At 32.3% G+C, this 51,083-nt stretch carries 57 protein-coding genes; 7 read left to right on the top strand and 50 right to left on the bottom strand.

Annotation, left to right across the window (positions count from 1 at the left end):
• The 6 genes from ptsP to C3E90_RS05415 all read right to left on the bottom strand — a co-directional run.
• A partial coding sequence (gene ptsP, locus C3E90_RS05440; protein ID WP_236914652.1) for a phosphoenolpyruvate--protein phosphotransferase occupies nucleotides 1-1,794 on the bottom strand: 1,794 nt, incomplete at its 3' end.
• Nucleotides 1,795-1,806: 12 nt separating this feature from the next.
• Entirely contained in the window at nucleotides 1,807-2,070 is a 264-nt protein-coding gene (locus tag C3E90_RS05435) for an HPr family phosphocarrier protein (RefSeq protein ID WP_236914651.1), read from the bottom strand.
• Between the two features lie 164 nt (nucleotides 2,071-2,234).
• Entirely contained in the window at nucleotides 2,235-2,780 is a 546-nt protein-coding gene (locus tag C3E90_RS05430) for a rubrerythrin family protein (protein WP_236914650.1), read from the bottom strand.
• A 135-nt stretch (nucleotides 2,781-2,915) separates the two neighbouring features.
• The gene (locus C3E90_RS05425; RefSeq protein WP_236914649.1) at nucleotides 2,916-3,488 is read right to left on the bottom strand and encodes a manganese catalase family protein; all 573 of its coding nucleotides are present in this window, start codon (nucleotides 3,486-3,488) and stop codon (nucleotides 2,916-2,918) included.
• A 14-nt stretch (nucleotides 3,489-3,502) separates the two neighbouring features.
• Nucleotides 3,503-3,760: a spore coat protein CotJB gene (locus tag C3E90_RS05420; RefSeq protein ID WP_236914648.1), complete on the bottom strand. Its 258-nt coding sequence runs from the start codon at nucleotides 3,758-3,760 to the stop codon at nucleotides 3,503-3,505.
• On the bottom strand, nucleotides 3,753-3,938 hold the full coding sequence (locus C3E90_RS05415) for a spore coat associated protein CotJA (RefSeq protein WP_236914647.1): 186 nt from the start codon (nucleotides 3,936-3,938) through the stop codon (nucleotides 3,753-3,755). The genes C3E90_RS05420 and C3E90_RS05415 overlap by 8 nt, the downstream gene beginning before the upstream one ends.
• A 169-nt stretch (nucleotides 3,939-4,107) precedes the next feature.
• Between C3E90_RS05415 and C3E90_RS05410 the strand changes: the two genes are divergently transcribed.
• Both C3E90_RS05410 and feoB read left to right on the top strand, forming a co-directional pair.
• Nucleotides 4,108-4,347 carry a FeoA family protein gene (locus C3E90_RS05410; protein WP_236914646.1) on the top strand — a complete coding sequence of 80 codons (240 nt, stop codon included), beginning with the start codon at nucleotides 4,108-4,110 and terminating at the stop codon, nucleotides 4,345-4,347.
• 10 nt (nucleotides 4,348-4,357) lie between these two features.
• Nucleotides 4,358-6,460, top strand: coding sequence for a ferrous iron transport protein B (gene feoB, locus C3E90_RS05405; protein ID WP_236914645.1), 2,103 nt, complete (start codon nucleotides 4,358-4,360; stop codon nucleotides 6,458-6,460).
• Between the two features lie 42 nt (nucleotides 6,461-6,502).
• Here the strand turns inward: feoB and lysA are convergent, their stop codons facing one another.
• Nucleotides 6,503-7,765, bottom strand: coding sequence for a diaminopimelate decarboxylase (lysA, locus tag C3E90_RS05400; protein ID WP_236914644.1), 1,263 nt, complete (start codon nucleotides 7,763-7,765; stop codon nucleotides 6,503-6,505).
• 377 nt (nucleotides 7,766-8,142) lie between these two features.
• On the opposite strand from lysA, the gene C3E90_RS05395 reads away from it, so the two are divergent.
• Complete coding sequence (locus C3E90_RS05395; RefSeq protein WP_236914643.1) at nucleotides 8,143-8,370, top strand: alpha/beta-type small acid-soluble spore protein; 228 nt, start codon at nucleotides 8,143-8,145, stop codon at nucleotides 8,368-8,370.
• A gap of 52 nt (nucleotides 8,371-8,422) precedes the next feature.
• On the opposite strand, the gene C3E90_RS05390 is transcribed toward C3E90_RS05395, so the two are convergent.
• From C3E90_RS05390 to C3E90_RS05380, 3 genes are all read right to left on the bottom strand, one after another.
• The gene (locus C3E90_RS05390; RefSeq protein ID WP_236914642.1) at nucleotides 8,423-8,926 is read right to left on the bottom strand and encodes a ferritin; all 504 of its coding nucleotides are present in this window, start codon (nucleotides 8,924-8,926) and stop codon (nucleotides 8,423-8,425) included.
• 102 nt (nucleotides 8,927-9,028) lie between these two features.
• A complete protein-coding gene (locus C3E90_RS05385) occupies nucleotides 9,029-9,754 on the bottom strand; it encodes a L,D-transpeptidase family protein (RefSeq protein ID WP_236914641.1) in 726 nt (241 codons plus the stop codon).
• 169 nt (nucleotides 9,755-9,923) lie between these two features.
• Nucleotides 9,924-10,208, bottom strand: a complete 285-nt coding sequence (locus tag C3E90_RS05380; protein WP_236914640.1) for a hypothetical protein — start codon at nucleotides 10,206-10,208, stop codon at nucleotides 9,924-9,926.
• A 321-nt stretch (nucleotides 10,209-10,529) separates the two neighbouring features.
• Between C3E90_RS05380 and C3E90_RS05375 the strand changes: the two genes are divergently transcribed.
• The 4 genes from C3E90_RS05375 to C3E90_RS05360 all read left to right on the top strand — a co-directional run bounded on the left by C3E90_RS05375 (nucleotide 10,530) and on the right by C3E90_RS05360 (nucleotide 16,682).
• Nucleotides 10,530-11,210 (top strand): Crp/Fnr family transcriptional regulator, encoded by a 681-nt coding sequence (locus C3E90_RS05375; RefSeq protein WP_236914639.1) that lies wholly within the window; start codon nucleotides 10,530-10,532, stop codon nucleotides 11,208-11,210.
• A 94-nt stretch (nucleotides 11,211-11,304) separates the two neighbouring features.
• Complete coding sequence (locus tag C3E90_RS05370; RefSeq protein WP_236914638.1) at nucleotides 11,305-12,684, top strand: NAD(P)/FAD-dependent oxidoreductase; 1,380 nt, start codon at nucleotides 11,305-11,307, stop codon at nucleotides 12,682-12,684.
• 372 nt (nucleotides 12,685-13,056) lie between these two features.
• Nucleotides 13,057-14,865: an ABC transporter ATP-binding protein gene (locus C3E90_RS05365; protein ID WP_236914637.1), complete on the top strand. Its 1,809-nt coding sequence runs from the start codon at nucleotides 13,057-13,059 to the stop codon at nucleotides 14,863-14,865.
• 5 nt (nucleotides 14,866-14,870) lie between these two features.
• Nucleotides 14,871-16,682 carry an ABC transporter ATP-binding protein gene (locus C3E90_RS05360; RefSeq protein WP_442870563.1) on the top strand — a complete coding sequence of 604 codons (1,812 nt, stop codon included), beginning with the start codon at nucleotides 14,871-14,873 and terminating at the stop codon, nucleotides 16,680-16,682.
• 62 nt (nucleotides 16,683-16,744) lie between these two features.
• Here C3E90_RS05360 and C3E90_RS05355 read toward each other — a convergent pair whose 3' ends face one another.
• From C3E90_RS05355 to rplN, 40 genes are all read right to left on the bottom strand, one after another.
• Nucleotides 16,745-17,446, bottom strand: a complete 702-nt coding sequence (locus C3E90_RS05355) for an ABC transporter ATP-binding protein (protein WP_236914635.1) — start codon at nucleotides 17,444-17,446, stop codon at nucleotides 16,745-16,747.
• A gap of 4 nt (nucleotides 17,447-17,450) precedes the next feature.
• Entirely contained in the window at nucleotides 17,451-18,209 is a 759-nt protein-coding gene (locus C3E90_RS05350; protein ID WP_236914634.1) for an ABC transporter permease, read from the bottom strand.
• Complete coding sequence (locus tag C3E90_RS05345; protein WP_236914633.1) at nucleotides 18,184-19,158, bottom strand: ABC transporter substrate-binding protein; 975 nt, start codon at nucleotides 19,156-19,158, stop codon at nucleotides 18,184-18,186. Before C3E90_RS05345 ends, C3E90_RS05350 begins: the two co-directional genes overlap by 26 nt.
• Nucleotides 19,159-19,257: 99 nt before the next feature.
• Entirely contained in the window at nucleotides 19,258-20,997 is a 1,740-nt protein-coding gene (locus C3E90_RS05340) for an NADH-dependent [FeFe] hydrogenase, group A6 (protein WP_236914632.1), read from the bottom strand.
• Nucleotides 20,991-22,823 (bottom strand): NAD(P)-binding protein, encoded by a 1,833-nt coding sequence (locus C3E90_RS05335; protein ID WP_236914631.1) that lies wholly within the window; start codon nucleotides 22,821-22,823, stop codon nucleotides 20,991-20,993. Before C3E90_RS05335 ends, C3E90_RS05340 begins: the two co-directional genes overlap by 7 nt.
• 527 nt (nucleotides 22,824-23,350) lie before the next feature.
• The gene (locus C3E90_RS05330) at nucleotides 23,351-24,754 is read right to left on the bottom strand and encodes a hypothetical protein (protein ID WP_442870562.1); all 1,404 of its coding nucleotides are present in this window, start codon (nucleotides 24,752-24,754) and stop codon (nucleotides 23,351-23,353) included.
• 339 nt (nucleotides 24,755-25,093) lie between these two features.
• Nucleotides 25,094-28,969 (bottom strand): S8 family serine peptidase, encoded by a 3,876-nt coding sequence (locus C3E90_RS05325; protein WP_236914630.1) that lies wholly within the window; start codon nucleotides 28,967-28,969, stop codon nucleotides 25,094-25,096.
• Nucleotides 28,970-29,349: 380 nt separating this feature from the next.
• Nucleotides 29,350-29,958, bottom strand: coding sequence for a phosphatase PAP2 family protein (locus C3E90_RS05320; RefSeq protein WP_236914629.1), 609 nt, complete (start codon nucleotides 29,956-29,958; stop codon nucleotides 29,350-29,352).
• A gap of 42 nt (nucleotides 29,959-30,000) precedes the next feature.
• Complete coding sequence (gene lpdA / locus C3E90_RS05315) at nucleotides 30,001-31,416, bottom strand: dihydrolipoyl dehydrogenase (protein ID WP_236914628.1); 1,416 nt, start codon at nucleotides 31,414-31,416, stop codon at nucleotides 30,001-30,003.
• 10 nt (nucleotides 31,417-31,426) lie between these two features.
• On the bottom strand, nucleotides 31,427-32,881 hold the full coding sequence (gene gcvPB, locus C3E90_RS05310; protein WP_236914627.1) for an aminomethyl-transferring glycine dehydrogenase subunit GcvPB: 1,455 nt from the start codon (nucleotides 32,879-32,881) through the stop codon (nucleotides 31,427-31,429).
• Nucleotides 32,878-34,224, bottom strand: a complete 1,347-nt coding sequence (gcvPA, locus tag C3E90_RS05305) for an aminomethyl-transferring glycine dehydrogenase subunit GcvPA (RefSeq protein WP_236914626.1) — start codon at nucleotides 34,222-34,224, stop codon at nucleotides 32,878-32,880. The genes gcvPB and gcvPA overlap by 4 nt, the downstream gene beginning before the upstream one ends.
• Nucleotides 34,225-34,228: 4 nt before the next feature.
• The gene (gcvH, locus tag C3E90_RS05300; protein ID WP_236914625.1) at nucleotides 34,229-34,612 is read right to left on the bottom strand and encodes a glycine cleavage system protein GcvH; all 384 of its coding nucleotides are present in this window, start codon (nucleotides 34,610-34,612) and stop codon (nucleotides 34,229-34,231) included.
• Nucleotides 34,613-34,644: 32 nt separating this feature from the next.
• A complete protein-coding gene (gene gcvT / locus C3E90_RS05295; protein ID WP_236914624.1) occupies nucleotides 34,645-35,739 on the bottom strand; it encodes a glycine cleavage system aminomethyltransferase GcvT in 1,095 nt (364 codons plus the stop codon).
• 398 nt (nucleotides 35,740-36,137) lie between these two features.
• Nucleotides 36,138-36,863, bottom strand: coding sequence for an N-acetylmuramoyl-L-alanine amidase CwlD (cwlD, locus tag C3E90_RS05290; RefSeq protein ID WP_236914623.1), 726 nt, complete (start codon nucleotides 36,861-36,863; stop codon nucleotides 36,138-36,140).
• 178 nt (nucleotides 36,864-37,041) lie between these two features.
• Nucleotides 37,042-37,434, bottom strand: a complete 393-nt coding sequence (rpsI, locus tag C3E90_RS05285; protein WP_236914622.1) for a 30S ribosomal protein S9 — start codon at nucleotides 37,432-37,434, stop codon at nucleotides 37,042-37,044.
• Nucleotides 37,435-37,461: 27 nt separating this feature from the next.
• On the bottom strand, nucleotides 37,462-37,890 hold the full coding sequence (rplM, locus tag C3E90_RS05280; RefSeq protein ID WP_236914621.1) for a 50S ribosomal protein L13: 429 nt from the start codon (nucleotides 37,888-37,890) through the stop codon (nucleotides 37,462-37,464).
• 116 nt (nucleotides 37,891-38,006) lie between these two features.
• Nucleotides 38,007-38,741 carry a tRNA pseudouridine(38-40) synthase TruA gene (gene truA, locus C3E90_RS05275; RefSeq protein WP_236914620.1) on the bottom strand — a complete coding sequence of 245 codons (735 nt, stop codon included), beginning with the start codon at nucleotides 38,739-38,741 and terminating at the stop codon, nucleotides 38,007-38,009.
• Nucleotides 38,742-38,752: 11 nt separating this feature from the next.
• Nucleotides 38,753-39,559 carry an energy-coupling factor transporter transmembrane component T family protein gene (locus C3E90_RS05270; protein WP_236914619.1) on the bottom strand — a complete coding sequence of 269 codons (807 nt, stop codon included), beginning with the start codon at nucleotides 39,557-39,559 and terminating at the stop codon, nucleotides 38,753-38,755.
• Nucleotides 39,552-40,412, bottom strand: coding sequence for an energy-coupling factor transporter ATPase (locus C3E90_RS05265; RefSeq protein ID WP_236914618.1), 861 nt, complete (start codon nucleotides 40,410-40,412; stop codon nucleotides 39,552-39,554). Before C3E90_RS05265 ends, C3E90_RS05270 begins: the two co-directional genes overlap by 8 nt.
• Nucleotides 40,409-41,242, bottom strand: coding sequence for an energy-coupling factor transporter ATPase (locus C3E90_RS05260; protein WP_236914617.1), 834 nt, complete (start codon nucleotides 41,240-41,242; stop codon nucleotides 40,409-40,411). Before C3E90_RS05260 ends, C3E90_RS05265 begins: the two co-directional genes overlap by 4 nt.
• Before the next feature lie 243 nt (nucleotides 41,243-41,485).
• On the bottom strand, nucleotides 41,486-41,827 hold the full coding sequence (rplQ, locus tag C3E90_RS05255; protein WP_236914616.1) for a 50S ribosomal protein L17: 342 nt from the start codon (nucleotides 41,825-41,827) through the stop codon (nucleotides 41,486-41,488).
• Between the two features lie 23 nt (nucleotides 41,828-41,850).
• A complete protein-coding gene (locus tag C3E90_RS05250; protein ID WP_236914615.1) occupies nucleotides 41,851-42,798 on the bottom strand; it encodes a DNA-directed RNA polymerase subunit alpha in 948 nt (315 codons plus the stop codon).
• 65 nt (nucleotides 42,799-42,863) lie between these two features.
• Nucleotides 42,864-43,487, bottom strand: coding sequence for a 30S ribosomal protein S4 (rpsD, locus tag C3E90_RS05245; protein WP_236914614.1), 624 nt, complete (start codon nucleotides 43,485-43,487; stop codon nucleotides 42,864-42,866).
• Nucleotides 43,488-43,505: 18 nt separating this feature from the next.
• Entirely contained in the window at nucleotides 43,506-43,904 is a 399-nt protein-coding gene (gene rpsK / locus C3E90_RS05240; RefSeq protein ID WP_053964931.1) for a 30S ribosomal protein S11, read from the bottom strand.
• Nucleotides 43,905-43,928: 24 nt separating this feature from the next.
• Nucleotides 43,929-44,291, bottom strand: a complete 363-nt coding sequence (rpsM, locus tag C3E90_RS05235; RefSeq protein WP_236914613.1) for a 30S ribosomal protein S13 — start codon at nucleotides 44,289-44,291, stop codon at nucleotides 43,929-43,931.
• 57 nt (nucleotides 44,292-44,348) lie between these two features.
• Nucleotides 44,349-44,462 carry a 50S ribosomal protein L36 gene (gene rpmJ, locus C3E90_RS05230; RefSeq protein ID WP_004833592.1) on the bottom strand — a complete coding sequence of 38 codons (114 nt, stop codon included), beginning with the start codon at nucleotides 44,460-44,462 and terminating at the stop codon, nucleotides 44,349-44,351.
• A 16-nt stretch (nucleotides 44,463-44,478) separates the two neighbouring features.
• Entirely contained in the window at nucleotides 44,479-44,697 is a 219-nt protein-coding gene (gene infA, locus C3E90_RS05225; RefSeq protein WP_005583211.1) for a translation initiation factor IF-1, read from the bottom strand.
• A gap of 30 nt (nucleotides 44,698-44,727) precedes the next feature.
• Nucleotides 44,728-45,009: a KOW domain-containing RNA-binding protein gene (locus C3E90_RS05220; RefSeq protein ID WP_236914612.1), complete on the bottom strand. Its 282-nt coding sequence runs from the start codon at nucleotides 45,007-45,009 to the stop codon at nucleotides 44,728-44,730.
• A 78-nt stretch (nucleotides 45,010-45,087) separates the two neighbouring features.
• Entirely contained in the window at nucleotides 45,088-45,732 is a 645-nt protein-coding gene (locus tag C3E90_RS05215; RefSeq protein ID WP_236914611.1) for an adenylate kinase, read from the bottom strand.
• Nucleotides 45,733-45,751: 19 nt separating this feature from the next.
• Nucleotides 45,752-47,026, bottom strand: a complete 1,275-nt coding sequence (gene secY / locus C3E90_RS05210) for a preprotein translocase subunit SecY (RefSeq protein ID WP_236914610.1) — start codon at nucleotides 47,024-47,026, stop codon at nucleotides 45,752-45,754.
• Nucleotides 47,027-47,476 (bottom strand): 50S ribosomal protein L15, encoded by a 450-nt coding sequence (gene rplO, locus C3E90_RS05205; protein WP_236914609.1) that lies wholly within the window; start codon nucleotides 47,474-47,476, stop codon nucleotides 47,027-47,029.
• A 19-nt stretch (nucleotides 47,477-47,495) separates the two neighbouring features.
• Complete coding sequence (rpmD, locus tag C3E90_RS05200; RefSeq protein WP_236914608.1) at nucleotides 47,496-47,672, bottom strand: 50S ribosomal protein L30; 177 nt, start codon at nucleotides 47,670-47,672, stop codon at nucleotides 47,496-47,498.
• Between the two features lie 12 nt (nucleotides 47,673-47,684).
• Complete coding sequence (gene rpsE, locus C3E90_RS05195; protein ID WP_236914607.1) at nucleotides 47,685-48,191, bottom strand: 30S ribosomal protein S5; 507 nt, start codon at nucleotides 48,189-48,191, stop codon at nucleotides 47,685-47,687.
• Between the two features lie 17 nt (nucleotides 48,192-48,208).
• Nucleotides 48,209-48,550 carry a 50S ribosomal protein L18 gene (rplR, locus tag C3E90_RS05190; protein ID WP_442870565.1) on the bottom strand — a complete coding sequence of 114 codons (342 nt, stop codon included), beginning with the start codon at nucleotides 48,548-48,550 and terminating at the stop codon, nucleotides 48,209-48,211.
• Nucleotides 48,551-48,593: 43 nt separating this feature from the next.
• The gene (gene rplF, locus C3E90_RS05185; protein ID WP_236914605.1) at nucleotides 48,594-49,133 is read right to left on the bottom strand and encodes a 50S ribosomal protein L6; all 540 of its coding nucleotides are present in this window, start codon (nucleotides 49,131-49,133) and stop codon (nucleotides 48,594-48,596) included.
• A gap of 36 nt (nucleotides 49,134-49,169) precedes the next feature.
• Nucleotides 49,170-49,562, bottom strand: a complete 393-nt coding sequence (gene rpsH, locus C3E90_RS05180) for a 30S ribosomal protein S8 (protein ID WP_442870564.1) — start codon at nucleotides 49,560-49,562, stop codon at nucleotides 49,170-49,172.
• Nucleotides 49,563-49,595: 33 nt separating this feature from the next.
• Complete coding sequence (locus C3E90_RS05175; RefSeq protein ID WP_236914603.1) at nucleotides 49,596-49,781, bottom strand: type Z 30S ribosomal protein S14; 186 nt, start codon at nucleotides 49,779-49,781, stop codon at nucleotides 49,596-49,598.
• Nucleotides 49,782-49,799: 18 nt separating this feature from the next.
• Nucleotides 49,800-50,342 (bottom strand): 50S ribosomal protein L5, encoded by a 543-nt coding sequence (rplE, locus tag C3E90_RS05170; protein WP_236914602.1) that lies wholly within the window; start codon nucleotides 50,340-50,342, stop codon nucleotides 49,800-49,802.
• A 26-nt stretch (nucleotides 50,343-50,368) separates the two neighbouring features.
• Nucleotides 50,369-50,683 (bottom strand): 50S ribosomal protein L24, encoded by a 315-nt coding sequence (gene rplX / locus C3E90_RS05165; protein ID WP_236914601.1) that lies wholly within the window; start codon nucleotides 50,681-50,683, stop codon nucleotides 50,369-50,371.
• Nucleotides 50,684-50,698: 15 nt separating this feature from the next.
• Nucleotides 50,699-51,067, bottom strand: a complete 369-nt coding sequence (gene rplN, locus C3E90_RS05160; RefSeq protein ID WP_236914600.1) for a 50S ribosomal protein L14 — start codon at nucleotides 51,065-51,067, stop codon at nucleotides 50,699-50,701.
• Nucleotides 51,068-51,083: the final 16 nt, after the last annotated feature.

The following is a 51,083-nucleotide window of genomic DNA, read 5'->3' as shown; positions in this document are numbered from 1 at the left end:
TATCAAATTTGAAAAATTATTATCTAAATTAAATCTAAATTTTCTTGTCAGATCAGAGTAATCAAACTTACTTAAAGCACAAAATTTATTACAGTCTCCATTTTCATCTATATATTTCTCCACATCTTCTGCTGTAGGTAAGCTTAGTATTTCATCTAGCATAGATTCTATTTCCTTTTTAGATGTGTTATTTATTATATATCTTGCTTTTAGTATAGATGATGGGCTCATACTAAACTCATCTAATCCCATGGCTAATAATAAAGGTATTAGTTTTTCATCTCCTGCTGCTTCTCCACACATACCAACCCATATACCTGCTTTATGACCATTTTCTATGGTCATCTTAATAAGTTTTAGTACTGCCGGATGATATTGACTATATAGATGGGATATATCCTGATTACCTCTATCTACAGCCACTGTGTATTGAATCAAGTCATTTGTTCCAATGCTAAAGAAGTCAACTTCTTTTGCAAATACATCGGAATGGACGGCTACAGCTGGTATTTCTACCATTATACCTACTTCAATATCTTCATTAAATGGAATATTTTCTTTTCTCAGTTCACTCTTTGCTTCCTCAAGTATCTTTTTAGCCTCTCTTATTTCTCTTATATTGGATATCATAGGAAACATAATTTTAATATTGCCAAAAGCAGAGGCTCTTAATAAAGCTCTCAATTGAGTTTTAAATATATCTACTCTATCTAGGCAGAGTCTAATAGCTCTATAGCCTAAAAATGGATTCATTTCCTCTGGAAGGTTCAAATAAGGAATATCTTTATCCCCACCAACGTCTAAGGTTCTTATTACAACTGGCTTCCCTTCTAATCTTTCAGCTACTATTTTATAGGATTCAAATTGTTCTTCTTCTGTGGGTAATCTATCGCTATCCATGTATAGAAATTCTGTTCTATATAATCCTATACCTTCTCCGTCATTTTCTATAACCTTATCTACATCCTTAGGAGTACCAATGTTTGCTGCTATTTCAACTTCTATTCCATCTTTTGATATACTCTCTTTGCCTTTCATTTCTTTTAACTTTAATTTGAACTCTTCGTAATCCTTTTTTTCCTTTTCATAAATTTTTATATCTTCAGGGGAGGGATTCAATAATACTAATCCTTCTCCTCCATCGATTATCATAAAGTCTCCATTCTTTGCTAAATTAGTTATGCCTTTTACTCCTGCTACTGCTGGGATTTCTAAAGTTCTAGCTATAATAGATGTATGAGAAGTTTTCCCACCAAATTCTGTTACAATACCTATTACCATTTTTTTATTCATTTGAGCAGTATCAGATGGGGTCAAATCTTCAGCTATTATAATAGATTCTTCTTTTATAGATCTAAGATCAGTACTTTCAACTCCCGATAATATTCTTAATAATCTCTTAGATACATCCTTTAAATCCAAAGCTCTTTCTTTTAGATATTCATCTTCAATATTTCCAAATAATGATATATAATAATCTGCTATCTCTTTTACAGCCCATTCTACATTTACCTTCTCTTCTTTTATTTTAGATTTTATACCATCATTAAACTCTGGATCTTCTATCATCATCTTGTGAGCATTAAATATTTCTGCTTCCTTTTCTCCTACTGTTTTTAAAGTATCCTCATATAATTCATTAATCTCCTTAACACCTTGTTCTATAGCCTTATCTAATCTTTCTATCTCACAATCTATGCTTTCAATTATTTTTTTTTCTACTGTAATTTCAGGTTCTTTATACACTAATACCTTTCCTAAAGAGATTCCTGATGAGGTTCCAATGGCTTTCATTTGAAATGCCTCCTATTCATTAAAATTATCATTGACTAATTTTACCAAAGCTTTTACTGCTGCTTCAGCATCACTACCTTCAGCTTGTATTAAAATAGCATCTCCCTTGCCTGCCCCCATACTTAATATACCCATAATACTCTTTGCATTATATTCTTTACCGTCTTTTATTACCTTTATGTCAGAAGCAAATCTAGAGGCCTCTTTTACAAATAAACTTGCTGGTCTAGCATGGAGACCTGTCTCATTTTTTAATGTAACTTCTTCTTTAAACATTATCTTTTCCTCCTTAATAATATTATTAATTAATTTGAAATAATATATAGCTTTTAAGCATATTTAGTATACTTATAATTATTTCCAATTTTTGATAAATAATGTTGTTTTATGCCCACATGAAAAGGTTTGCATAAAAAAGTAAGGTGCCAAATGGCACCTTACTAATATTCTTTAAATAATTCTTTTTTTGCTTTACATAGTGGACAAATTTCTTCTTCACCAGTTAGACTGATAAATCCACATACTGGACATAACAATACAGTTTTTGCTTCTAAATCCTTACCTTGATCTACAGCTTCTTTTGCTTTTGTAAATAGTTCTGCATGAACCTTTTCTGCTTCTATTGCAAATCTCATAGCTGATATTGCTCCTTTTTCATTTTGCATTTCAGCTACAGCTATGTACGCAGGATACATCTGTTCAACTTCAAATAGTTCTCCATCGATAGCTCCTTGAAGATTTTCTGATGTGGAGTTATAACCAAATCCTCCACCTGAAGTTACAGAGAAAGAACCTTTCTCATCTTTTAAAGCCTTAAAATGTAAAGTTGCATGTACCTCTTCTGCATCAGATGTTGCCATAAATAGTCTTGCTACTGTTGGGAACCCATCCTTTTCAGCTTTTTCACCCCAGATTCTATATCTCATATGTGCTTGGCTTTCTCCACCGTAAGCTGACCTTAAGTTTTCTGCTGTCATTGCATTCATATGTATTCCCCCTTCTCATATATTATTTATCATAATATATATACCATATTATATCCTTTTTAAACAGATAAGTCTAGAGCTAGAATTTGTAATTATTAACATTAAAGCTAACGACAGAGATAAAACTCTCTGTCGTTAATAGTATTTCTTTCTATTTAACTCATCTTGTACTATCATGAGGGCTTCTCCAAATCTTTGGAAATGTACTATTTCCCTTTCCCTTAGAAACCTTAAAGTATCTGTCACTCCAGGATCATCGCTTATATTTATTAACCATTCATAAGTTGCTCTTGCCTTTTCTTCTGCGGCCATATCTTCATGAAGGTCTGCTACAGGATCAGCTTTTGAGTTTATGAATGTAGCTGTCCAGGCCATTCCAGCTGCATTATGAGGAAATGGGCTTTTGCCATGATTTACATAATGAGCTTCAAAAGGCGTTCCTTTAATTTGGTCTACTGTAGCATCCTTCACGAGTCTCCACACTAAGGTTCCTATTATCTCCCAATGAGCTAATTCTTCTGTACCTATATCTGTTAATAGCCCTTTTGCTTGGTTAGTGGGCATGGTCCATCTTTGGGTTAAGTATCTAATTCCTGCTGACAATTCACCATCTGCACCACCAAATTGTTCTATTATCATAGCTGCCAGAGCAGGATTAGTAGTATCTACTCTAACAGGATATTGTAATTTCTTTTCATATATCCACATAATTTTCCCCCCTATTAGATATCAAAGTTAATTTCCCAAGGCCAAGGTTCGTTAATATAAGCCCAAGGGCAACCACTCATTCCAGTGTATTTTAATGGACCATATCTTGCTTGATATAATGATTCTAGTTCACTATATTTTTGAGAATTGGCATTATGGAGCCTTAAAGCTCTTTCATCTGTTGGATGGGTGTCCAGGTAAAGGCTGGTTTCAACTAATAAGAAGCTTACTTCCATTAGCTCCTTCAATAATCTTTTTTGTTCTCTATCCATAAAATCCACCTCCACTTAAACTCATTTTCTCCTTCTTATATGGCATATATAATTCAGGAAATAGAGTCCCTTTTTTAAGGGCTTCACTTGCGCTATATACTTGGTTCATAATCTGAAATGGTATATAGACCCTAGCTAATTGATTGTCTTTTCCCCTTTCATAATAATTTCCATTCATTTGCAATCCTCCTCATGTATATATTAATTTCTTTTCAATATATAGTACGTTTTATTTGCCTAATTGTTACAAAGATAAAATACAAAAATTGTAACTAATGGTAAGTTCAATTCATAGTATGAAAGTAAATAAAATGGAGAATTCCATTAATTTAAGGGGGTTGGATTAGATGGATTCAAAGAATCAACTTTCTTTAAGTAATCTTCCCATAGGAGATGTTGGAAAAGTTGAATATATAAAGGATAATAGCCTTAAGAGAAGATTTTTGGATTTAGGATTAATACCTAATACCAAAGTTAAGACTGAAAGATATAGTCCTGCTGGCAATCCAATTGCCTTTAATATTAGAGGTACCATAATAGCTATCCGAAGGGAAGAAGCTGAAAATATTTTAATTCGCAAAATATAGGTGGTGTGCTATGCTAGAGAAGATTTCTGACAATAATGTTTTTGATAATATAGTGATAGAAAATATAGACGATAAAATTATAATTGGTTTAGCTGGTAATCCAAATACAGGGAAAAGTACTCTGTTTAATTATTTAACGGGGTTAAAACAGCACACGGGTAATTGGCCAGGGAAAACTGTATCCAATGCTAAAGGATATTTCAGTTATGATAAAAAGGATTATATTTTAGTCGACCTTCCAGGCACCTATTCCCTATTTATAAATTCACAAGAAGAAGAAATAGCAAGGGATTTTATATGTTTTGGAAACCATAAAATAACTATAGTCTTAGTAGATGGAACTAACCTAGAGAGAAATTTAAATTTAGTCCTACAAATCATGGAAGCTACAGATAATGTAATAATGTGTATAAACTTAATGGATGAAGCTGAAAAAAAGGGTATAAAAATAGATATTAATAAATTAAAAGAAATATTAAAGATTCCCGTTGTCCCCATTGTTGCTAGAGAAGGTGTAGGGGTTGAAACTTTACTTGAAACTGTTAACCAAATAGTTAATAATAAATTAGAAATAAGACCTAATAAAACAACTTATGACAAAACCATAGAAAATTCTATAATGGAAATGGAAAATATATTGAAAGGACAATTGGATAGAAATTTCAATCTCCGTTGGATTGCATTAAGGTTAATGGATGGAGATTTGAATATGAAATTGCAAATTAAAAAATTATTACCAAAATCCAGTAATATTGATACCTTAATCCAAATAGATGATATTATAAATAAACATAATAATTTAGGTGAAAGAATTGTTACTACATTATATGAAAGGGCTGAAGCAATATCAGATAAAGTTATAAATATTAATCAAACAAATAATAGTTGGGACAAAAAAATAGATGATATACTTACAAATCGATTAATAGGTTATCCAATTATGTTGTTACTGTTAGGAATTATATTTTGGATTACAATTATAGGTTCTAATTATCCATCAGACTTATTATCTAAATTTCTATTCGGTATAGAGCCAAAATTAAGTCAAGTTTTCTCAATATTGAATCCACCAGATTGGCTCCATGGAATGTTAATATTTGGTGTATATAGAACATTAGCATGGGTAATATCCGTTATGCTTCCACCTATGGCCATATTTTTCCCATTGTTTACTTTATTAGAAGATTTAGGCTACTTGCCTAGGATTGCCTTTAATTTAGATAATTTCTTTAGAAGAGCTGGTACTCAAGGAAAACAAGCTCTAACTATGAGTATGGGATTTGGATGTAATGCTGCTGGAGTTATTTCCACAAGGATAATTGATTCTCCTCGGGAAAAACTTATAGCCATAATTACCAATAATTTTGTACCTTGTAATGGACGTTTTCCCATTATAATTACTATGGCCACCCTATTTATGGGTAGATTTTTTAGCGGTAAATATACTTCATTTATAGCTGCTTTTTATGTTCTTCTAATGGTTGTTATAGGAGTTTTAATTACAATTATAGCCTCCAAACTACTTTCTAAAACTATATTAAAAGGCGTACCCTCATCTTTTACCTTAGAGTTGCCTCCTTATAGGAAACCTCAGATAAGGAAAGTAATTATTCGAAGTATTTTTGATAGGACTTTATTTGTGTTAAGTAGAGCTATAATGGTAGCAGCTCCTGCTGGGATAATAACTTGGTTATTTACCAATATGAACTTAGGTGGAGAAAGTCTATTGAGTATATCAGCAAACTTTTTAAATCCCTTTGCCCAACTGATTGGATTAGATGGATTTATACTAATGGCGTTTTTATTAGGATTTCCTGCTAATGAAATAGTACTACCTATACTCATTATGAGCTATATGTCGGAAGGGGCTATTTTAGAATTAGACGATTTAAATACATTGCAAATGTTATTATTAAATAATGGCTGGACTTTTCTTACCGCCCTTAATTTCATGTTGTTTTCACTACTCCATTTCCCCTGTGGAACCACCTTGTTGGCAATAAAGAATGAAACAAATAGCATAAAATGGCCTTTATTTACACTTATGTTTACTACAAGTATTGCAATTTTTGTTACTTTCCTAGTAAATATACTATTTAAGTTAATTATATAACCAATTATAAAAATGGTCTCAATTAGAAAATAGAGACCATTTTTATAATTCATTTTTAAGCATTTCTTCATAAGTTTCTCTCTTTACTACTACCCTATCTATTTGATCTTTTATCATAACAACAGCAGGCTTTGGTATTTTGTTGTAATTACTTACCATAGAATAATTATATGCTCCAGTGGATAAAACAGCTAATATATCTCCTGCTTCAATTGGTGGGACTTCTAAATCCCAGATTAATATATCCCCTGATTCGCAACATTTACCAGCAATAGTAACAATTTGAGTAGATTCTTCATTGACCTTATTGGCTATTATACCTCTATACTTTGCTTGATACAAACTGGGCCTTGGATTATCAGTCATGCCCCCATCTATACTAGCATAAGTCCTCACTCCTGGTATTTCTTTTATTGACCCTATTGTATATAAGGTTATTCCTGCTTCTCCAACAACCCACCGTCCAGGTTCAATGATAATCCTAGGCATTTTCATATGAAATTTTTTACAACTTCTTTCTATTTCATTCATAATAGCATCTGTATAAAAGGAAATAGGTTTTCTTTCTTTATCTTTTATATATTGAATTCCATAACCTCCACCTACATTTAATTCTTTTGTTGTAAAATCAAATTTTCCCTTTACTTCTTTCATCAACTTAGTTGCATTTCTCACTGCTTCTATATAAGTAACACTGTCTGAAATCTGCGAACCTATGTGAAAATGAAATCCATGTAAATCTATATTACTCAAGTTCATTGCCCTTTCTACTGCTTCATATATAATACCTTCGCTTAATGGTATCCCAAATTTAGAATCTACTTGTCCTGTTTGGATATATTTATGGGTATGACTATTTACTCCTGGAGTAATCCTAAAAAGTATATTTATATATTTGCTATATTGTTTGCCAACATCATTTAATAGCATAAGTTCATATAGATTATCTACTATTATTCTACCTACTCCATATTTTACTGCCATTTCCAATTCATCAGGAGTTTTGTTATTGCCATGAAAAATAATTTTATGAGGAGGAAAATCTACTTCCATAGCTGTATATAGTTCACCGCCAGATACTACATCCATCCCAATTTTTTCTCTTTTGATTATTCTTGCCATTTCCTTAGTTAAAAAAGCTTTGCTGGCATAGAACATTTCAGTATTCTCATACTTTCCTAAAAAATCTCTTTTTATCTCTTGGATTCTATCTAAAATAATATTCTCAGACATAACATATAAGGGCGTCTTGTATTTTTTTGCAAGATATACTGTATCAACCCCTGCAAAATGGAAATTTTTCATTGCCATTCATCCTTTCAAATAATATTCCATCTGCTTATTTTAATAAGCAAAAATCATACCAATATATACCCCCATATATGCCAAAATAAAATCAGATATTTTTAAATAATTCCTAATTTCCGTACAACTCTTCTCATAAATGTATTGAAACCAGCTTAATTATATGTTTTTCGTAAAAACGCACTCTATTCCTTTATATAGGACTTTTATAATAAATATTTGTTTTATTAAAATTTCTTTTTATGGAGAAATTAGATATTCAATCCACAGCTACATAAATTTACAAGGTTTATCTTTTTTCTTTCTACATATAATACTATTACAATTTCATATTAAATATACAAAAATTAATTATACCTAAGAAGGGAGTGAATCGAATGGCAACTAACAAAACAGGAACAAATAAAATTCTAGTACCTGAAGCACGACAAGCATTAGATCAAATGAAATTAGAAATTGCTTCTGAACTTGGTATGTCAAACTACAATTCAATAGATAAAGGTAATCTACCATCTAGGCAAAATGGATATGTTGGTGGATATATGACGAAAAGATTGGTTCATATGGCACAGCAAAGTATGGGTGGAGGAACTACAACCAGATAGCATTAAAATAAAAGACAGGTCTAAGACCTGTCTTTTTGCTTTTCAATTTATGTTATTCCACTGGTTGCAAAGTTCTAGTTGCTAATTCCTTATCCAATAGATATATTCCTTGGAAATTTCCATCCATTCTTTTCAAATTCTTCAAAATTGAATCCATGCTATTCTCTTCTTCCAATTGTTCATCAACAAACCATTGTAAAAAACTTATTGACGCATGATTCTTTTCTTCTTTAGCCATATCCATTAGCTTATATATTTTACTTGTTACTAATCTTTCATGAGATAAAGCTTTTTCAAATACTTCTATTAAAGATTCATATTCATTTTTTGGTTCTTCCATTGCTAATGTTGTAACTCTTCCGCCCATGTCATTTATAAAGTCGAAGAATTTCATAGCATGAGTATATTCTTCTTGAGCTTGAACTATAAAGAAATTAGCAAAGCCATCATAATCTTCACTTGCACAATAGGCTGCCATAGCCATATAATAGTAGCCTGATAAAAGCTCAAAGTTAAATTGATTATTTAGTTCTTTTAATAATTTTTCAGACGCCATTTTCTAACCTCCTAAAGTCAATAAGTATTGATATCTAATTTGTAAATTTTACCCCTATGTATTATATATAACCAAAGTTTGTTTTATTAATCACAATAATCATTAATCCATAAGAATTATATTTAATGCTTCATAAATTTCATATCCTATTGTATCAGTTAGTGATAAATTATTATCTTTTAAGAATTGGATTAAAGAATATTTCATTCCTTCACCATATATTCCATCAAGAGCTCCTGTATAGTACCCTTTGATTTTTAACCTCTTTTGAACCTCCATTACATCCGAACCTCTATCTCCTGGCTTTATGTTTCTAAAATCATAGGCAAAAGGTCCATAATCACCATTTACTATAGTTACAGTAGTATTATAATCCACAATGCTAAAAAGTTCTTCTACATCTTTATTCCTCATCCTTATACAACCTGCTGAGGCATTAAAACCAATAGAGCCAGGTTTATTAGTTCCATGTATTCCATATTTACCCCAGGGTACATCTAATCCCATCCACCTGGAACCAAAACCCCCACCCCATTTAGCTTTCTCAATTATTTTAAATGTTCCCAATGGTGTAGGTGTGCCAGGCTTTCCAGTAGCAACTGCATAGTTTTTTATTATTTTATTTGAGGATAAGTCTGTAATAGAAAGTTGTTTTTTATCTACTTCAATTAATATAACCAGATGGTTCTTATCTATTTTTGAATAGGTATCTTTATTTTCATAATCAATATCCCTTTTAGTTAAAAAAAGATGAATATAATTTCCTATTACAATGACTACTAATACTAAAATAAATAGTAAAAGAATTATTTTTATTCTCTTATTCATCCTCTCATCCCCCCTATGTACTATTTATATGCTAAAACAAAATAATTAAAACTTTCTAATTATCATTTTGTTTAAAATGAAAAAGGACAGCTCAGTATAGCTATCCATTACCAAAGTTATGTACATAGGATAACTCCCTAAAATTATTAAAAGGGAGCTTAAAGTCATTCTACCCTTCTGGATTATAGGGCTGATATATTTCATATATAGCAAAATTCTCTTTACTCAATAACTTTACGATAGCAGGTATTTGCTGGACACTTATATTTAGTTCAATTCCATTATATTTCAACACCATATCATCTGGTTCTACTATATTAGATTGACGAATTACATCTACAATCCGATTTTCAGTATCAGGTATATTCATACCACCTATCATAAAAAATACTTTTTGTTTTTCATCTGAATAATCTTGTGAATTTAGTCTATTAATCAATAGAATTTTATTCATATTCAAGCTCCTTGCATAGTATTTTAGGCACATGCCTTCATAGCCAAGTATACATTTCTAATTATTTAGGTCATTAGGTATTCACTCCTCTTCCATATATTTTTATAAATTCAATAAAACTACCCATAAAAGTCCTTTATACTTTTATTTACCCAATTTTAATTAAATATTCACTTTTTTATAATATTTATTTAATTTTTATTGATAAATATTAAATTAATACCTATAGGTACCTTATATGCTAATCTATTGCTAGAAACTATTCAATATATTAAAATGAATAATAGATGATATTTTGATTTCTAATTGGAGGTAAAATTTGTGAAAAGCTATGTAGAGCAGCTGTCAGAATGTATTTTATTTAAAAAAATAAGAAAAGAAGAAATAATTAATATATTTAAAAAAATTCCTTATCAAATTGTAGAATATAATAAAAATCAGATAATGGCTATTGAAGGTGATAACTGCCATAGTCTCGGTATTATTTTAAAAGGAAAAGTAGAAATTCAAAAAATATTTCCATCTGGTCAAGTTACTACAATAAACAATTTTAAAGAAGGAAATATATTTGGAGAATCCCTTGTGTTTTCAGATAGGCATACCTACCCTGCAACTATAACTGCTATTGAGCCTTCAAAGATAATGTATATAGAAAAAGAAGAAATCATTAATCTCTCAATGTTAAATTCTGAAATATTAATTAATTTTGTTTCAGTTTTATCTGATAGAATATTAATGCTCAATGATAGAATATCTAATTTATCCCAAGATAGCCTCAGAAAAAAGATTTCAAATTTTCTATTATCTGAATATAAAAAACAGAATAATACTGTTTTAACCTTCTCCTATACAAGAAAAAAGATGGCAGAATTATTAAATATTCCAAGGCCTTCCCTATCCCGTGAACTAACAAAAATGAGGGATAAAGGCATAATCGATTTGGATAGAAACAAAATAGGTATATTAAGAATGGATTTATTAGAGGAATCTTTGCTTGAATAATATTTTGAGTATTTCAAATTTTAATTAGTGATTTTTATTAAAAAATGATATATTAAATATGGTGTCTAAAAGCTAAACCTTAAGGAGGAAAAAAATGAAATATGATATTATTATCGTTGGGGCTGGCCCTTGTGGTATATTCACAGCATTAGAGCTAAAAAAATCAAATCCTAATAAAAAAATATTAATCCTTGAAAAAGGAAACTCCATGGAAAAAAGAATTTGCCCTAAACGAAAAACAGGAATATGTGTTAATTGTAATCCATGCAATATTACTACAGGTTTTGCAGGAGCTGGGGCTTATTCCGATGGAAAATTATCCTTGTCCCCAGATGTAGGAGGAAATTTACCTAAATATTTAGGATATGAGGAAACTCAAAATCTAATAGATTATGTGGATAATATATATTTAAATTTTGGTGCAGATGAAAAAATATATGGTATTGGCAGTAAAAATGAAATACAAGAGATAAGAAAAAAAGCTATTAGAAGTAATTTAAAATTAGTAGAATGCCCCATAAGACATATGGGAACAGAAGAAGGCTATGCTATTTATAAAAAAATAGAAAAACATCTAATGGATATAGGTATTAATTTAAGTTTTAGAAATCCTGTTAAGGATATTATCCTAGATGAAAATAGAAATATTAAAGGGGTTATAGCCAATAAAGAATATTACTCAGATAAAGTAGTAATATCCGTTGGTCGGGAAGGTTCAGACTGGTTGAGGCACCTTTGCATTAAACATAATATCCTTACCGAGACTGGAGATGTAGATATAGGCGTAAGAGTAGAGACTAGAAATGAAATAATGGAAGAGATAAATGAAGTAATGTATGAAAGTAAACTTATATATTATGCTCCAACTTTTGATGATAAAGTAAGAACCTTTTGTTCAAATCCTGGTGGAGAAGTTTCCACAGAATATTATGATGGAAATTTGGCTGTAGTCAATGGTCATAGTTATAAATCTGACAAATTAAAGACTGAGAATACTAATTTTGCCTTATTAGTAACAAAGCATTTTACTAAACCTTTTAATTCTCCTATAGAATATGGAATGCATATTGCGAAACTTGGTAATATGCTTTCTGGTAATAAGGTGTTAGTTCAAAGATATGGTGATTATAAACGTGGCAGAAGGACTACAGATGATAGGCTTTATAGAAATAATATTATTCCTACATTAAAGGATGCAGTACCAGGGGATTTAAGCCTTGTACTACCTTATAGGATTTTAAAAAGTATTGATGATATGTTAATTGCATTAGACAACGTGGCACCTGGCCTTGCTAGTGATGAAACCTTACTTTACGGTGTAGAAGTGAAATTCTATTCTAACAAAGTAATAACCAGTGATGAATTTGAAACCAATATTCCTGGTCTATATGTAGGTGGAGACGGAGCAGGAATTACAAGGGGACTTATGCAAGCTAGTGTAAATGGAGTTGTACTGGGAAGAAATCTGAGTTGAAAATTTGTAACGATTTTGTCATAATTTTGTTACATAATTATAATATTGTTGTGTTTTTCCCCAATCCTTATATAATATAGATAATTGATAAATTTAAAAGGAGGTCGTGAAGATGATTATAATAACAAATTCATTACAATTTAAAGAAAATTTCATAGAATATGAGCCACGACCTGTGACTATTTTAAATTAATTTTAATAAGAATATCTATGTTTAAATAGCCATAGGCGTGTTTGCCTATGGTTTTTTGTTATATAGTCATATCTATCACTAAATATGTTACTCTGTTATATTATTTTTTGTGTTTTAAACCATAGGATCATAGACTTTTTGTCTAAAACTATGGTTTTTTTATTTCAAAATGAGGAGGGATGGATGTGAAAGAATTAAAAAAGTTATGGAAATTCATGGAAGGCTATAAGGAAATCTATCTATTAGGGATGATATGTATTATCCTTTCTCAGATGGTTACTGTAGTATCTCCTCTTGTCATAAGGACTACTATAGATTCCATTATTGGTAATGAAACTATTAACTCTAATATTGTGATTAAAGTTGTAAACTACTTAGGAGGTAGAGAGTATTTAAGAGACAACATTTGGATAGCTGGTGGAATATTAATCTTGATTGCAATTTTGAGAGGATTCTTCCTTTACTTTAAAAATACTTTAGCAGGTAAAACTGCTGAAAATACTGCAAAAAAGATTAGAGACTCTTTATATGACCATATACAAAGGCTACCTTATGAATATCATGTTAAGTCTGAAACAGGAGACCTAATTCAAAGATGTACTTCAGATGTAGAAACCATTAAAAGATTTTTATCTATTCAATTGGTTGAAGTAGCAGGTTCCTTATTTATGCTTATATTAATTTCTAATGTTATGATAAATCTTAATATAAAGATGACTTTTATTTCCATAGCTACTATGCCTATAATATTTATTTTCGCTTTCATTTTTTTTACTAAAATAAAAATAGCCTTTAAAGATTCTGATGAAGCAGAAGCTAGACTTTCAACGATTCTTCAAGAAAACTTGACAGGCATTAGAGTTGTAAAAGCTTTTGCTAGGCAAAGATATGAAGTTGAAAAATTCGATAGTATAAACAAAGAATATAGGGATAAAACATATAGGCTTATACGTCTCCTTGCTATATATTGGGGTTCTTCTGATTTCATTTGTTTTATTCAAATAGGCCTTGTGTTAGTAGTTGGAAGTATGTGGGCTGTTAAAGGAGAGGTTTCCTTAGGTACTCTTGTGGCTTTTACTACCTATGTAAATATGCTTCTTTGGCCTATAAGACAATTGGGAAGAACCTTAACTGATATGGGTAAGACAGTTGTTTCCATAAGACGTATTGAGGAGATATTAAAGGAACCTATAGAAATATTGGTAGAGAATAACAAAGAACCAAAAATTAATGGAAATATAGTATTTAAAAATGTTTATTTCCAATATGAAGATAATAAACCCGTATTAAAAGATATATCTTTTTCAATTAAAGCTGGTAGTACCTTAGCTATAATAGGTCCTACTGGCTCAGGAAAAAGTTCTCTAACTTATCTATTAGCTAGATTATACGATTACAATAATGGTTCTATAAGGATTGATGGAATAGAATTAAAGGATATAGACAAATTCTGGGTTAGAAAGAATATTGGTATTGTTCTACAAGAGCCTTTCTTGTATGCTAAAACCATTAAAGATAATATTAAGCTTAAAGACCCTACTGTCGATGACACACAAATGTATGAATCAGCAAAAATCGCAAGTATTCATCAGGATATTACTTCCTTTGAAAAAGGCTATAATACCTACGTTGGGGAAAGAGGGGTTTCATTATCAGGGGGGCAAAAACAGAGAATTGCTATAGCAAGAACTATTATAAATCAATGTCCTATAGTAATCTTTGATGATTCCTTATCTGCTGTAGATACGGAAACGGATATAGCTATTAGGGAGGCTCTAAATAAAAGGAAAAATAAATCTACTACCATTATCATCTCCCATAGAATATCAACAGTATGTGAAGCAGATAAAATACTAGTATTGGATAAAGGCAAAATTGTTCAAATAGGTAACCATAATACTTTGATTAAAGATGAAGGGCTATATAAAAGAATATTTGAAATTCAAAATTCTATTGATGATTTAGATGAATTTAAGTTAAATGCATAATTGGGGTGATAGACTTGGATAATGATAAATTAAACTTTAATGTTTGGAAAAATTTTTTTATTCTTATAAAATCCTATAGAAGACAATTTTCTATTCTATTCATAGTTATGGTTGGAGTGGGAACCTTAGATTCCATTTTCCCACTTTTTACCAGACATGTTATTGATAATTTTGTGGTGAAAAACACTTTAGAAGGGTTGGATAAATTTATATTTATATTTTTTATTCTCATTCTCCTTCAAGGTATAAATGTATTTATATTTCTAGCTTTAGCTGGAAAAATTGAAACCAGCATGTCCTATGATATAAGAAAAAATGGATTTAATAAACTTCAAATACTCTCTTTATCTTATTATGATGAAAAAGCTGTGGGATGGTTAATGGCTAGAATGACTTCAGATATAAATAGATTAAGTGAAACCATATCTTGGGGATTGGTAGATCTTTCTTGGGGTCTTACTATGATGACTGCTATTATAATTGCCATGTTTAAACTAGATGCTAGATTGGCTTTTATTACTTTAACAGTAGTCCCTCCTTTAGCTGTAGCAAGTGTTTATTTTCAGAAGAAAATACTTAAATCTCAACGGAGAGTAAGAAAGATTAACTCAAGAATTACAGCAGCCTATAATGAAGATATCTCTGGAGCAAAAACCACTAAAACTTTAGTAAGAGAGGATATTAATATAAAAGAATTTGGTATGATAACTGAAGAGATGAAAATAGCCTCTATAAAAGCCACTATTATATCCTCTTTATATATTCCAATAGTGTTAGTACTAGGTAGTATAGGCACAACCATGGCCTTAAATTTTGGAGGTAAGAATGTTCTTCTTGGAACTATTTCCTATGGCACTATGGTGGCTTTTATCTCCTATACTATGCAATTTTTTGAGCCCGTTAGACAATTAGCAGTTATTTTTGCAGAAATACAATCAGCTCAAGCTTCAGCAGAAAGAGTGTTTTCACTTGTAGATGAAATACCTGATATTATAGATGATGAAAAAACCATTGAAAAATATGGTGACTTTTTCAATCCTAAAAAAGAAAACTGGTCTGAAGTTAAAGGAAAAATAGAATTTAGAAATGTATCCTTTGCTTATAAAAATGGAGAAAAGGTATTGGAAAATTTCAACCTAATAGTAAATCCTGGAGAAACAATAGCTTTAGTTGGAGAAACAGGTTCTGGTAAAAGTACTATTGTAAACCTTCTTTGTAGATTTTATGAACCTACTTCTGGAGAAATATTAATAGATGGGATAAACTATAAAGATATGCCTCAAGCTTGGATTCATGAAAATCTTGGTTATGTATTACAAACGCCTCATCTTTTTAGTGGTACCATAATGGATAATATTAAATATGGTAATTTAGAAGCCACGGAGGTGGATATAATAAAGGCAAGCAAATTGGTAAATAGCCATGAGTTTATTATGGAAATTGAAAAAGGATATAATACCGATGTTGGAGAAGGAGGAAATCTATTATCTACTGGCCAAAAACAACTTCTATCCTTTGCTCGTGCTATAGTAAGAAAACCTAAACTTTTTGTATTAGATGAAGCTACTTCATCCATTGATACGGAAACAGAAAAGAAAATACAATATGCTATAGAAAAAGTTTTAGAGGGAAGGACTAGTTTTGTAATAGCCCATAGATTATCTACTATAAAAAATGCTGATAGAATTATTGTGATTAGAAATGGAAAAATTGTAGAAGATGGTACTCACGAAAGCTTAATTTATAGAAAAGGATATTATTACAATCTTTATACTAATCAATTTATAGAGGAAAGAAGTAAAGAAATATTAGGATAAATCCCATTAGTAAAAGACAGGTGAGTTAAAAAATTACCTGTCCTTTTTCTATGAAATCTTTGTCATATTGTTAGTTCCATTTCTATAAAATCCTTTATTAATATTCTATCCTTTTCACTTTGGCTAATGGCAAAAGTATTTTTAATAATCTTTTTCACTTTAGTAGGTTTATCCGTAAGTATAACAATATTATCTCCTAAACATAAAGCTTCTTCTATATCATGAGTAACAAAAATACATGTCCTTTCCTCTACTATTCTTAACCTTTTTAAGAAATCCGTAACAATCTGCTTGCTATTAATATCTAAAGATTTAAAAGGTTCGTCCATTACTAGAAGTTTAGAAGGATAAGCAAAGGCTCTTAAAATACTAATTCTTTGCCTCATGCCTCCACTAAGACTATTTGGATAAAAATATTTATATTCTTCTAGATTTACCAATTTTAAATATTTATCTATAGTGGATTCAATCTGTTTTCTATCCATCTTTTTTTTTAATACAAAGCTTATATTTTCTTTTACATTTTTCCATTCAATAAGTCTATCTTCCTGAAAAACAAAAGACATATCTTCGTCTTGAAAGCCTATTATCTTTCCAGAATCTTTTTCAGTAATTCCCCCTATTATGTTTAAAAGTGTAGTCTTACCGCATCCAGAAGGCCCTAAAATACATGTAGTCTTGTTTTGCTCAAAATCAATGGTGATATCTTCTAACACTTTTAAATCATCATAACATTTGGTTATATTTTTTACTTGATATTTCAATATATCACTTCCATCTATCCATATCTATTAAATGCTTCATTCCATTCATTAAATATTCAAATGTTCTAGAAATCAAGAGGATAATAATAATCCAAGCAAAAACTCCTGAAGTATTTAAATAGGTTTTCTGTAATTGAAGATTACTGCCTATACCGTACTTAGGTTGTGCCAAAGCCTCTCCTGCAATTACCATCTTTAGATTAATTCCTATAGTAGATGTAAAAACAAGACTTAAGTTTAAAAAAATACTTGGTAAATAGATATCTTTAATGATAGTAATTTTATCAACCTTATATAATTGAGCCATATCAATAATATTTCTGTTTACATTTAATATACCATTTAAAACCGTTTCGTACAATATGGGAAATACCATAATAAACCCTACAAACATAGGTGCAAATTCATTATTCAACCATATAAGGGCTAATATAATTATTGCCATTGTAGGCACTGAACTTAAAAATTTTATTACAGGAATCATTGAATTATATATAACCTTAGAAATGCTGGACAATATTCCTATAAGTATTGCTAAAAATAAAGAAATTAAAAAACCAAACAAACTTCTTATTAAAGAATATTTTATTATATTGATAAAATTTGGTCCCTTAATAATATCCATTAAGCTTATTAAGGTACTCTTAATTGTAGGAAATATTATTTCGTTATCTATAAGTTTGGATAATAGTATCCAGAACCCTATTATTATAATCTTTGAAATAATAGATAATTTTCTATCTTTCAAAATAAATTTCCTCATCGGGAAGTTTTCCTCCTATAAAATCTGGGGCAAAATCCATAATAGCCTCAAAATAGGTCTCATATTCCTTCTTACTATCTTCAATTGGGAAAGAACCTATATTGATTCTATCAATTCCTTTCACTATTACTGGCTTCATTACTCCTAGTTCTAGTTCCTCAGCATAAGTTCCAGCAATATTTGGGTTTTCTTTTGCCCATTTAATACTTTCTTCATATACTTGGATAAATTTCTCAACAAATTCTTTATTATTCTCTATTAGGTCTGATTTAATTATTAGACTAGCTTGAGGATAGCCTTTATCCGTACCAGTAATATTACTCCATTCTTTATTTAAATTAAATATAATCTTAGTATCTTCTTTTTTCATCATTATACTTGTTGCTAAAGGTTCTGCCACAAGGGCTATATTAGTTTTCCCACTAATAAATGCAGGACCTACTTCCCCAGCAGAATTTAAGTAGGTTATTTCTACATCTTTATCTGGATTAATACCATTTTCAGAAAGAACATACCTAAGCACTAAATCTGGAGTAAGCCCTTTTCCAAAGGCATATATTTCTTTACCCTTCAATTCTTCAAAACTATTAATGTCCTCTGTACTTACTAGATATATAGTTCCCCAGGTGGAAGTTCCTACTATTTTGTAAGGTAAATCTTTATTAAAAGCTTGAGCAGCTAAATTCGAAGGAACTATTGCAATATCTGCTTCTTCTTTCAATATCTTAGTCACTAGCAAGTCGGGAGATTTTTGTATTTCATAATTTATAGTAATGTTTTCAGCCATAGTGGGATTATCCTTCATAAGTTTAGCAACAGTTAATGCTGGAATTCCATCTCTAAAACAGAATTCAATGGTTTCAGGTTCCTTAACTTCTTTAGTCCCACAACTAGTAGTTAGTGAAAGTATTATTATTAAATATAATAAGCATAATAATTTTTTTCTCATTTTTATACACCTCTTATAAATTTGTCAGCTTCAATATCAGTCTCATTATATTTTATAAAACCTCTAAGTATAAAAAATATACTTAGAGGTTTATTATTATTATTTTTTAGAAATTACATTCATTTCCCAAGTCTTTTGGTCTGTATGAAGTAATTCATGAGATTTATGAGATAAAGGTTTTCCCAAATAATCCTCGTAGCATTTGATTACAGATGGATTTTCATGAGAAAAACGAATATCGCTTATTTTATCTAAACCATATAGTACGTCAGCTCGTTCTCCAGCTAATTCTGATCCATCTTCAATAGGCTGTCCTCCACCACCAGCACAACCTCCAGGACAAGCCATTATTTCAACGAAATCATACTCCACTCTTCCTGCTCTAATGGCTTCAATTAATCTTCTCGTATTGCCTAATCCACTGGCAACAGCAACTCGAAGATTTGAACCAGCCAAATCAAAACTTGCTTCCTTCCAACCTTCTCTTCCCCTTACTTCTTTAAATGCATCAGGGTCAGGGTTTTCATTGGTGACTAAATAATAAGCTGAACGAAGGGCTGCTTCCATAACTCCTCCTGTTGCACCAAATATAACAGCAGCTCCAGAGCTAATTCCTAAAGGAGTATCAAATTCTTCTTCCTCAAGAACTTCTGGAATAATATGTTCTGCCTTAATCATACGGGCTACTTCTCTAGTGGTTAGAACAACATCTACATCCTGTCCTGCTCCAGCATCATTCAACACAGGAACATCGCATTCGTATTTTTTAGCTGTACATGGCATAATAGAGATGCAAAATATTCTTGTAGGATCAACACCTAATAACTCTGCATAATAGGATTTAGCAATTGCTCCAAACATTTGTTGAGGAGATTTAGCAGTTGATAATTGTTCTACCATATCAGGATATTGGGATTTCATAAAACGTATCCATCCTGGGCAACAAGAAGTGAACATTGGGAATTTTTCATTCTCTTTGTTCTTTAACTTTTCTAGAAATTCGCTTCCTTCTTCCATAATTGTAAGGTCAGCTGTAAAATTAGTATCAAATATATAATCAAATCCCATCTTCCTTAAAGCTGCTACTAATCTTTTAACAGTTGCAAATTCCCTGCTAATACCTAAATCTTCTCCCCAAGCTGCTCTTACTGCTGGTGCAATCTGAACTACAGTAATTTTCTCTTCATCTGCTAATGCATCAAACACTCTTTGTGTATCATCTCTTTCTCGTAGTGCTCCCACTGGACAATGGGTAATACATTGACCACAAAGAGCACAATCCGACTCTTCAATCCTCCTATTAAAAGAAACATCCACATTTGTTCTAGAACCTGTATTAGATACATCCCATATATGCAAATCTTGTATTTTATCACAAACCTGTACACATCTCATACATTTAATACACTTTTCATAATTCCGAACTAATGGAAAACCTTCTGTCCATTTAGCATGAGGTAAATCCTCTTTAAACGGAATGTCTATAATTCCTAAATCATTGGCTATTGTTTGCAAACTACAATTCCCACTTCTAACACAAACAGCACATCTTGCATCATGTTGAGAAAGAATTAATTCTACATTTATTCGCCTTGTTTCACGTACTTTAGGACTATTTGTATAAATTACCATCCCTTCTTCAACTACATTATTACAAGCTGTAACCAACCTATTGATTCCTTTTATTTCAACTACACATATTCTACAGGCACCAATTTCGTTTAGTTCCTTCAAGTAACAGAGGTGTGGAATCGGTATATGATTCATTTTGGCTGCGTCTAGGATTGTAGTCCCTTCAGGGACTGTGATTTTTTTATTGTCAATGATTAAATTTACCATTTCTCAATCCTACCTCCTTTAAATACTCCAAAACCGAAGTGATCACATCTCAAACATCTTTTGGATTCTTGATTAGCTTCTTCACATGTCATACCATATTCTACTAAGTCAAAATCCTTAATCCTGTCTGAAACGTCCCTTTCTCTCATATTTACACGGCCACAAGGTATTCTATCTGCTAATCTGGCCTCTGGTATATTTACATCTGATTCAATAACATGATAATAACCCAAATAGTTGTCTATATTTGCAGCTGCTACTTTACCAGCAGCTATTGCACGTATTACTGTTGCAGGACCTGATACACAATCCCCTCCAGCATAAACTCCTGGAATATCTTTAATGCCACCCCAATTAAGAGCATCTATTACTCCTTTAGTCACTGGAATTCCATCTTTCTCAAAGGACTTTGATTCAATTCCTTGACCTATAGCAACTATCAATGTATCGCAATCAATTCTTTGAGTATCCTTTTTTGCCTCTACTGGTATTGGTCTACCACCTACAATAGTCCCAACCATTTGTGGTTGTACCCATAAGGCTTTAATATGACCATTATCATCCATTTCAATTTTTCCTGGAGTGTATAAATCGTATATCTCACAACCTTCAGCAATAGCACCTTCAACTTCTTCGTCCATAGCTGGCATATCTACTTTACGCCTACGATAAACAATGCTTACCTTTTTAGCTCCCAAACGAACAGCAGAACGTGCCACATCTATGGCCACATTTCCTCCACCAATAACTACAATAGATTTATCAGTAAAGTCAGGATATTCATCGTCTCCTATTTGTCGCAATACTTCTACCGCAGAAATAACTCCTTCTGCTTCCTGACCTTCAAGACCAATCTTTTTATCTATATGAGCGCCAATTGCTATATAAATAGCATCAAATCTTTCTTTTAAATCTTTGGTTGATAAGTCCTTACCAATTATAACACCAGTATGAGCTTTGATTCCAGTAGAAAGAATTGTTTCAATTTCTTTATCTAAAATATCTCTCGGAAGTCTATAGCTTGGTATCCCATATCTTAACATACCACCCAGCTTCTGTCTTTGTTCGAATATTTCAACATCATGTCCCATAATGGATAGATAATAAGCTGCACTTAATCCACTAGGTCCTCCGCCAACAATAGCTACCTTCTTTCCAGTAGAAGGAGCTTTCTCTTTTGCTGGAATTACTCCAGCATGTTCTACTGCAAACCTTTTCAACCCTCTAATATTAATAGATTTATCAATCATATTTCTTCTACATCTGGTTTCACATGGATGTTCACAAACCAAAGCGCAAGTTGCTGGCATTGGATTGTCTTTCATAATCAATTTAACTGCATCCTCATATCTACCTTCAGATATTAAAGCAATATAACCAGGAACATCTACCCCAGCAGGACAAAGTGAAACACATGGAACAGGTTGATATAGTCCAAAATTACATCTACCACGTAATATGTGTTCTTCAAAATCATCCCTAAAGCCTTTAATACCCTGTAAAACCATATTTGCTGCTTCATAACCTATGGCACAATCAGCTGAATAATATATGGTTCTTGCAGTCTTTTCGATAAGATCAATAGTTTCTAATTCTGCCTCCCCATTTAATACATCTTCTAACAACTTTTCCAATTGGCCTAACCCTATTCTACATGGAACACATTTTCCACAAGTCTGAGCATGACACATCTTTAAAAAAGATGATGCCAAATCTATAGGACATAATCCTGGTGGGCTTGCGATAATCCGTCTTTCCAAATCTTTATATAGGGTTTCAACGGTTGCTTGTGCTTTGTCTCTAGTAATAATACTAAGCCTACTCATCTTTTCTCTTCTCCTTTCTTTGTAAACATTTATTATGCATATTTTAGACAGCTAAGGTTTCAGCTTGTCTAAAGTTTATAGTTTAAGTAGCCAATAAATCAATTTATGCCCTAAATTAAAAGTTTGTCTCAATCTTAACATATAAGCTTAAGGTTTGAGACATAAAATAATGTGCAAAGGTTTCACCAAATCCTTTATTGTGTTATTTATTTCACTTTTAATTATAAAAATATGTTTTCTGGAGCAATAATCATTGACTATCTTAAAAGCATTTTAAATATTCCTCAATCCAAATAAATAATAGATGTAAGAATTTTCGTCCCTATATTCATTTTATTATAGTAGATGGTAATAAAGAACAAGCTACTAACATAACCCTTTAAAAAGATGTATATTTATAAACCATATTAGTTATTATTATATCATAAGTATAATTTTTATCAAAGATATAATGTACTATTTCTATAATTATTAACGACTTCACCTTCTAAAGTTACCTTAAAAGATGAAGTCGTTAGTATTTTATATTATATTAAAAAAATTCCTATTATAGTGGTTACTATAAGTCCAATCATTACAGGTTTGAAATTTTTTCTAGTCAGTTCAAAAGGGTCTACATTACATATAGCAGCAGCAGGTATCACAGCCCAAGGAATTAAGGTCCCACCTCCAACCCATATTGCAGCAATTTGCCCTAGAGCTGCTAAAGTTTCTATTCCTTTACCTATGGCAGTAGCAAATAGTTTAGCAACAGAACCTGTTAAAGCTAACCCTGAAAACCCAGATCCATCCAATCCAGTAATAGCTCCTACAGATGTTAATGTAACTGCACCAACTCCTGCATTTAATGGTACTACACTAGCTAAAGCCAATCCTAAATCATTAACAATACTTTGGGAACCTGTAGGTAAGAAATCTCCTATTACTTTTTCAAATCCTTCCCCTCCAAGATAAAAGAAAGCTGCTATAGGAATAATTGGTCCAAATATTTGAAATCCAAATTTTAGCCCTTCTACTAAATATGTTGTAATCTTCTCTAAAACTTTGCTTTTGTAAGTTACTGCTGATACTATTATGAGAATAAATACTGCTGTCCCACCAATTAATGCAGTAGCGTCTCCTCCTTGAAGTTTAGCCACTAACATTAGTACAACATCTATAAAAAAGAGTGTGAAAACTAATATAGAAAAAAATCTTTTTGTCTTATTAGACAGTATATTGTCTGACTCATCAGTGTTGTTTTCCTTATCTTCCGTATTATTATATCTTTTTACAACATTTAAGTTCCCTTCTTTTAAGTCTTTCTTTAAAAATATATATGCTGCTATAGTGGTCACTAGACCCATTATAAATACTAAAGGGATACTTGCAGACATAAGTTCCCCAACAGGAATTCCCGCTGCATCTGCAGTTAATTTAGGCGCCCCCTGAATTATGAAATCCCCAGATAAAGCTATCCCATGCCCAAATATATTCATAGCTATAGCTACCCCAAGGGCAGGTAATCCAACTTCCACTGCTACCGGCAATAATACTGCTCCTACTAATGCTACTGCAGGAGAAGGCCAAAAAAACCAAGAGATAACCATCATTAAAATACCAATAACCCAATAGGCTAAAGTAGGTGTTTTTATAAGCTTTGAAAAAGGCGATACCATAACCTGGCTTATTCCAGTCTTAGTTAGTACAGAACTCATTCCTACAATAATAGAGATTATTAGTATAGTTCCCAATAATTCTACTATAGCAAAAATAAAACTATTAAATATAGCCATTGTCGATTGGGATAAGGATTTGGTAGCAATAATGGACAACAAAAATATCCCAATTATGCATACTAGACTGGTATCCCTTTTGGCAACCATGAAGCCTAGGATTAGAAAGGTAAATATTAGATATACCCAATGTAATAGATTTAATTGTACAGCCACAATACTCCCTCCTTAAAAAATTTTCCTTATACTATCTAGATATGCAAGAAAAGAGTATTGGTTAATGATTATTTATTTACAAATTTTACGGAATTAATAACTCTAGTTATGGAAAATATAAATTCAAATTTCCATCATAGAATAATTAATGTTATGTTGCCCAATAATTCCAATAAAATGTCTCAAGGGATAGCTTCTCCCTTGAGACACAAGAAATTTCAAAATTGTTTTATCATCAAGCTTAACGCCCTTAATGGTAACATTACCAATTAGACTTTTATTCTTGCATAACTAGAGTTAGTATGTTAGTGTCAGGCATAGACATTTGGGTTAGTTTTGCTAATTCTTATTGTTACCTTTCCCCGCCTTTATCTTGTTAATCTTAAATTCTAGCCTTTCAACATTTCCTACATCATCTTCTGCTTCTATTATTATTATGTTTTTCCCATCTTCAAGTTGAATTTCATAATTTAGTTCATATTTAGCTGGTGGCAAGGTGTCAAAGTATGACCAATCAGGAGATATATTCTCTATCATATTTCCGTTTATCATTACCCTCAAACTTGGTAAATTGTCTGTAATAATTCCACTAATCAATAATACGTCGCTCTCAGTAGAAGGTGGTACTTCACTTGTTATATCAATAACCGGCTTTATAGTATCTACAAATATCTTGTGAGCGAAGGCAATATGGTTACCAGCAGAGTCTATAGCTTCCACATTTATAGAGTGGTATCCATCTTCCAATGTTACCTCTGTTTCAAAATCCCAGTTTCCTGTTTGTCCATTCCATGTAATAGGAACATCAACGCCGTTTATTTTGAAGGATTCTATACTGGATTTATCATTGATATAACCTTTAATTACTATATTAGACCTATTATATATGCCAAAGAATTCTGGTTCTGTAACCATAACTGTTGGAATAGTTTCATCTCCCTCAGCTGGATCTACAGGTTCTTCAAATTGGTTTGGCTCTTCTGGATTTTGTGATTCTTCTTTGCCTTTATCCTTCTTATCCTTTTCCCCCTTCTCTCCCTTAAATACAAACTCTAATTTTTCAACTGTCACATTTCCTGCAAAATCTTGAACCAATAAAAGAGATTTATGGCTGTAATCCACTTCAGATAAGTCAAAGATTCCATCTAATGATTCAGCTATAACTTCGCCTTTTTCAACGAGGCGATATAGGTATATAGGATTTTTCCCATCACTTGCTGCCACGATAAATTCTTTTGTCTCTTCATTGTACACAATTTCTTCAACTACTGGAAGAGCTGTGTCTATTTTAACTGGGAAGGTTAATGTTTGCCATTTTGCTCCTGGGTAGTCTACCCTTGCATTAATTTCATAGTAATACTGTCCATCATCTGCAAGCCTGTTATTAATAGTTCCATCCCATGCCCATAAATCATAGCTAGTATATATTGGATATCTAGCATTGTGATAGTTCTTTCTCATAAATTCACCTTTATATAGTTCTCTAACTACACTTCCACTTTCATCTAGTATATTTATATTTAACTCTCTAGCATTTCTTAAAAATGAAAGTACTGGAACTACACTATCAGCAACTCCATCGGCATTTGGTGAAAAGGCTATATTGTTAGCATCTGGATTGCCTTCTGCATCATACCCTAAAAAGTAGTACGTACCTGCTGCCTCATCTAACCAAGTCATTGTGGTTACTCCATAGAAAGGTGTTCCATCTTCATCATAGTTTGTATCATCTATAATTGGCGCCTCATCCCATCTTCCATAGAATCCTATATACGGTATGTTAAGAGTTGGATTAGTGTCATTGACGTCTTCTAGAGTAACAAAACCTTCTATAAAGGTTCCATTTGGGAATATTGCGTTTAATGGTGCATTATAGTACCAGTCTACAGCATTAGATAGATCTATATATACATTAAAATCACCACTTCCACCTGCTGGCACTTCTATTATTTCTTCATCAAATGAAATTGGGAAATCCCCTGAATACAGCCCATTTGGTCCCATTCCATCTTCTATAGTCCCATCAATATAGACACCTTGAGTTTCTAAGAAATTATAATCACCATCAGTCAAATCCGTTTGAACAGTGCCCTTAACTTTGTAGGAAACTGTTTCTTCACTGAAATTCTCAACTGTTACAGTGAAATTAGTATAATCACCTATTTCATCTAAGTTCACTTTACTCAATCCTGTACTACTATCTACAACTATTGAAGGCGTTGTAGCTGCAGCATAAATGTCCATAACCCCAGCACCTTGTCTTCTTGGTGAAGTAAAGTTGTATCCGCTTAGTCCAAAGTAATCGTTATACAATCCTTTGTCTCCTAACGGATGAGCCGTACTCATAATGAGGTTTTTAGCCATTTCTACTCTTTCATTACCTGTCAATCCAAATTCCTCATCTACCCTTTGAAGTACAACTGCTGCTCCACCTGCAACATGAGGTGCAGCCATAGAAGTACCACTCATAAGCTGATATCCGTCCTTTTGTGCTGTAGACCATATATTCCCTCCAGGGGCAGTTATCTCCGGCTTGAAGTCTAGGTTTGGAGTAGTTCCCCAAGAAGTAAATTCAGACATTTTGCCGGTATCGGGGTTTGGAACAACTGTTGTATTACCTCTGAATTCAACAAAGTTTTGTATTGTTTCTATTATTTCCACTAATCTCAAACCATGAGACAACTGAATAAACACTGCTGGTATCCTGCCATCCTCTGGATATTGCATATTTACTAGCCCTTCCCCACCTGATTCATTATTATAAACTATTACCCCTATTGCTCCGTTATCTTGAGCATTTGTAATTTTTTCAACAAATGTAAGTCCACCACGTTGGATTAAAGCTATTTTCCCAGCCACATCTACATCTGTAAAATCCTCTATTGCACCTAGATTACAATTTACATATTCAACAGGACCAGTGAATATTGAAACTGGATTTAGACTACCAGCGCGAGCATAACCTGCCTTTTCTTGGACTCCATTGTACAAATACTCTAACGCCGTAGTTGTCATATGGGTATTTTCTATTGATGCTACCTGTATGGATTCAACAGAAATTCCAGGTGCACCTACAACCCCTATATCTGGGTTTTTAGCATATGGATCATCCCACCCATAACCAAACTGGGCAGAATTTCCTGCAGATATAGCACAGATAACTCCGTTTTCCATTGCCCTTTTTACTGCCAATTGCTCTAAATCATCTTCCATTACAAAGGATGCAGTAGAGCCAAGGCTCATATTTATAACATCTGCTCCTAGAGCAACAGAGTCGTCAATAGCCTTAACTATTACATCACCAAAGGTAGATGGCATAGCTGGATTGTTGCCAAATACCTTCATAGCCAGAAGCTGCGATTCAGGAGCGATACCCTTTATTCCGTCATTTTCCTCATTTCCATTTGCCCCTACTATACCTGCTACGTGCATACCATGTTCAGAAGCATCTGGTCCTAAGTCCAATATCTCCTGATTTTCATCCATATAGTTGTACCCATAAGGAACTTTTATTGTATGCCATTGGCCAGGGTATTCCTCTGAACGAACTAGGTTTTCAATATACCCTTCCTGTAGCTTAGCATTTTCAGAATTGGTTAGTACCATGTCCCTATGAGATGGATCTATCCCTGTATCGATTATTGCCACTACCATTCCTTCACCATCGTAGCCAAGCTTAGTCCAGGTCTCTCTAGCATTTACTATATCTTTACTAGATACCATCTCTGGAACAGGCCTATGGTATTCATTTACCAAGGACACTCTATTAACTCCTGGCATTCGCTCAATAAATTTGGCTTCTCCAAATGTAGTGGTAATACTAAATCCATTTATAACATTAACAAAATTCTTTAATTCCTTCATTTTAATCCCATTGGTTTTAAGGTATTCTTTCATTCTTTTTTGCTCAGCTAGCAGTTCCTTCTTCATCTGTTTCCTTATTTCCTTGTCCAATTCATTTACCTTAACGCCCCTTGCTGTAGCATATTCAATAATAGGATTATCTTCTAATTCCACAAAAACCCTTACTTCATCACTATCAGTTAACCCTTTTGTCTTAGAATCAATGGATATGCTCATCTCTCCAGCTGGTTTTCTTACACTAGACCTTAAGGATTCTAAGACTTCTCTATTAGGCGCTGCTAAAACGGTAGTAAATGTGCTTAGCAAAAGTATTAACACTAAAACAATTGACAATAACTTTTTATTCATCATAAAATTCCCCCTTTAACTTTTTATAGAAACTTATATAGAAAAATAAAATTAAGAAAGCCCACCTCCTCTTCTCTTGTTCTCAATGCTAAGACTATTTGGAATGCTATGAATATTTATATGATAAATATTTAAAGAAATGACAATTAGGTAAAAGTAACTTTAGAATGTGTAATAAAATTTATATATAAAGTATTCTATAATTGCCTTCTAAATCCTTTAGTTAAATTCCATTATTTTCCGTCACCGCATGTCATATTTATACATAATATATTAATAAATACCAATTTCTAAATGAATACAAAAATAGCACCAATCTTAAAAGATTGGGTGCTTTATTTGATTAAATTTATAATTTTGTATGTTAGTGCCAGGTTAAGATATTATTTATTTACAAATTTCACCAAAATATAGGTAAATATTAAACCCATTATAAACCCCATCAACACATCTGTTGGCCAATGGACTCCTAAATAGATTCTACTAAAGCCAATAATTGCAATAATTATAAAATTAATGGTATATAAAACTATCTTCAATTCCCTTTTTTTTATCTTTTCACATATTAAATAGGTCATAGTAGTATAAAAGCTCATGGAAACCATTGCATGACCGCTGGGGAAACTATAACCACTTTGTTCAATTAAGAAGTATTCTAAAGGTCTTACTCTAATAAAGATTTTTTTAAGCATAAAATTTAATCCATAACTTCCTAGAGTAGATGAAATTAATAATATTATACCTTTTAAATTTTTATTCTTTACCATAAATAATAATATAATTATTCCTAAAGGAAGTAAAAAGTGAACAGAACCAAAATAAGTTATCATTTTCATTATTTGGACTCCTTCTGGAGATGTCTTCTCATGGATATAATTTATGACAGCTTCATCAAATAAAACACCTTCTTCTGAGGCTCTAATCCATATACCTGTAATAAAAAATATAATTAATACTATTGTAATTAATGTTATTATTATTTTATTTTTCATATTTCCTCCAAAAATAAAGTTTAAAAAGATAGCAGAAATCTGCTATCTTCTTCTTTTCCTTGGTGGTGCAATATGTATTGCCTTGTCCTCCAAACCATGCACCGCTTCCATAAAAGCTTCACTTAAAGTTGGGTGAGCGTGTATTGTTCTTGTAATACTATCAATATCCATGTCATTTGCTAACGCCAATGCCCCTTCGTGGATTAAATCATTAGCATGAGGTCCTAGTATGGTAACACCTAAAACCTTATTATCCTCTTTAGAAGCGAATACTTTAATGAATCCTTCTCCCTCTCCTAAAGATAAGGCCTTTCCATTGGCAGCAAACAAAAACTTACTAAATTTATAATCTATTCCTTTTGCCTTTAATTCTTCCTCTGTAAAACCAACAAAGGCTACTTCTGGTAATGTAAATACACAGTTTGGATAGACATCTAGATTTATATCTGGTTTTAATCCCATTATCTTCTCCGTTACATATACGCCCTGAGCTGAAGCTACATGAGCAAGTTGGATACCCATATCATTAACATCTCCTATAGCATATATGCCCTCAACTGTGGTTTCAAAGTTCTTATCTACTTTAATGCCTTTATGATTGTATTCAACTCCTATATTATCAAGATTTAATCCTTCTGTAACTGGTCCTCTTCCAGAAGCAATTAGAACCTTATCTCCTACTACTTCAATTTCCTCATCTTTCTTCTTATATCTAGCAACGACCCTTAACTTGTCCCCTTCTTTTATAATCTCTTTTGCTCTAATATCTACATAGGTCTCCATACCTTGTTTTCTAAAAAACATAGGTAACCTTCTAGCTATTTCCATATCCACATTCTTTAATATTCTAGAAGCAAGAAGAATAACTTGAGAACCTAATTCCTGGTATATACTTGCAAATTCTAAACCTATAACTCCTCCACCTATTACAATTAAAGTTTCTGGAATCTCTTCCATATCCAAAAGATCATCACTAGTAATTACACCTTCTAGGTCTACTCCTTTAGTTTCCGTCATGGTGGGTTTAGAACCTGTGGCAATTATTATATTATCCACAGATATTTCACGAGTTTCTCCATCTTTCAAATTTACTACTATAGTTTTATTATCTTTTATTTGGGCTCTTCCGGGAATAAATTCTATGTTTTTGTAAGAGGAGATTAATTGTTCAATACCCTTAACTAGTTGAGTTACCACTTTTGTTTTTCTTTCTTGCAAAGCCTTTCCATCTAGCTTGAAATTATCTATTATAATCCCAAATTCTTCAGACTTCTTTAAGGTGTGCATTATCTCGGCATTTCTAAAATAGGTTTTAGTAGGGATACAGCCTCGGTTGAGGCATGTTCCCCCTACTTCCCTATCTTCTATTAAATAAATATTTCCACCTAATTGTGCTCCTCTTATAGCTGCTACATATCCTCCTGGACCTGCACCAATTACTGCAATATTTTTAGTCAACTACTGACACCTACCCTTCATATTTTAGTACAGGATTTCTTGCTGCCTGAATTTCGTTTACCCTTCTTACTGGAGTGTCATGAGGTGCTTCTTTTAACATTTGTGGATTTTCTATTGCTTCTTCAGCTATTCTAATTAAGGCCTCAGCAAACTCGTCTAAGGTTTCCTTACTCTCTGATTCCGTTGGCTCTACCATCAGTGCTTCCCGAACTATAAGTGGGAAATAAACTGTTGGTGGATGGTATCCATAGTCTAGTAGTCTTTTAGCTACATCTAATGTAGTAACCTCAGATAAGCTACCTTTTAATCCAGCTAGAACAAATTCGTGTTTAAATATAGTATCTTCTGGTAAATTATAATGTTCTTTCAATTTATGTCCTAAATAATTAGCATTAAGAACAGCCATTTCACTTGCTTTCTTCAATCCATCTTTACCCATAGTTAGAATGTAAGTATAAGCTCTAACCATTATGCCAAAATGGCCATAAAAATCTTTCATCCTTCCAACAGTATGAGGTATATCATAGTTTAAATAATATCTATCTCCATCTTTCTCTACCGTTGGGGTTGGTAAAAAGTCTAATAGGATACTTTTAACTCCTACTGGTCCACTTCCTGGTCCCCCACCACCATGAGGTGTAGAGAATGTTTTATGAATATTGAAATGTACTACATCAAATCCCATATCACCAGGTCTTGCTTGGCCTAGGATGGCATTAGCGTTAGCTCCATCATAGTACAGCAATCCTCCAGCTTCATGTACTAAATCAGCTATTTCTTTAATATCCCTTTCAAACAATCCAAGAGTATTTGGGTTTGTAAGCATTAAACCAGCTACTTCATCACTAAGTGCTGCCTTTAAACTTTCTACATCAACAAGACCTTCTTTAGTTGATTTAATCTCAATAGTATCAAAACCAGCCATTACAGCTGAAGCAGGATTAGTACCATGAGCAGAATCGGGAACAATTATTTTTGTTCTTTTAGTATCCCCTCTGTTTTCATGGTAAGCCTTTATCAATGTCAAACCTGTAAGCTCTCCATGAGCCCCTGCTGCTGGTTGTAATGTCATTTTTTCCATTCCAGACACTTCACATAATGCTTTATCTAATTCATACATTAGCTTTAATGCACCTTGTACAGTTTCTTCAGGTTGATAGGGGTGAAGATTTTTGAAACCGTCTAAACTTGCCATATCTTCATTTATCTTTGGGTTATATTTCATTGTACAAGAACCTAGTGGATAGAATCCAGTGTCAACACCAAAGTTTTTGTTTGAAAGATTTGTATAATGTCTTACTATATCAACTTCACTTACTTCTGGAAGGTTTAATTCATTATTATTTAAATATTTGGCAGGAATCAATTCATCTATTGCTATATCTTCCAAATCATTTTCTGGAAGTCTATATGCTTTTCTTCCTGACTTCGATAATTCAAATATTAATTTATCATATTTTCTCATTTTATCCCCTCCAATACAGAACTTAATTTATCAATTTCTTCTTTTGTCCTCTTCTCCGTAACCGCATAGAGTACTCCATTTTTATATTGGGGATAATCTTTTTCTAATGAGTAGCCTCCCAGTATATTCTCATCTAATAACTCTTTACTTATCTGGTTAACAGCTATATCGCTAGTAACTGCAAACTCTTTGAAAAATGGCTTATCAAATAAAGGTTTGTATTTACCAGACTTTGTTATTTCATTGAAGGCATAATGAGCTTTTTGTGTTACTTGAAGTGCTACTTCTCTTAAACCTTTTTTCCCTAAGGTAGTAAGATATACTGCAGCAGCTAATGTGTTTATACCTTGATTTGAACAAATATTTGATGTAGCTTTTTCTCTTCTTATATGTTGTTCTCTTGCTTGCAAGGTAAGCACAAAAGCTCTATTACCATCTTCATCTATAGTTTCTCCAACGATTCTTCCTGGTATCTTTCTCATATGAGCTTTGTTTACAGCAATAAACCCAAGATATGGTCCACCAAATTGTAATGGAATACCCATTGGCTGCCCTTCTCCTACAACAATATCTGCCCCTAGAGATCCTGGGGATTTAAGTATTCCTAAGGATATTGGATCTACACTGGTAATAAATAAGGTTCTTTTTTGGCTATGAGCAATTTTTTCAATGGATTCTAAGTCTTCTATTATGCCAAAAAAGTTTGGGCTTTGAACTATAACTGCTGCAGTTTTATCCGATACATGCTCCTTTAGGTGTTCTAAGTTTGTTGAACCATTATCATCCTCAATTTCAATTACTTCTATTCCTTGAAGATGGGCATAAGTTTTTAATACTTCTCTTGATTCAGGATTTACAGTCTTTGAAACTAAAATTTGATCTCTTCTAGTAATATTTGCAGCCATAAATGCAGCCTCAGCAACTGCAGTTCCTCCATCATATAATGAAGCATTAGATACATCCATCCCAGTTAAATTAGCTATTAGAGTTTGATACTCAAATATATACTGCAAAGTACCTTGACTAATTTCTGCTTGATATGGAGTATAGGATGTATAAAATTCGCTCCTTGAAATAATATGTCCAACTATTGAAGGGATGTAATGATCATATGCTCCAGCCCCTAAGAAACATGTTAATTGGTTTGTTGAAATATTTTTTTGGGATAATTCTATTAAATGTCTTGATACTTCCAATTCGGACATAGATGGCTTAATGTTCAATTCTTTTTTAAGTTTAATGTTTTCTGGTATGTCGCTAAATAAATCTTCAATTGAATCAAACCCGATATATTCCAACATCCTCTTCTCATCATCTTTTGTATTCGGGATGTAAGGATACATTCCTTTATACCTCCTCATCTAAAAACTTTTCGTATTCATCACTTGTCATCAATTCATCTAGTTGAGACTTATCGGTTAATTCAATCTTCACAATCCAACTTTCATATGGATCCTGATTTAATAATGCAGGGTCGTCTAACAGTTCTTCATTTACAGCTACAATTTTTCCATCTACTGGCATATAAACATCTGCTGCTGCTTTTACTGATTCTACTGCAGAAAAAACTTCTTCTTTAGCAAATTCATCATCAACTTCTGGTAATTCAACATATACAATATCTCCTAATTGGTCTTGAGCAAAATCACTTAACCCAATATAAGCTTCATCTCCATCAATTTTTAACCACTCATGGTCATTTGTGTAATATAAACCTCCTAATACTTTCATTATTTAGCCCTCCTTAATATTCTTTATATTTATTACTTCTTTAAAAACTTCCTACTGATTATTTTTGCCTTTACAGGCTTATTTCTAATCATTATGTCTATTTCATTTCCTAACTCTATTTCTTTGATATCAATTAGAGCATTTCCTATACTTTTCTTTAAAGTAGGTGACATGTAACCTGTAGTTACATGGCCAATTTTTTCGCCATTTTTATATATTTCATAACCTTCTCTAGGTATACCTCTTCCAATCATTTCAAACCCAGCTACTTTTCTTTTTAAGCCTTCTTTCCATTGATTATTAAGAGCTTCTTTTCCTATAAAATCTTCTACTTTATCTAATTTAACAAAAAACTTTAATCCACCTTCTAATGGTGTAATATCTTTGGAAATTTCATTTCCATATAAAGGCATTCCTGCTTCAAACCTAAGAGTATCCCTACAACCTAATCCCGTAGGCTTTAGACCATCTTCTTTACCTGTTTCTAATAAATCATTCCAAATGGTTACAATATCTTCTGCAGGCGCATATACCTCAAATCCATCTTCTCCAGTATAGCCAGTACGAGAAACCATACACTCTATACCTGATATATTAACTTTTCTATTAAAATAGAAAGGTTTAATACTTGATAAATCAGTTTCTGTGAGTTTTTGCAATACCTTTTCTGATTTTGGCCCTTGAATAGCTACTTCACCAATCTGATCTGATTTGTTTTCAATAATAATGTTAAAGTCTTCCTTATTGTCAATCATCCACTTAAAGTCTTTGTCTGTATTTGCAGCATTTACTACAAGAAGATATTCTTCTTCACTATACTTATACACTAGAAAATCATCCACTACACCTCCGTCAGGATAGCACATGAAAGTGTATATTATTTGATCTGTTTCGATGGACTCAATATCATTTGTTAGTAAGTACTGTAAATAAGGTAATGCGTCTTTACCCTTTACTACAATTTCCCCCATGTGTGATACATCAAATAATCCTGCTGCATTTCTAACCGCTTTGTGCTCTGGAATTAGACCTTCGTATTGCACTGGAAGGAACCACCCTGCATAATCAACAATTTTCCCCCCAAGCTTTACATGCTCATCGTAAAGTGGAGTTTTCTTTGCTACCATTTTACCACTCCTTCCTAATATTTACATTTGGTTTAACACATATTATATGTTACCCTAAAAACCCTTTTTAAAACAAACATACAGCTTGTAAAAAAAGGAATAGCAAAAATTCTATCGCCTTTATTATATAGGAGAAGGATAAAGAATGCAATATTATTATTTATCTGACAATATCTGATTGTTAGACACTTAACATACAGTTTTGTTCCTTTTTTCCCTTCACCAAGTATTGCTTATAGAATATTTACTTATCCACTTTATCCACATTATCCACAACTCATAGTGGATAACTTATGTAAACATTAATTATGGCATTATATAAAGCACAAAAAAACAAAGATTTACATAATATTTTCTATATCCACATTATTATTATTTATCCACATAGGTTATCCACATTAAAAATTGTATTCTCCATTCATTTGGCTAAAATATTTCATAATCCCTATATAAATTGCCCATGCTATTTTTTCTTGATATTTTTCTGTGTTGAGTAACTTTTCTTCATTAGGATTGGATAAAAAACCGCATTCTATTAGTACAGAAGGTAAATTGATTTCATTTATTAAAAATACATCATCTCTTTCTTGAGGTAATCGATGATTGTTCTTATCTAAAACATCTCTTAATTCATCTTGAATATAGGTAGCAAGTAACGTACTAGCTTCATCATTTGGTTTATAAAAAGTTTGTGCTCCGTAGTATTTAGATTCTTTGAAACTATTGAGATGGATTGTAACAAACAAATCACAATTACCATTTTCTATTATTTTCTTTCTATTATGAAGGTCTTCCGTTTTCATTTCTTTTAGGCTTTTGGATTTTTTTGTATATAACCCATCTTTTGTATCCCTAGTCATAACAACTTTACCTCCGTTTTGTTCTATATATCTTTTAAGTTTCATTCCTATTTTTAAGTTTATCTCATCTTCTTTAACCCCACTTATACCTATTGCTCCTGGGTCTATACCTCCATGACCCGAATCGATTCCCACTGTTTTATTTGTTATTGGAGTATAGGATACTGGCCTAACTCTATTCTTGATTATAGTAAATGAAATTGTCATAATTAAAACGAAAAATACAAAAATATAAAGATGTTTTTTATTAATAAGAATAATCATTATCTAATCCCTCCTTATATAGAATATATTGTTAGCATTATTGTCCATATTCCCATAATAGAAGAATTAGAAAAATAAATAAGTTCCCTTTTTGGTGCCAGGCACCAAAAAGAGAACTTATTTATCAAATATGATATTGAATATAAAAAAAACACTGGATAATCCAGCGTTTTTTGTTTTATCTCTTTGAGAATTGTGGTGCTCTTCTTGCTTTCTTTAGACCGTATTTCTTTCTTTCTTTCATTCTTGGATCTCTTGTCAAGAAGCCTGCTTTTTTTAATACTGGCTTTAATTCTTCATCAGAATTTATTAGAGCTCTTGATATACCGTGTCTAATAGCTCCAGCTTGACCAGTGAATCCTCCACCTTGTACATTTACAAATACATCATATTTATCTATGGTATCAGTTATAACTAGAGGTTCTTTTACAAGAACTTTCAATGTATCAAAATCAAAATATTCTTCAATATCTCTTTTATTAATTATAATATTACCAGAACCTGGTAGTAGTCTAACTCTAGCTACTGAAGTCTTTCTTCTTCCTGTTCCTATATATTGTACATTAGCCACTTACAGTCCTCCCTTCTTAAAGCATAATTAAAATTCATATATTTCCGGTTTTTGAGCTTCATGATTATGTTCAGGACCACTATAAATTTTTAATTTCCTAAACATTTGTCTTCCTAAACTATTTTTTGGAAGCATTCCTTTAACAGCTAATTGAATAGCCTTTTCTGGATTTGTGCTCATCATTCTTCTATAAGGTACAGATTTTAATCCACCTGGATAACCTGTATGATATCTATATTGTTTTTGATCTAATTTCTTTCCTGTCAATTTAACTTTATCTGCATTTACTATTATTACATAATCCCCAGTGTCAACATGAGGTGTATATATAGGTTTGTTTTTACCTCTCAATATTGAAGCCACTTCAGAAGCCAACCTACCTAGGACTTTTCCATCTGCATCTATTACATACCATTTTCTTTCAATTTCATTTGGTTTAGCCATATAGCTCTTCATCTTATTCCCTCCTTATTCCAGCGTTGAGTTATAAAAAGTTCCGGGGCTTTTTAAAACACTCTAATATATTCTAATACAAGGTAATATCAATGTCAATACGTATTTATCGTATTTTATTAGTAAAAGACTTTTTCTAAATAAAGTCCTTCAGGGGGTGCAGTATGCCCTGCAGTATTTCTGTTTTTTGAATCTATTATATGGGGAACACTGCTACTTTTTATTTTTCCATTACCTACCTCTATTAAAGTTCCAATAATTATTCTTACCATATTGTATAGAAATCCATTTCCCTCAATGGTAAATGTTGTTAAATCCTCTGTTCTTTCCAAAAAAAATTTGTTAATAGTTCTAATGGTTGTTTTTACATTACTATTTGATGCCATAAAAGTAGCAAAATCATGAGTCCCTAAAAAATACCCAGTTGCTTTTTCCATCTTCTTATAGTCTAAATAATAGGGTACATGGTATACAAAGTTTCTATATAAAGGATTTCTAATTTCTCTATTATAAATAATATATTGATATCTTTTTCCTATAGCATCATATCTGGAATGAAACTCTTCATGAACCATTCTAGAATCAATTATACTTATATCTCTAGGTAATTTGCTATTTAATGCAAATTTAAATCTATCAACAGGAATTTTAGAATGAGTAAAAAAATTTGCCACTTGCCCTTTAGCATGGACTCCACTATCTGTCCTTCCTGAACCAATTAAATCTACTTTTTCACCTGTAATTAATTTGATAGCTTTCTCTATTTCTTCTTGAATGCTCTTTGCATTTTTTTGCCTTTGCCAACCACAATAGTTAGTGCCATCATATTGAATTGTAAGTTTAACATTAATCATATTATTACCTCTTATATAAAACCAGTATATCTATTGGAAATAATAAAACCAAAGAATATAGACATTGAGATAATAGCCAATACATCATGTTTTTTTAATTTTAATTCATTTAATCTTGTTCTATGCTCTCCACCACGATAACATCTAGCCTCCATTGCTATAGCTAATTCATCAGCCCTTCTAAAAGCATTAATAAACAAAGGTACCAACAATGGTACTAAATTCTTAGCCCTATTTATAATATTTCCAGATTCAAAATCTGCTCCTCTTGCCATTTGAGCTTTCATTATCTTATCTGTTTCCTCTAATAAAGTAGGAATAAATCTTAAAGCTATTGTCATCATCATGGCTAATTCATGAGCTGGAAGACCAATTTTTTTAAAAGGCGATAATAGTTTTTCTATTCCATCTGTCAATGATATTGGTGATGTTGTAAGGGTGAGTAAAGAGGTTCCAGTAATTAAAAAAATTAGTCTTAAAGCCATAAATACCGCTTGACTAAGGCCTTCCTTAGTTACTGTCAATGGGCCTATCTCAAATAACACTTCTCCCTTAGTCAATAGTACATTTATTAAAAAGGTAATACCTATTATTATCATAAGAGGTTTTAAACCTTTTAATACATATATAAAAGGTACCTTTGATAGCCAAATTGAAAAAACTATAAAAGCTAAAACAAGCAAATATGGTGGAAATGTTTTAATAAAAAACAACGATGTTATAAACATTATTATTATTAATATTTTAATCCTAGGATCTAGTCTATGGATAAAAGTATCCCCAGGAAAATATTGACCTATTGTAATATCCTTAAGCATTTCCTCTTCTCCTTAAATAATTTATTAACTCATCTTTTGCCTCTTCTACTGTTAATATTGTATCTTCTACTTGGTTTCCTTTAGCTTTATACTGTTTCATAAATGATGTAATTTGAGGAATTCCTAAACCTAGTCCTGCCAACTTTTCTGCTTGCTTAAAAATTTTTCTAGTTTCATCTTCCATAGCTACTTTACCTCTATGCATTACCACTATCCTATTTACCAGTTTAGCTATATCCTCCATACTATGAGAAACCAATATTATGGTTATTCCTTCTTCATATAATGTTTGCAATCTTCCTAGTATTTCATCCCTACCTCTAGGGTCTAACCCTGCTGTAGGTTCATCCAAAATTAACACCTTTGGTTTCATTGCCAAAACTCCTGCTATGGCTACTCTTCTTTTTTGGCCTCCACTTAATTCAAAAGGAGATCTATCCTTTAGAGTTACAAAATCTAAATCAACTAATTCCATAGCTCTTTTGACTCTTCTTTTAATCTCATCACCTTCTAGTCCCAGATTTTTTGGTCCGAAGGCTATATCTTTATAGACCGTTTCTTCAAATAATTGATGTTCTGGATATTGAAATACTAATCCTACTTTTTGTCTAACTTCTTTTAAGTTAGCATCTTTAGAACTAGTATCTACACCATCTACTATCACTTTTCCTGAAGTAGGTTTCATAAGACCATTTAAATGTTGGACTAAGGTTGATTTACCAGAACCCGTATGTCCTATTAATCCAATAAAATCCCCTTCATCTATGCTTAAACTTATATTATCTAAAGCTTTCTTTTCGAAGGGAGTATTTGGGTTATATACATAGTTTAAGTTTTCTAATTTAATAATCATAAGGCCTTCACCAATTCTTCTATAGTTAATATATCAGGAGAAACATCAAAGCCCTCTTTTCTCAATTCATATGCTAATTCAGTCACTTGAGGCACATCTAATCCAAGATTTTTTACCTTTTCCACTTGGCTAAATATTTCCCTAGGGGTTCCTTCCATAACTATTTCTCCTTGTTCCATTACCAGTATTCTATCTGCTTCCACTGCTTCATCCATAAAATGGGTTATATGAATAATGGTCTTATTCTCTTCCTTGTTCAATTTCTTAATAGTATTTATTATCTCAATTCTTCCAGTTGGATCTAACATAGCTGTAGGCTCATCCAATATTATACATTCTGGTTTCATAGCCAATATACCTGCTATTGCTACTCTCTGTTTTTGACCTCCTGAAAGTAAGTGGGGAGCATGTTTTTTATACTCCGTCATTTCAACTATCCTTAATGCCTCATCTACTCTTTCTCTAATTTCTAAAGGTGGAATTCCTTGGTTTTCTGGACCAAAGGCTACATCCTCTTCTACAATTGTTGCAACTATCTGATTATCCGGGTTTTGAAAAACCATTCCAGCAGTTTCTCTTATATTCCAAATCTTATCCTCATCTTTAGTATTCATATTATTTACATATACATTCCCCTTAGTAGGCAATAATAATCCATTCATAAGCTTCGCCAATGTGGATTTTCCTGATCCATTATGCCCTAGAATTACTAGGTACTCACCTTTTTGAACAGAGATATTTACATCTTTAACTGCCATTAATTGACTATCTTCTCCAATAGAGCTATACTCATATGTCACATTTTCTATTTTTATCATTTCATCTGCCATTTTTATCTCCTAGCTTTCAGTTATTTACAATATCTAATATAACACAAAGTTTTTCGATTGACAATGGACAAAGGACAATTGACAGTTATTTTAGTTTAGCTTTTAAGTCTTTTATGGCTACCAAAGGTTTCCCTTATAATTATTGATTATCCATTGTCAATCGTCAATTATCAATTGATATAAAAAGGGACTAAGTAATTGCCGTTGAAGACCATAGGTCTCCTCTACTTAATCCCCCACCCTTTATACCAATTCTAAAATGGCCATTTCTGATCCGTCCCCTCTACGAGGACCTAATTTTAAAACTCTAGTATAACCGCCATTTCTGTCTTCATATCTTGGCGCAATTTCATTAAATAATTTATTTACAACATCTTCATCATATATATATGCTAATGCCTGTCTTCTAGCATGTAAATCCCCTCTTTTACCAAGGGTAATCATTTTTTCAGCCATTCTTTTAGTTTCTTTAGCTCTAGTTACAGTGGTTTCTATCCTTTCATGCTTCAATAGGCTTGTTACCTGATTTCTTAACATTGCTTTTCTATGATCTGTAGGGCGACCAAGTTTTCTTAATGTAGCCACATCTATCCCTCCTTCATGCCTTGCTATTCATCTATTTTTCTTAAAGATAATTCTAATTCGCCAAGTTTTTCCTGAATTTCTTCAAGAGATTTTTTACCTAGATTTCTTACCTTCATTAAATCCTCTTCAGTTTTCTGAGTAAGCTCATCAACTGTATTGATACCAGCTCTTTTTAGACAATTATAACTTCTTACAGAGAGGTCTAATTCTTCTACTGTCATTTCTAATACTTTTTCTTTTTTATCTTCTTCTTTTTCTACCATAATTTCTACATTATTTACATGATCCGTTAGACCAATAAATAGATTTAAATGTTCAGTAAGTATCTTAGCTCCTAAGGAAGTAGCCTCTTCTGGTTTCATAGTACCATCTGTCCATACTTCAAGTGTTAATTTGTCGTAGTCTGTTATTTGTCCAACTCTTGTATTCTCAACTAAAAAATTCACTTTTTTCACAGGAGTAAAAGAAGAATCAATAGGTATTACCCCAACGGATTGACCTTCTCTTTTATTCCTTTCAGCAACATTATACCCTCTTCCCTTTATCATCTCTAGTTCCATATACAATTTACCGTCTTCATTGACAGTGGCTATATAATGATCTTTGTTCAATATTTCCACATCGGGGCCAGTAATAATATCGCCTGCAGTTATTACCTGTGCACCTTCAGCTTCTAATCTTAAGGTAACAGGTTCATCTGAATATATCTTTGCAGCAATACCTTTTATATTTAATATCATTTCAGGAACATCTTCCAATACACCTGGTACTATTGAAAACTCATGTAATACCCCTTGAATCTTTATAGAGGATATAGCTGCCCCTGGCAGTGATGATAATAGTACACGTCTTAAACTATTTCCTAAGGTAGTACCATATCCTCTTTCAAGAGGTTCTACAACAAACTTCCCATAAGTGTTGTCTTCACTCACTTCAATAATCTCTATTCTTGGTTTTTCAATTTCTATCATTAACATTAACCCTCCTTATATATATTATTATTAAAGGACGAGGGTGACTGATTCTATTACAGATATTATTTGGAATATAACTCTACTATCAAGTGTTCTTCTACTGGAATATCAATGTCATCTCTAGCTGGCTCAGCTACAATTCTACCCCTATATTCCTCAGGACTAACCTCTAACCATCTAACAGTATTACCACTATGATTTTCAATCATCTCTTTAAATTTAGGACTATTTTTACTTCTTTCTTTTATTTGAATAACATCCCCATTTTTTAAGATAGATGATGGTATATTAGCTTTATTCCCATTAACTGTGAAATGCCCATGTCTAACAAGTTGCCTTGCTTCAGCTCTTGATGAGGCAAAGCCCAATCTATATACCACATTATCTAATCTAAGTTCTAATAATTTCAATAGGTTCTCCCCTGTTATCCCTACCATTCTATCTGCCTTGTTAAAATACATCCTCATTTGAGATTCTTGTATTCCGTAGAATCTACGAACCTTTTGTTTTTCTCTTAACTGTAATCCATACTCAGTAACTTTCTTTCTCGACTGTCCATGTTGTCCAGGAGCATAGTTTCTCTTTGAAACTGGACATTTGTCTGTATAACATTTGTCTCCTTTTAAATATAGTTTCTGTCCTTCTCTACGACATAATCTACATACTGGGCCTGTATATCTAGCCATATATTTACACCTCCTATATTAAACTCTTCTACGTTTTGGTGGCCTACAACCATTATGTGGAATTGGAGTAACATCCTTAATTAAATTAACTTCTAAACCTGTTGCTTGAAGAGATCTTATCGCTGCTTCTCTACCTGATCCAGGTCCCTTTACATATACTTCAACACTTTTCAAGCCATGTTCCATAGCTTTTTTTGCTGCTTCTTCTGCTGCTTGTTGGGCTGCAAAAGGAGTGGATTTTCTTGAACCTCTAAATCCTAATTGTCCAGCACTTGCCCATGATAAAACATTTCCTTGTAAATCTGTTAGAGTTACCATGGTGTTGTTGAATGTTGATGAAATATGAGCCTGACCTCTCTCAATATTTTTACGTTCTCTTCTTCTAACACGAGTAGTTTTAGCTTTTTTAGCTGCCAATTATCTTCCCTCCTTTATCTATTTTTACTTCTTTTTACCGATAATTCTCTTAGGACCTTTTCTTGTTCTTGCATTAGTTTTTGATCTTTGTCCTCTTACTGGAAGCCCTCTTCTATGTCTAATTCCTCTATAACAATTGATTTCTCTTAGTCTCTTTAAATTTAATGCAATATCTCTTCTTAAATCACCTTCAACGTGATAATTATCAATAATATTTCTAATAGTATTAACTTCTGCTTCTGTTAAATCCTTTACCCTTGTATTTGGATCAACATTAGCTTGTTTTAATATTTCATTTGATCTAGACCTACCTATTCCAAAGATATAAGTTAAACCAATTTCTACTCTCTTATCCCTTGGTAGGTCAACACCTGCAATTCTAGCCATTACTATTTACACCTCCTAATGGTATATATTAATAAAGTTTGCAGCCACGTCCTATCATTATCCTTGTTTTTGTTTATGTTTTGGATTTTCACAAATTACCATTACTCTTCCTTTTCTTCTAATAATTTTACATTTTTCACACATCTTCTTTACTGATGGTCTAACTTTCATTTAAATCCCTCCTATGCTACTTATTTCGCCAGGTTATTCTACCCCTTGTCAAATCATAAGGGGATAATTCAACTGTTACTTTATCTCCAGGAAGTATTCTAATATAATTCATTCTTAACTTTCCAGAAATATGGGCTAAAATTTCATGACCATTTTCTAGCCTTACTTTAAAAATAGCATTTGGTAAAGCATCCACAACCGTACCTTCTACTTCAATAACATCTTTTTTAGACATCCAGTTATCGAACCTCCTATTTTAACAATTTTAAAAACTTTTATTGAAAGGTTCTAACAATTTTCTAATATAAGCATTATTTATTTTCATATTATTATCTAATTTATACTTTAATTCCGGTAATACAGTATTATAAACAGTTAAATGTTTTAACTTTTTTTTCTTGGGTTTATCTAATTTTCTAAAATCTCCATCTACTAGTAAAACATGCTTCTCATCAACAACGCTTAATACCAAGAAAATATTACCTTTATCTCGACCAGCTCTTGACTTAACCACCTGCCCTACGGTTATGTCATTAGTTGAATCCATTAAGTTCACCTCTTTATTAATTTAATAGATGAGCTGTCATATTAATTAACTGAGAAAGGCCGCTGCCTTTCTCTAAAATTACTCTTCTAAAGAATCTATTATATCCTTAAAAAGTAAATCTATTGGCTTAGTGCCATCTACATTTAATATTAACCCTTTTTCTGTATAATAATCAATTAAAGGCTTAGTTTGATTAAGATATACTTGAATTCTTTTTTCTATGGTTTCTACTTTATCATCATCCCTTTGGAATAATTGTCCACCACAACTATCACATATGTTTTCCTCTTTAGGAGGACTAAATTTAATATGATAAGTAGAACCACAATCCTTACAAACTCTTCTTCCTATAGCTCTTTCTATTAATACTTCCTTTTCTACTTCTAAGTTTATTACTCTATCTAACTTTAATCCCATCTCAATTAACTCTTTATCTAAAGCTTCTCCTTGGCTAAGAGTTCTAGGAAATCCGTCTAAAAGAAACCCTTCTTTACAATCATCTTCCATTAATCTATCTTTAACTATGGAAATCACTAGTTCATCTGGAACTAATAGACCTTTGTCCATAAAGGATTTTGCCTTTTCCCCCAGCTCTGTCCCCATTTTTATATTAGCTCTAAATATATCTCCTGTAGAGATATGAGGAATATCATATTTCTTCACTATAGCTGATGCTTGAGTACCCTTGCCTGCACCAGGAGGCCCAAGTAAAATTAATCTCAATTAAATCATCCCCTATAGTTTATTTCAAGAATCCTTTATAATGTCTCATTAACATCTGTGATTCAATTTGTTTTACAGTTTCAAGTGCTACCCCAACTACTATAATTATAGCTGTTCCTCCAAAGTTAATGTTCATTTTGAATAAATGAGACAATATTATTGGTAATGAAGCTATTAACGCAAGAGACATAGCACCTACAAAGGTTATTCTTGATATTACCTTGTTTAAATAGTCCGAAGTTGGTCTTCCAGGTCTAATTCCTGGAATAAATCCACCATATTGTTGTAAATTTTTTGCATATTCAACTGTGTTAAATTGAACAGCTGTGTAAAAATAAGTGAAGAAAATAATTAAAAGCACGTTGAGGATTGAATATACCCATATTCCCACACTACCTTGAACCGTTAAATACTTTGTTATCCATGCTGATGGTTCTCCCTTAAAGAAAAGGGCTATGGTTTGTGGGAAAGCTAATAATGAAGTAGAAAATATTACAGGAATAACTCCTGCCATAGATACCTTTAGAGGTATATGAGAACTTTGTCCTCCATACATCTTTCTACCTACAACCCTCTTGGCGTATTGAACTGGTATTCTTCTTTCCCCTTCTTGTAATGCTACTACTACTCCAATAATTAATAGAGCAGCGATTATAAACAAGATTAATTTAATTATACTTAATGCTCCAACTCTTACCAATTCAATGGACTTTACAAACTGAGAAGGCAGCCTTGATATAATACCAACAAAGATTATAAGGGAAATACCATTTCCAATACCTCTATCAGTAATTAGGTCTCCTATCCACATCAAAAAGGTAGTACCTGCTGTCAAAGATATTATTACTATAGCAGTTTGTAAAGGACCTTGGGCAATAAGAGCTCTATTAAAGAAACCAAAAGTCGTACCTATTGCTTGAATTATCGCTAATACTACAGCTCCATATTTTGTCCATTGGGCCATTTTCTTTCTGCCTTCTTCGCCCTCTTTTGCTATTTCTTCTAATCTTGGAATAGCAATTGTCAAAAGCTGGATAATAATAGAAGCAGTAATATAGGGATAAATATTTAATGCAAAAATACTAAAATTACTAAAGGTTCCACCAGCCATTAAATCAAGAAACTCTAGTACTCCCGCTTGCCCTGCTTCAAATATCTGCTTAATGGCTACTTTATCCATATATGGCACTGGGATACTTGAGCCTAATCTAATTACTAAAAGCATCAATATAGTAAAGATGATTCTTTTTCTAATATCTGGTATCCTCCAGGCATTTCTCAAGGTTGAAAGCATCTATATCACCTCTACCTTTCCTCCTGCAGCCTCAATCTTTTCAGCAGCTGTTTTGCTAAATTTATGGGCTTTTACAGTGAGTTTTTTATTTATATCTCCATCACCCAATACTTTTACACCATCTATAGCCTTACCTCTTTTAATTACGCCTTCATTTATTAAAAATTCTGGTGTAATTACTGTATTGTCCTCAAATTTATTTAAATCTTCCACATTTATAATAGCATATTCCTTAGCGAATATGTTTGTAAAGCCTCGCTTTGGTAACCTTCTGATTAATGGCATTTGACCACCTTCAAAACCAGGTCTTACACCACCGCCAGATCTTGATTTTTGACCCTTATGTCCTTTCCCAGAAGTTTTACCATAGCCAGAGCCAATACCCCTACCAACTCTTTTACGTTTCTTAGTTCCGCCTCCAATTTGTGGTCTTAAATCGTTTAGTTTCATAGGTACACCTCCTCTAAAATTATTCTATCACTTCAACCATGTAGTCTACTAGAGCTATCATACCTCTGATTTGAGGAGTATCTTCTTTTTCTACTACCTGGCCAATCTTTCTAAGTCCAAGAGCTTTTATAGTTTTTCTATGCTTTTCTGGTCTCCCAATAATAGATCTAACCAATTTGATTTTAATCTTAGCCACTATACTCCCCTCCTAACCTAATATTTCATCTACAGATTTTCCTCTTAATTTAGCAACATCTTCCGCTCTTTTCAAATTAATTAAAGCTTCCATAGTCGCATTCACAACATTTCTTGGGTTGTTTGAACCTAAAGATTTAGTTCTTATATCTCTAATACCAGCTAACTCACATACAGCACGTACTGGTCCGCCGGCGATTACTCCTGTACCTTCTTTAGATGGCTTAAGTAAAACCCTTCCTGCTCCAAAGATACCAATTATTTCATGAGGTATAGTAGTCCCTACAAGGGGAACTTCGATAATATGTTTCTTAGCATCTTGAATTGCTTTCCTTATAGCTTCTGGTACTTCGAGAGCCTTTGCCATACCTACACCTACATGACCATTTTCGTCTCCTACTACTACAAGAGCACTAAATCTAAAGTTTCTACCACCTTTTACAACCTTAGTTACACGATTTATACTTACAACTCTCTCTTTTAAATCTAACTCATTAGGATTTATATATGAACGTTCCATTTATTCCCCTCCTTCTCTTAAAATTTAAGTCCAGCTTCCCGTGCTCCTTCAGCAAGTTCTTTAATTCTTCCATGGTAAATATATCCGGCTCGATCGAATACCACTTCATTTATTCCCTTACCAAGAGCCCTCTTTCCAACTAATTCACCTACAAGTTTAGCTGCTTCCTTGTTATGAGTTGAAGATAGCTTTTCCTCTAATTCTTTATCTAATGTTGAAGCTGATACTAAAGTATGACCATCTACATCATCAATAATCTGAGCATATATATGATTATTGCTTCTATATATATTTAACCTTGGTCTTTCAGGAGTTCCATAAACTTTTTGTCTAACCCTTATATGTCTCTTTTTTCTCATTTCATTTCTTTTGAATTTTTTTAGCAATCCTACTCACTCCCTTCTACTTACCAGTCTTACCAACTTTACGTTTCACAAATTCATCAGCATATCTAATTCCTTTGCCTTTATAAGGTTCTGGTTTCCTGAAATCTCTAATTACTGCTGCATAATTACCAACTTGTTGCTTATTTATACCTTTAACTATAATTTGGTTAGCTGCAGGTACTTCCACTTCAATCCCCTCTGGATCTTCCAGCTCTATGGGATGAGAATATCCTAAGCTTAAAATTAGTTTCTTTCCTTGTTTTTGTGCTCTATATCCAGTACCTTGAATTTCTAATTTCTTTGAATAACCATTGGCTACGCCTTCAATCATATTGGCTATTAATGTTCTGGTTAATCCATGTAATGATTTATGTCTTTTATTTTCTGTTGGACGATTAACAAATATTTGATTTTCTTCAATTTTAATTTCCATATCTGGGCTTAGTTGCTCTTTTATAACACCTTTAGGCCCTTTTACTTCCATGTAATTCTTGTCATCTAATTTAATTTCAATTCCACTTGGGATATCTATTGGTTTCAATCCTATTCTTGACATAAGTGCACCTCCTGTTCCTGTAGATTAAGCTTTTTGTTACCATACATAACAAATTACTTCTCCACCAATACCTTCTTTTCTTGCATCCTTATCAGTCATTATACCCTTTGATGTTGAAAGGATTGCTATTCCAAGCCCGCCTAATACCCTTGGTATTTCATCACCTTTAACATAAACCCTTAATCCTGGCTTAGATATTCTCTTAATTCCGCTTAATACTTTCTCATTATATTTACCAAATTTCAATTCAACTCTGATAATCCCTTGTTTCCCATCCTCTATTACATCAAATCCTTTTATAAATCCCTCATCTAATAAAATTTGAGCTAATTCTCTTTTTATGTTTGAGGCAGGAATATCAACAGAATCGTGTTTTGCATTATTTCCATTCCTTATTCTTGTTAACATATCTGCAATTGGGTCAGTCATCATATTTAGCTACCTCCTTTCATAACCTTAGTACTACCAACTTGCTTTTCTAACTCCGGGGATTTGGCCTTTATATGCTAATTCTCTAAAACAAATACGACATATACCGTATTTTCTTAAATATCCATGAGGTCTTCCACATATTTTACATCTATTGTATTCTCTTGTGCTAAACTTTGCTTTTCCCTTCTGTTTAGCAATCATCGATTTTTTTGCCAAAATATTTTCCCTCCTTCTTTACTTTTTAAAGGGCATACCCATATACTCTAAGAACACCTTCGCTTCTTCATCCGTATTAGCTGTTGTTACTATTACTATATCTAACCCTCTAATATTTTCTACCATATCATAATCAATTTCAGGGAATATCAATTGTTCCCTAATACCTAATGCATAATTTCCCCTACCATCAAAAGAAGAACCATTTACTCCTCTAAAGTCCCTAACTCTGGGCAATGAAATATTCATAAGTTTATCTAAAAAGTCGTACATTTTTTCTCCTCTTAAGGTTACCTTAATTCCTACATTCATTCCTTCACGTAGTTTAAAGTTAGCAATGGATTTCTTTGCACGAGTCACTACTGGCTTTTGGCCTGAAATAAGCTCCATTTCCTTTACAGCACTTTCTAGAACTTTTGGATTTTCTTTAGCTTCTCCTACACCCATATTTATTACTATCTTATCTAGTTTTGGAACTTCCATAACATTTTTATACTGAAATCTTTCCATTAAAGCTGGTATAACTTCGTTTTTATATTTTTCTTTTAATCTGGAAGCCATTCCTATTACCTCCTTTCAATAGCCAATTATCTATCTAATACTTCTCCACATTTTTTACATACTCTAACCTTTGAACCATCTTCTAAAATTTTATTGCCTACTCTAACTCCAGTTTTATCCTTGTCACAATAATACATAACCTTTGAAACATTCATAGGCCCTTCTTTAGAAATGATTCCACCTTGTTGAGTCGGACCTTGTGACTTCATATGCTTTGTAATCATATTTATTCCTTCAACAATTACTCTATTTTCCTTAGGAAATACCTTTAGTATTTTACCTTTTTTACCTTTATCTTTTCCAGAAATGACTATTACAGTATCTCCGCTCTTTACATGCATGCTCTACACCTCCTCTTATAGTACTTCTGGTGCTAAAGATATTATCTTCATGAAGTTTCCTCTTCTTAACTCTCTAGTTACAGGACCAAAAATACGTGTTCCTACTGGGTTATTATCATCTTTTATAATAACAGCTGCATTATCATCAAATTTAATATAAGAACCATCATTTCTTCTTACTCCATGTTTTGTCCTTACAACTACAGCTTTGATTATTTCTCCTTTTTTAACAACTCCTCCAGGTGTTGCGCTCTTAACAGAACAAACTATAATATCACCAATATTAGCATACTTTTTATTTGTACCGCCTAATACCCTGATAACTAATAACTCTCTTGCACCTGAATTATCAGCAACTTTTATTCGGCTTTCGGTTTGAATCATTAGAATACCTCCTTTC

Origin of the sequence: Clostridium sp. Cult2 (assembly GCF_021655075.1) — a bacterium.
Taxonomy (GTDB): domain Bacteria; phylum Bacillota; class Clostridia; order Tissierellales; family Tepidimicrobiaceae; genus Schnuerera.
The sequence above is the reverse complement of the archived record's forward strand: the minus strand, read 5'-3'. Positions and strand labels throughout refer to the sequence as shown.

Coding starts and splice junctions, on each gene's coding strand:
- C3E90_RS05435 (WP_236914651.1), bottom strand. CDS start 2,070: ATGTTTAAAGAAGAAGTTACATTAAAAAATGAGACAGGTCTCCATGCT.
- C3E90_RS05430 (WP_236914650.1), bottom strand. CDS start 2,780: ATGAATGCAATGACAGCAGAAAACTTAAGGTCAGCTTACGGTGGAGAA.
- C3E90_RS05425 (WP_236914649.1), bottom strand. CDS start 3,488: ATGTGGATATATGAAAAGAAATTACAATATCCTGTTAGAGTAGATACT.
- C3E90_RS05420 (WP_236914648.1), bottom strand. CDS start 3,760: ATGGATAGAGAACAAAAAAGATTATTGAAGGAGCTAATGGAAGTAAGC.
- C3E90_RS05415 (WP_236914647.1), bottom strand. CDS start 3,938: ATGAATGGAAATTATTATGAAAGGGGAAAAGACAATCAATTAGCTAGG.
- C3E90_RS05410 (WP_236914646.1), top strand. CDS start 4,108: ATGGATTCAAAGAATCAACTTTCTTTAAGTAATCTTCCCATAGGAGAT.
- feoB (WP_236914645.1), top strand. CDS start 4,358: ATGCTAGAGAAGATTTCTGACAATAATGTTTTTGATAATATAGTGATA.
- lysA (WP_236914644.1), bottom strand. CDS start 7,765: ATGAAAAATTTCCATTTTGCAGGGGTTGATACAGTATATCTTGCAAAA.
- C3E90_RS05395 (WP_236914643.1), top strand. CDS start 8,143: ATGGCAACTAACAAAACAGGAACAAATAAAATTCTAGTACCTGAAGCA.
- C3E90_RS05390 (WP_236914642.1), bottom strand. CDS start 8,926: ATGGCGTCTGAAAAATTATTAAAAGAACTAAATAATCAATTTAACTTT.
- C3E90_RS05385 (WP_236914641.1), bottom strand. CDS start 9,754: ATGAATAAGAGAATAAAAATAATTCTTTTACTATTTATTTTAGTATTA.
- C3E90_RS05380 (WP_236914640.1), bottom strand. CDS start 10,208: ATGAATAAAATTCTATTGATTAATAGACTAAATTCACAAGATTATTCA.
- C3E90_RS05370 (WP_236914638.1), top strand. CDS start 11,305: ATGAAATATGATATTATTATCGTTGGGGCTGGCCCTTGTGGTATATTC.
- C3E90_RS05365 (WP_236914637.1), top strand. CDS start 13,057: ATGGATGTGAAAGAATTAAAAAAGTTATGGAAATTCATGGAAGGCTAT.
- C3E90_RS05350 (WP_236914634.1), bottom strand. CDS start 18,209: ATGAGGAAATTTATTTTGAAAGATAGAAAATTATCTATTATTTCAAAG.
- C3E90_RS05345 (WP_236914633.1), bottom strand. CDS start 19,158: ATGAGAAAAAAATTATTATGCTTATTATATTTAATAATAATACTTTCA.
- C3E90_RS05340 (WP_236914632.1), bottom strand. CDS start 20,997: ATGGTAAATTTAATCATTGACAATAAAAAAATCACAGTCCCTGAAGGG.
- C3E90_RS05335 (WP_236914631.1), bottom strand. CDS start 22,823: ATGAGTAGGCTTAGTATTATTACTAGAGACAAAGCACAAGCAACCGTT.
- C3E90_RS05325 (WP_236914630.1), bottom strand. CDS start 28,969: ATGATGAATAAAAAGTTATTGTCAATTGTTTTAGTGTTAATACTTTTG.
- C3E90_RS05320 (WP_236914629.1), bottom strand. CDS start 29,958: ATGAAAAATAAAATAATAATAACATTAATTACAATAGTATTAATTATA.
- gcvPB (WP_236914627.1), bottom strand. CDS start 32,881: ATGAGAAAATATGATAAATTAATATTTGAATTATCGAAGTCAGGAAGA.
- gcvPA (WP_236914626.1), bottom strand. CDS start 34,224: ATGTATCCTTACATCCCGAATACAAAAGATGATGAGAAGAGGATGTTG.
- gcvH (WP_236914625.1), bottom strand. CDS start 34,612: ATGAAAGTATTAGGAGGTTTATATTACACAAATGACCATGAGTGGTTA.
- gcvT (WP_236914624.1), bottom strand. CDS start 35,739: ATGGTAGCAAAGAAAACTCCACTTTACGATGAGCATGTAAAGCTTGGG.
- cwlD (WP_236914623.1), bottom strand. CDS start 36,863: ATGATTATTCTTATTAATAAAAAACATCTTTATATTTTTGTATTTTTC.
- rplM (WP_236914621.1), bottom strand. CDS start 37,890: ATGAAGAGCTATATGGCTAAACCAAATGAAATTGAAAGAAAATGGTAT.
- truA (WP_236914620.1), bottom strand. CDS start 38,741: ATGATTAATGTTAAACTTACAATTCAATATGATGGCACTAACTATTGT.
- C3E90_RS05270 (WP_236914619.1), bottom strand. CDS start 39,559: ATGCTTAAGGATATTACAATAGGTCAATATTTTCCTGGGGATACTTTT.
- C3E90_RS05265 (WP_236914618.1), bottom strand. CDS start 40,412: ATGATTATTAAATTAGAAAACTTAAACTATGTATATAACCCAAATACT.
- C3E90_RS05260 (WP_236914617.1), bottom strand. CDS start 41,242: ATGGCAGATGAAATGATAAAAATAGAAAATGTGACATATGAGTATAGC.
- C3E90_RS05250 (WP_236914615.1), bottom strand. CDS start 42,798: ATGATAGAAATTGAAAAACCAAGAATAGAGATTATTGAAGTGAGTGAA.
- rpsD (WP_236914614.1), bottom strand. CDS start 43,487: ATGGCTAGATATACAGGCCCAGTATGTAGATTATGTCGTAGAGAAGGA.
- rpsM (WP_236914613.1), bottom strand. CDS start 44,291: ATGGCTAGAATTGCAGGTGTTGACCTACCAAGGGATAAGAGAGTAGAA.
- rpmJ (WP_004833592.1), bottom strand. CDS start 44,462: ATGAAAGTTAGACCATCAGTAAAGAAGATGTGTGAAAAATGTAAAATT.
- infA (WP_005583211.1), bottom strand. CDS start 44,697: ATGTCTAAAAAAGATGTTATTGAAGTAGAAGGTACGGTTGTGGATGCT.
- C3E90_RS05220 (WP_236914612.1), bottom strand. CDS start 45,009: ATGGATTCAACTAATGACATAACCGTAGGGCAGGTGGTTAAGTCAAGA.
- secY (WP_236914610.1), bottom strand. CDS start 47,026: ATGCTTTCAACCTTGAGAAATGCCTGGAGGATACCAGATATTAGAAAA.
- rplO (WP_236914609.1), bottom strand. CDS start 47,476: ATGAAACTAAACGATTTAAGACCACAAATTGGAGGCGGAACTAAGAAA.
- rpsE (WP_236914607.1), bottom strand. CDS start 48,191: ATGGAACGTTCATATATAAATCCTAATGAGTTAGATTTAAAAGAGAGA.
- rplR (WP_442870565.1), bottom strand. CDS start 48,550: ATGAGAAAAAAGAGACATATAAGGGTTAGACAAAAAGTTTATGGAACT.
- rplF (WP_236914605.1), bottom strand. CDS start 49,133: ATGTCAAGAATAGGATTGAAACCAATAGATATCCCAAGTGGAATTGAA.
- rpsH (WP_442870564.1), bottom strand. CDS start 49,562: ATGACTGACCCAATTGCAGATATGTTAACAAGAATAAGGAATGGAAAT.
- rplE (WP_236914602.1), bottom strand. CDS start 50,342: ATGGCTTCCAGATTAAAAGAAAAATATAAAAACGAAGTTATACCAGCT.
- rplX (WP_236914601.1), bottom strand. CDS start 50,683: ATGCATGTAAAGAGCGGAGATACTGTAATAGTCATTTCTGGAAAAGAT.
- rplN (WP_236914600.1), bottom strand. CDS start 51,067: ATGATTCAAACCGAAAGCCGAATAAAAGTTGCTGATAATTCAGGTGCA.